This window comes from Pseudomonas plecoglossicida NBRC 103162 = DSM 15088, from assembly GCF_000730665.1.
Classification (GTDB): Bacteria; Pseudomonadota; Gammaproteobacteria; order Pseudomonadales; family Pseudomonadaceae; genus Aquipseudomonas; species Aquipseudomonas plecoglossicida.
In genome coordinates this window covers 56,444-112,365 of record NZ_BBIV01000002.1, presented here as the reverse complement: position 1 = coordinate 112,365, position 55,922 = coordinate 56,444, and the positions used below count along the sequence as shown (strand labels likewise).

Sequence of the window (55,922 nt, the reverse complement as noted above, 5' to 3'; positions counted from 1 at the left end):
TTCGAGCAGCTCGGCTACCAGACCGAAAACCCGACTTGGCGCAACGAGTACCTGATGGGAGCCTACGAGCTGCGAAACGGAGTACCTAACCTGCCTGGGATCAACACCGCCAGCCCAGACATGGTGGCTGCCATGAACCCAGACCTTCTGCTCGATTACATGGGCGTGCGAATCAACGGGCCTAAAGCCGCAGGCAAGCACTTGCGAATCAACTGGAAACAGCCTGAAGGTCAGAACTATGCCATCGAGTTGCGCAACGGCGTACTGATCTACACCGCTGACAAGAGCTTCGATAACGCAGATGCCACCCTCACTGTCGATAAATTGGGCTTCGCTGGACTGCTGATGGGAGGCGCCACATTGGATAAAGAAATCGCAGCCGGCAAAGCCAAGCTCGATGGCGGCGCGGACAAAGTGAACGAACTGCTTGGTCTGCTCGACACCTTCCCAGCCATGTTCAATATCGTCACGCCTTAAGGTACCACTGGGCCGCGCCCCGCTAAGGGGCGCGGCCTTTTTATATTACTGAGCAGTATTAGCCGTTCCGCCAAGAAGTAATCGCGAATAGTGCCCGCTGTGAATGGATAGCTGTCATTCGAGAGCGGCTGCTATCGACCCTAAGGAGACGCTCGCCAACCACCGCTTTCGGCTAAAAAAGCAGTTATCCATATTGCACAGTTTTGACGGCATCTCGCTGAATTTAAAAGCGCCAATTTGGTGGCGTTGAAAAATATAGGGCGGGGTTACCCACCGCCCTATAATTGATTAGCTCCTCACGAATGCGAGCAGATCGGCGTTAATCGTATCGGCATTGGTTGTAGGCATTCCGTGCGGGAAGCCCGGGTAGATTTTCAGCGTACTGTTTTGCAGAAGTTTGGCTGACAGAACACCGGCATTCTCATAAGGAACGATCTGGTCATCATCACCATGCATCACCAGGACAGGAATCTTGATGCTCTTCAAATCTTCGGTGAAGTCGGTCTGAGAAAACGCCACGATCCCGTCATAGTGTGCCTTTGCACAGCCCATCATGCCTTGTCGCCACCAGTTCCAGACGATGCCCTCGGACGGTTTTGAACCCGGGCGGTTATAGCCGTAAAAAGGCCCTGCAGGAACGTCGTGATAGAACTGTGCGCGATTCGCCTGTAGTTGTGCCTGCAAGTCGTCGAAAACTGATTTAGGCAGGCCGCCAGGATTGCTCGGAGTCTGAACCATCAGCGGCGGCACAGCGCTGATGATGGCTGCTTTCGACACGCGGTCTTCGCCGTGGCGCGCGATGTAATGGATGACTTCACCTCCGCCGGTGGAATGACCGACATGGACAGCGCCTTGCACGCCGAGATGATTAACCACTGCCGCGACGTCATCGGCATAGTGATCCATGTCGTGTCCATCCCAGACCTGGCTGGATCGCCCATGACCACGCCGGTCGTGTGCTACAACCCGGAAACCGTTAGCCAGGAAAAAGAGCATTTGCGCGTCCCAATCGTCCGCGCTAAGCGGCCATCCGTGGTGGAAAAAGACTACCTGGGCATCGCGTGGCCCCCAGTCTTTGTAAAATATTTCAACACCGTCTTGCGTAGTGACATACCCCATGTTCGTATCTCCAGAATGAAGTGAGGGCCTATACCGAATCGCGTTCGGAGCATGGTCTTGAGAGAGCAAAGTGCAGCCCATCCGATAGGCGGTTCAGAGGGCGCGATTGTGGATTGTTGCGCCTGCCCCATGACTTCCATAGCGGCTGTGCAACACGTTGCATTTGTGCTGCTTGGCCGCCAGATGACTTTAGGTTTAAAGTCAACTTTAAGGTCAATAGATTTTTCGGGGTGGGTTATGAGAATAGGCGAACTGGCGAAAATCAGCGGATTGGCTCCGTCACGCATCCGGTTTTACGAGGCAAGCGGCTTGATCAAATCCGTTGAGCGCAAGTCCAATGGCTACAGGGACTATGCGCCTGATACCGAGTGGGTTCTGGAGATCATCACCGGAGCGCAGGCGGCGGGTTTTTCATTGGAAGAAATTCGGCAATTGATGCCGATGAATGCCAGCGGCTGGCAGCACGATGAGTTACTCAGCGGGCTCAAGCAAAAGGTTGAGGAAATCGGTGTTCTACAGGAACGTCTAGCCCAGAACAAAGCGCAACTTCTGCTCGTCATCAAGGGCATCGAGGGTAAGCCCGAAGGCATGGCGTGTGCGGACAATGCGCAAATGCTGATAAATCGTTTGCGTGAAGAAGGGGGTGGCCAAGCTTCCGGCAAGCGTGCGGTAACGTCTTCCACGAGAAAAAACGCCCGCTAGGCTTTCCGGGCCTGACAGGCGTAACAGGTTTCAGCGCTCGCCAACCAGAGTGGCAAGCGGTTTAGGCGCGTAGAGCGCACTCTGGAACTCAGGCACGTATTCGTACTTCATCATTTTCCCGAGTTTCAGGGCACGGAGGTAATTCGACAGGCTGCCGTCACCCAGGGTGAGGGTGGCCGAATCCGCATCGCGGCTGGAGCCGTGGCTGAGCTGGCGGGAAACAGCGTATCCATAGGTCAGTCGGCCCTGATGATCGAGGTTGGTAAAGCTGCTGGTGACGATATCGACATCATGCGAGAGGCCACTGAGCTTCTTCGCTTTGAAGGACACATCGACCTTGCCGGTCTGGCTGTCGGTGATGTCATAGACTACCGATTGCTCACCTTCTTTGCGGTCAATCCCGGTCAGCCATTTCGGCAGGTTATAGCCGACGACACCACGAACCCGCGCAAGCTCTGTATTGACCGGCAGCTTGAGCACATAGCCCCAGAAATCGCCAGACATCGACTGGCCAATCAGCGTGAACGGCCCCAGATTCGATTTGCCGGGCTTGTTGGTGATAATCGACACGGCCACTTCGTTATAGGCGTCGTTATCGCAATGTTCATAGGTGTACGCGGTGAATGCGATCAAACCCCGGCCCGGCCAGACTTGTAAGGGTTGCACGGTGGCCATTACTTCCGGAGGCATCAGGGCCCGCAGTGCGTCCAGATCGGCTGTATAGACCGCCGTAACGCGACTGTTCTGGTAGTAAAAGTTCGGGGAGTATGACTCGAAGCCAATGTCGACCTTGTGCTTTTCCAGTCCTTTGAACCAGCTCAAATCAACATCCGGCAGTTCTGCTGCAATCACTGACAAGGGCGGGTTCGAGCGATAACGGTCGTACAGGCCGCCCTTGACGACCGGCACTGTGTGGCCTGCGATATCGATTGTGTTGGTTTCAGTCGGGCTGAGCATTTCAGGCGTCCCCGCCAACACAGAGTTGGCAATTGAGCTGAACAGCAATCCTGTTAATACGGCGCTTGCGAGTTTCAATCGGTCTTTCTCCGCGAGGTGGGAACTACTTCAGGGTTCAGCGAGTTACGTTTTCGCCAGAGAGCAACGCCATCACGGCTTCAGCTACGGCTTTGGGCGATTGAGGGTTTTGGCCGGTGACAAGCCTTCCATCCGTGATGGCAAATGACGTGAATGGCAGCCAGCCCTTGCGGTATCGCGCACCCTGGCTCACCAACTTATCCTCAAGGAAGAAGGGAACCTGGCTTTTCATGCCGGAGAACAGCTCTTCGCGATCAGAGAAGCCGGTGATGTTCTTGCCCTTGATGATCAACTGGCCTTGTTCATCCTTCAGATCCAACAGACCCGCTACGCCATGGCAGACGGCCGAGACGATGCCACCTTTGTTGTAGATGGTTTCGGCGACACGCCGCAGGTCGGGATTATTGGGGAAGTCCCACATCACTCCATGGCCCCCGGTGAAGTAGATGACGCCGAACTGGGACGGATCGATATCGGCGATCGGCAGCGTGCTTTGCAGGCGAGCGCGAAAGGCCGGGGACTGCAAATGCTCTCGGGCGGCCTTGTCCATGTACAGCCAACCTAGGCTGCGCTCGTCCAGTGGCACCGCTCCGCCTTTGGGACTGGCAAAAACTGTGCTGTAGCCAGCCGCCTCCACTACATCGGTGAAATGCGTTAGCTCAGTCAGCCACAACCCCGTGGTATCGGTTCGCGATGGATAGCTGGCGTGATTGGTCAGAATCACCAGAATTTGGCGATTCTTGGCAGTCATTGTGGAAGGGGCGGTGTCAGCATTTGCAAATGTCATGAAAGCGCTACCTATCAATACCAAAGCATAAGAAACAAAGGTCTTGAGCATCATCCGGGTTCCATCAATCAAGCAGGTCAGCGCATGCTCACCTTAAACCTAGCTTTAAGGTCAATCCCCACTACTGCAAATAATTTCCGCCGGTAGTTGCTCACTTCCGCTTGACCCTCAACCTGACTTTAACGCTAGCGTCTGACACTGATTGGGCAAGGCAATAACGTACGTCATCAATACAGTCAGGAGCCATGCATGGGTCAGCAAGACAACCTGGATACGCAGTTCAAATGGATGATCTATGGCGCCAATGGCTACACCGGCGAGTTGATCGCTCGTGATGCTGTAAAGCGTGGACTTAAACCTGTGCTGGCGGGACGCAACCGTGACAAGGTCGAAGCCCTGGGTCGGGAGCTGGGCGTTGAAACCCGAGTGTTCGGACTGGACGATGAAGTGCGGTTGCTGGCTCAGATCAAAGGCCATGGCTTGGTTCTGAATTGCGCAGGGCCGTTTTCAGCTACCGCCACCCCTATGATGGAAGCCTGCTTGCGCGCCAATGCGCACTACCTGGACATCACCGGCGAAATTGCCGTATTTGAGCACGCCCAGTCCTTGAGTGAACGGGCGCGCGCGGCGGGTGTGGTCATTTGCCCCGGCGTCGGCTTTGATGTGGTGCCGACTGACTGTGTCGCCGCTGCATTGAAAAACGCACTGCCGGATGCAACGCATCTGGCGCTGGGTTTTGATTCGCGCTCGAGCTTTTCACCCGGTACTGCCAAAACTTCGATTGAAGGCATGGCGCAGGGCGGCAAGGTTCGTCGTGACGGCAAAATCGTCTCAGTACCGCTGGCGTATCGGGTACGGCGTATCGACTTTGGCGCCGGAGAGAAATTGGCCATGACCATTCCTTGGGGCGACGTTTCCACAGCTTGGCATACCACTGGTATTGCCAATATCGAAGTGTTTATTCCAGGCTCTGCGGGGATGATTCGCGGCGCCAGATTCGCCAATTTCATTCGTCCACTGTTGGGTTTGTCCTTCGTGCAGAGCCTGCTGAAGGCGCGCATCGGCAAGACAGTAGTCGGCCCGGATCAGGAAAAGCGTGCCGATCAAGGCACCTATGTATGGGGTGAGGCTAGAAACGCTCGCGGCGAATGCAAAGTCGCACGCGTGCACACCGCAAACGTCTACAGTCTGACGGTCGACGCAGCCTTGTCTGTGGTCGACTACCTGCTACAGATGCGCCCAGCTGGCGGCGCCTACACACCCGCTCGGTTGTTGGGCGCCCATATGGTGACGCGCTTGCCAGGGTCTGGCGCGTTGAACATCGACTGACCTTGAAAGAGGTATTGACCTTAAAGTTTACTTCAAGCTTAAGGTGGCCTCATCTCCAGTTGAGGACTGCTCGATGAATGTGTTCGACACCCTGATGCTTCCCAACGGTTCGACCATCAAGAACCGAATCGCCAAAGCCGCCATGGAAGAGAACATGGCGGATGCTGACCAGGCACCCTCCGAAGAACTCATGCGTCTCTATCAAGCATGGGCCGACGGTGGTGCAGGCCTGATTATCACCGGCAACGTGATGGTCGACGGCCGCGCCATGACCGGGCCGGGTGGCGTGGTGTTGCAGGACGATCAGCAACTGGACAAGTTCAAGCGCTGGGCGCGTATTGGGCGATCTAGCGGTGCGCAGTTCTGGTTGCAGATCAATCACCCAGGTCGGCAGATGCAGTCCAATCTTGGGCAAAAAACCTGGGCACCGTCAGCCGTGCCGCTGGAACTGGGTAAAATGTCCAAGCGTTTTGCCACGCCTCACGCGATGACCGCTGGCGTGATCGAAGAAGTCATTCAGCGCTTTGCGAACACCGCACGTCTGGGCGAACAAGCCGGATTCACCGGCGTGGAAATCCACGCTGCCCATGGCTATTTGTTGAGCCAGTTCCTTTCGCCGTTGACCAACCAAAGGACGGACGAGTGGGGTGGCTCTCTAGAAAACCGGGCACGCCTGTTGCTCGAAATCGTCAAGGCCGTCAGGGCTGTGGTTTCTGCGGATTTTGCAGTGGCGGTCAAACTCAACTCCGCCGATTTCCAGCGCGGAGGATTCACCGCCGATGACGCGAAAAAGGTAGTTGAGTTGCTCAACGACCTGGGCGTGGACATGGTGGAGTTGTCGGGAGGCAGCTACGAAGTACCCGCCATGCAGGGTGACGCGCGCGATGGTCGCACCCTCGCTCGCGAAGCTTATTTCCTTGAGTTCGCCCGTGATCTCCAAACCGTCGCCCAAATGCCGGTGATGGTCACCGGCGGTATACGTCGCCGCCCGGTGGCCGAAAGCGTCGTGCAGAGTGGTGTGGATATGGTGGGCATCGGAACGGCGTTAGCCATCGATCCGCACTTGCCTCGTGATTGGTTGCAGGGCAAAGAGAATGCCCCTCAATTGCCGCCGATCACCTGGAAAAACAAAGCCATCGCATCCTTGGCGAACATGGCAGTAGTGAAGTTTCAATTGCGCAAACTCAGCCGGGCTCAAAAGCCCGATCCGAGCGTTTCACCGTTGCGCGCGCTGATCCTGCAACAGCTCATCATGGCCTTTCGCACTCGCCAGTATCGGAAATGGATTGAAGCGTCTGCGCATTACAACGGCCTGGGAGACGCAAGATGACCGTCGCTGTAGAAGACTCCCCAGTTATCGACATCGCCAATACGCTCGACCAACAAAGAAGGGCATTTCTTAACGACGGGCCACCCGGCCTCAAACGACGCAGGGCCAACCTGGTCAAATTGCGCGCGGTGGTTCTCGCTCGCAGGCGTGAAGTAGAGGATGCGATCAATACTGATTTCGGCAATCGCTCCAAGCATGAGACCGACATCATGGAACTGCTTGGCGTGGTTCAGTCCATTGACTACTTGTTACGACACCTGCGCCGTTTCATGAAGCCCGAACGTCGTCATGTCGCGGCGTTTCATCGCGCCGGCCGCGCCTATGTGGAGTACCAGCCTAAAGGTGTGATTGGAGTCATGGCGCCTTGGAACTACCCGTTCTCCCTAACCTTCATCCCATTGGCAACTGCGCTCGCGGCTGGCAACCGGGTGATGATCAAACCCTCCGAGCTTACGCCACGCACCAGCGAATTGATTCAGCGCATGCTGGCGAGCTGCTTTTCTACCGATGAGGTAGCAGTGGTACTCGGCGGCCCTGAGACAGGCGCCTATTTCAGCAGCCTTCCGTTCGATCACCTGCTGTTCACCGGCAGCACTCAGGTAGGTCGAATGGTAATGCGCGCCGCCAGTGACAATCTGGTACCGCTGACCCTTGAACTGGGCGGCAAGAGCCCCGTGGTCTTGGCGCCAGGCCATACAGGGCGTAGCGCATTGGAAAGCATCGTCTTCGGCAAATTATCCAATGCTGGTCAGACCTGCGTTGCACCGGACTACGCCCTGGTTCATGAAGACGACCTGGGCGAGTTCATCACCCAATACCGCGACGCTGTTGCCCGTACTTATCCGCAAGGCCCAGCCAGTCGCGATTACACCTCGATCATCAGCGACAGGCATTACATGCGGTTGCATATGCTCATCAAAGACGCGCGCGCAAAGGGAGCAGACGTGATCGAGGTAGGAGTGACCCCAGAGCGTGCGACAGAGCGACCGCGGACATTGGCTCCGGTGTTGATCGTGGGAGCCGAAGACGATGCATTGGTCATGCAGGAAGAAATCTTCGGCCCACTGCTACCGGTTCGCACCTACCGCTCTCTCGACGAAGTAATTGACTACATCAACGCCAGGCCGCGTCCACTAGCGCTTTACTATTTCGGCAATATGGATGCCGACAGCGAGGCTGTGCTCAAGCGCACCACATCCGGGAATGTCGGCATCAACAACACTCTGCTGCACGTTGCTGTGGATGATCTACCATTCGGCGGCGTAGGGCCGAGCGGTATGGGGGCCTACCACGGTATCGAGGGGTTTCGCTCCATGAGCCATGCCAAGGGAGTATTCGTCCAGGGTCGCTGGAGCCTACCTAGCCTGCTCAGAGCACCTTTCGGCAAACTGGCTAAATTCGCCATAGCAATCACGCTTCGGGCGCGGCCATAACTCCGAGTCGAGCGGTAGAGGAAGTACACCAGCGCCAAGCTGTTTCAGTCCGTTGGCAGACAAGCTCCGCGACGAGGCATCTGGGGCATCGTGGGCAACAACACGCCAGTGTGCTTCATTCGTGATCAGATAAAGCGCACTTTTGGCTGATTTTTGCCTGTCACGAAGGGCCGCTTCTGGCCGATTGCTGCCCTGCACGAAGGGCCGCTATGGGTCGTTAGCAGTCAATCGCGAACGGCGGCTAGCCATCAGAAGTGAGTTCTGCAAGGACATCGTTGAGCAGTTGTTTGTGCTCATGATTCTTGGGGATGATCGCGCTATCAAGGCCACCTATGTGGCCGGAGAGAAGGTTTATAGCCGAGAAGGGATAGCCGGGACGTTCACCTACCCAGGATAGGAAGCTCGTTATTGATACACTCAGACTGAGCACGGGCATGTGGTCGTGTCCGTCCTCGGTCTTTTTTCTTCGGAGCGGTGCTGAGGTGACACGGGCATCGATGTTGCTTTTACAAGTGTCCGCCTAGCCAATCGCTACAAAATTCAACTACTGGAATCTTCTGCCAAGCTATTTCGTGTATTCGATACAGGGAACGCCTGACGGCTCAGCGCTGCATATCCAGGCCGCGAGCTTCCCCCCCCCCCCGCAACACGAGATCCATCCCGTGGAAATCCTAATGGGGGGTGCTATAGCTTACGCCGGAGAAGGAGGCGTTCGAGGACAGCGAGCGAGCCCGGTACTTGGTCTCAAGCGTTTGAAGCGGTGGTACCTGTGGACTCGCTCCCTCTACAGGTTAGATCGATACAGGAGCAGGAATATGAGGATGCGGGTCGTACCCTACGATCTCAAAGTCCTCAAATTTGTAATCGTAGATGCTGTCCGGCTTACGCTTGAGCACCAACTTAGGCAAAGGGCGTGGCTCGCGAGTCAACTGCAGTTTTACTTGCTCAATATGGTTCAAGTAAATATGCGCATCACCCATAGTAACTACAACTTCGCCAACTCCCAAATCGCATTGCTGAGCAAGCATATGTATTAGGAAACTAACCCCAGCCAAGTTGTAGGGATTCCCGAGCAGCAGGTCACTAGACCGAATATATAGGTGCGCTGACAACTTATTGTTTGCCACATAGAACTGATAAAGCAAATGACAAGGTGGCAATGCCATCTTTCCATTTCGGGCATTCTCTTGCGGGCTCACCGACTCATCGGGAAGGTACTCGACGTTCCACCCATGGAAGAGAATGCGACGACTGTTAGGGTTCGTCTTGAGCGTATGAACGACGTAGTCGATCTGATTGATGGTTTTGCCGTCCTGGGTAGGCCAGGCTGTCCACTGCTTGCCGTAGATCGGGCCGAGGTCACCGTCTTCAGTCGCCCACTCATCCCAGATGCTGACACCGTGCTCCTTGAGCCATTTGGTGTTGGTGTCACCGTTCAGGAACCAAATCATCTCATTGATGATGCTCTTGAAATGCAGCTTCTTGGTGGTGAGGAGCGGGAAGCCATCTTCCAGGTTGTGGCGGAATTGGCGACCAAATACACTCAGCGTGCCTGTGCCGGTGCGATCACCTTTCTCGACGCCATTCTCTAGCACGTCGGCCAGCAAATCGTGGTACATCTTCATTTCGGTTCCTCAAGGTTCGCGCTGACCAAGTCCAGCGCGTCACGCAATTTCAAAATTTCAGCATCTTGCTCTTTGATCTTCTGACGCAGCTCACCTGCGAGCTGAATGTAGTAGTCCCGAGACTCGCGGACGTTGGCTAGCCGCTTGTCGGACGTGGCGCATGAGCTCTCAGATTCCTGATACTTATTGAACCAATAAAGCACTTCCAGCCGGCTCTTTTCAAGGCGTTGCATCAGAATCGTCTTAGGATCCTGTTTCTTCTCCGCCTTCACCCTTTGAGCAAGCACTGCGACGCGGCGGTTCTCCTTAATCGCCTCAAGGCGCTCCGCCGGGAAATCGCGTTGACGAATGGTGTTGCGATGAATGCCGGTGATTCGGCTGAGCTCAGCGATCGTTGGCTTCAACTTCGAGTCAGCGGCGATCTTCAGAATGCCTTGTGCGAGCAGCTCAGTGTTTTTGTCGTAGTCGAGCTGGTTTTTGGCATCAAACGCCTGGCCTGTCATACCTCAACCTCTTCTCCCAGATGCTCCAAAACGCCCTTCGCTTCCTCCATCGCCGCTCTCAACTCCCCCTCAACGCCTGCAGAGTTTGGAGAGCTCAATGCCAAGCTGTTCTGCACATAAATCTCCCGCCATTTAGGAGCATGAACCTTTGTGACCACGGCGTTCTGACAGCGATTCGGGTTGCAACGCAGCGATCCGATGCAGGGAAGCGACTCATCAAATGACTCGCGCTGACTGCCGTAGCAGAAGCCTTGCCCCACGTTGATGATCGCCATGCGCTTCTTGGCCATCTGGGCGATGATTTGCTCCTTGGTGTAGCCCGCAGCCATGTACCCGCTGAACACCTTCTTCATTCGCGCCTTGTGGCTCTCCGCATTGGGGCCGGCGTAGTTTCCGTCAGGATCGCAATAGCTCTGGATGTATTCCTCCTCTGCCATTTGCGTCGGCGTTTTACCTGGGGAGCGCCCACCCTTGGACAAGATCTCAGCGATCGCTCCGTACCCAAGCGTCACCGCACTGAACGCCTTGTTCTGGCCAGCCCCACCGACGAGGTCACCAAAATGCTTCAGCTGATGAGAGATGAATGGAAGCCCAAGCTCAGCCCTGGCCATCTGATAAGCCAGGGTGTGCCGCAACGTGTACGGCGAGAACTCCAGGGTCTCGAACTCCTCGTCAGTCAGAATCTCCTCGAAGAAAGCTCTGAATTGGTGAGTGATACCAAGCGAGGGCATAGAGTTCGGTTCGGCTCCCTGAGCGACGGTATCCACATTAGAGAACAGGTACGGGTTCTGTTTCACCTTAGCGATGAGGCAAGCCGCGCGGATAGCGTCACGCACGATCGGAATCGCGATCCATTTGTCGTCGAACAGCTTGGCCAAGCCTTGGCGGTGTTTGATCACGTTGCTGATCAGCAACCAGTAATCACTTTCCTGCTCCATGCACGACTCAACCAGGATCTCGGAGAGCTCTGAGGGCCGCATGCCGGTGTATTGCGCCACGAGATAGCAAGAGCTGTACGAGACGAAATTGATATACCGACGAAACTCATTGTCCAATTTCGCACTGGTGAGCTTGATCAAAGTTTCCTTTGCCTTGAAATCATGCTGACCGATCTGAGACAGATACTCAGGTCGAACCTCACCTAACGCCTCAGCCATCGCGTCGGACTCGTAGCCCTTCTTGCGAAGCCGCAGAGCCACGTAGAGATCGAAGTTGTACCGCGACAGCTCTTGGGCCCTTGCCAACGAATAACCGCTGGCGTTTTGGCGAGTCAGGGCTACGAGATCATCAACCGGCTCCCCTGCGGCGCTCAGGAAATCGACGACTGCAAACGATGCTTCGCGAGACCCCTTCTCAAACACGTCATTCGGCAGAATCCGGTACGTACGCTCGGAATCAGGGACGTGCTTGCGTACCTTGGCCCAGGCCAGTGACTCCAGCTCAACGTAGGGCAGTGGTTCCTCGAAAATCTGCTCTTCGAAAAATGGCGACCTCACCAAGGTAAAGAACTTCTTGAGATCATGGCCAAAAGCGTAGGGATGAATGAGAGCTGCCTCGCGATACATGCCCGCGTCGAAGTACGTCAGACCATGGTGTCCAACCTCGAAGAACTCATCCGTAATGAGCTTACGCGCCTGCCCTGACATCGTATCCAGGAAGCTCAAGCCGGCCTTCATACATGAAATGGCGGTGTTGGCCTTGATGTTCCTTGGAGAGGCAAACGAGCGCGTTGCCGCCGGCATCTTCAGCCAGCAAAACAGGACTACCTTGACCTCCAAGACCGCCGACTGGTTGAGCAATGGATACGATTCAAAATTGAGCCGTAGCTTAGCGCCTTGGACATTCCTAGCGGCATTCGGATGATCGTCATTGAAGTCCCATACGGGGTCACCAAGGACAGATGTCTTACTGACCGGCAACGCCATCAGCGCCTGGTACCAAGAGAGCGCTTCCAGCGAAACAGGAGTCGGATCGGCGATGTTCTTATGCAACTCAAGCAGCAGGATGTGAGCAGCTGTACGCCACTTTTTGTATGCAACGAGTTCAGGGATCAGAGCGCCGTTCATAGCGTTACCCCCTCGGTCAAAATACTGACCTGCAGGTTTCCAGAGAGGCGCTCAGCCTTGGTCAGCTCTTCCACGGAAAAGTCCGATATTTCCGGGTCGAGGATGTTGTTCAGCACATCTAGGTTATCCAGGATGACGGCTCCGTAGGGCGTTTCGAGCACCCGGTTGACCTCAATCATCCGCTGGTAGTCGCGCCGCATAGCAAAAAGCTCCGGCAGGTGCGATACAGTGATGATGCTGTTGCTGCAAGAAAGACACTTGTTGAACAGCGTGCAGGGCTTGCTAGGGTCGTAGCTTGCCAACGCTTTAATGAAAGCCGGTGGGTCAAAGACGTTCATGCAGGTCGCCAAGCCAGACCGCAGCGGCATCGCTTCTGGTGCGGACTCGATAGTCTTGGTAGGGATGAGTTTCGGAGCCTCCTCCAACGTGTCTTGCTGCATTTCATGGAGAACCTTATGCAGCATCCGGCGCGCCATGGGATTGAAGTCCATCTGATCCAGATAGGCCATAGTGGTGCTGAGGCTCTTATGGCCTAAAAGCACCTGAATCTCGCGTGGAGAGACGCCGCGCTCAATCAGCTCGCTCACGAAGCTGGGACGGAAACGTGACGGTGAGAGCTTGAGAGGATTGCCGTCTTCGTCAAGCAGTCCATGATCCTGAGAGAACTTCTGCAGAGTATCGTGCAGCATGGTGTCGCCAGAACTCTCAAAAGAGTTCACCACGCCATACATTCTGCAAGCACTTGATCGATAGATGAATAGCTTGCTCTGAGCTTCGACAGGTGCATTTCGGCGAATATCACGGGTCAGAAGCTTCACATCGTCAAAGATCTGCTTGACCGCACGGCCTTGAGAGGTGGTCAGCCAAGAGATCTCCGCATGGAAAATATCGAGATGAAGCATCTTAGCGCCCTCAGAACGCTCCTTCCAATACAGCAAGCAAGGGCGATCAGTTAAATCATGACGCTCGACGAAATCATCCAGCTCCAGTCCCAGCAAAGAGTCAGCGTTCATCCCAGTGACTTGCGCAAGTCGAGCGATGTACGGCGCAACGACACGACCATCAACCTGATATTGCACGCCCCAGCTTTTATAGATTGCGAAAATGGAACTTGACGAATTCGAAATAATCGACATAAACGCCCGTTGGTATGGGTCATTTCGATCTACGGACTTGAAACTCAATGGCTTGCAGTTGAGTTTGTTCTCAAAAATCCAACGAGCGTTATCGAGCGTATTAAAGCCTCGGCGTACTTTTCCATCAGCGCTCAGCGGGTCTTCGCCTACGTGGCTTAGAACGTAAGGCTGAGCCAAGCGATTGGTTTCCTCAATCTCTTGCTCAATGACCTGCGAAATACGGTTTCGCACAGCCTGGGGATAAGGCTTGTACTGATCAGTTTCACGTTTAACATCGAACCCTGCAGCTGCGGCGAAGCTAGTGAGCCGCAGGCCCTCAATCTGGACTGCACGGGCCATCATCTTCCGAGCCGAGCTCATCATCGTACTGCAGTGGCTGGTCGACAGCGAACGCTCAACGATCCTGTTCTGGAGATATCCCCTGAACTTGGGAAGGGAATACGGGGTTACGAGCTCCCGAATGTCCTCTAAGCCTGTGTAGTTGGCATCCTTGAGATAGGCTCGGTAGTTTTTGAAAGCCTCGATAAAATTCGACTGACCTGACGCACTGCTGCTCTTCATTGATGAAGCACTGAAGAGGTGCAGCACGTGCTGGAAAGGGCGCTCCGGCTCCGGGCTTACGAGGTCGGACAGGTGATGGACGTGTACTGAGCGCAAAGCCGTGAAGGCGTCTCGCACAGATTCGGAGGGTTTGCTCTCTTTCTTCGAGGCAAGTCGTTTTTCAACGGTTTGGTAGCTGGAATCGAGAACGCCGAGCTTCCGAAGGTCATCAAGGATCTCCCCAAATGTGATCCTTACGAGTTCATGTCTCGTCCTCGCCCCTCTGAGGTCTGCTAATTCAGGAATCTCGCTCAAGAAGCCACGATCCTTGATGCTATTGCCAAACACCGGTATGGCCAACCTCTCCTCCATAGGCATGCCTTCATACCAAGCAAGCAGCCTACGGCGCCAATCGCAAGCGCTCGACGAGTGGCCAGGGACAATGATGCCTTCGTCGCGCATCGCATTGAAGATCGGCTCAAAGAATGAAGTGCGCTTAGAGATCGCCATTGGGCTGAGATTGGTCTGCTCAATGACGTAGCGAGGGGCGACCGCCAAGTCCTCCCCCCCGCTGAGACAGACCCTGAGCAGCGATTCCCGATCATCAGTGACGCGGGCCACAAACGATTCAATGACAGCATCTACCTGAGCGCTAGTCAGCCGACTCATTTCATATCTCCCGCATCAATTTTCAGGCGCGTCTGCTGGGAAAGCTCAGCCATTTCGCCTGCTTTCGTCTTGGTCTCAGTTCCGGAGCGTACGAGCTTCTGGTAGAGGTCGTAGGGGATCTGGGTATAGGCTTCCGACGTGTTGAGATGCGAGTGACCCAAGGTCTTCTGCACAGTCACCAGTCGATCAAGGTAATCGGTACCGATGTCCGGCGTTCTCAACAGGGCATAGGCGTTTCCGTGCCTCAACTTATGCGGGGAGATCTTCCTTCCAATTTTCAGAAGATTCAGAGCACGCGCGGACGTCCGCTCCAAGAGTTTGGAAATCGAGCGTCGGGTGTATTCACGACCCTCTGCATTCAAGAAGGCAGGGGTGTTCTCAGCTCCTTTGAATTGACGCTTGTACATCTTGTACAGCGGGGATGCGTGATACTTCTTCACACGCTGCAAAGTGGCGCGACTAACCAGCGTCTGACGGGGCTTGGTGGAGTCCGCAGAACCTTTGCTGCCGTCAACATGCAAAGGGCAGTAGTCGGCATTGACCGGCTCAGACACGCCTGGAGAGATGAACAATGTGTCCTGGAATCGAAGGGCATCATCGATAGCCTTGAGGGTCACTCGCGGGACTTCTGAGCGGCGCAGGCCTGCGTCGTACATGAACTGCAGCAAGCAGCGCTCTCGTTCACTCTGCGTGGCAAGGATGAGCTCTCTGAGATCATTCAGGGAACAGGCCACCACCAAGCTCTTGTTGGGACGAGGGGACAGGTAGCCGGCAGTGTACGGGTTAGGCGCGGTACGAGGCGCGGGTGCGTCGTCCACTCCCCGGCACAGGGAATCATTGAAAAACGCCATCAAGGACGAATCCCGGTTGCGCACCGTCTTCTTGGAAAGCTCCTCTGCCTCGCGCAGGTGGGCGAAGTACTCCTCGATGACGTGGGTACGGATTTCCAAAAACGCTGAGTCACGCTCGCAATCACGAAACTCACGCCGGCTCATCAGATACTCGCAGGTATAGCCAAGGTTGCGACCATAGGTGATGGCCGTCAGTTGGGAAATCTGGGCGGTCTGGAGCGCGTGGGATAGGTAGCCCGACATCAAAGGCATTAAGCGCTCATCGTCATCAAAGACGGCTGCCCCTGTGACGTTCACGGCTTCCTGGAATTGGGGTTCTTCCGATGGGTCGTCCCGCCTGGTTGGGGACTCTCTGAGATCTAGGGGGGTGCCCCTAACTGCGATAACCTTCACTGCTTCCTCTCTCCTCAAAGCGGCCCGTACTATACACAATGTGCAATTCGTATCGGGGCACAATAAACGAGCTTGGAAGGTAAAGCCTTACTAGGCTGCCATTGCGTAATGTGCGGATTCTTCGCGGGGGTATAAAAGGCCCAGGTCGTTGGAGCGGATGTAGAGGGTCAGGGAAATTTCCCGGGTCTCGACATTGGGATGGAACTGGTACAGCAGGTGGCATGGCGGCAAGGCCATTTCGTCCAGCTGCGCGCAGTTCCAGCCATGGAACAGGATACGCCGGCTGCCCGGGTCGTTGGCGATGGTGTCCAGGCACTGGCGCACCTGGTCGATGGCCTTGTACAGGATGACGAACGCCTGGCCGTCTTCCTGGTCCTGGGCGATCTTGCGAAAGCCCGCCTTTTCAGCCATCTCGATGGCCGCCGGGTTGCTCAGCGGGATGCGCTTGTAGCCCGGCCATTGGCGCCACTGCACGCCGTAGATCTCACCCAGGTCGTCATGCCCTTGGCGGAACGGGTTGGCCAGCCACTGGGCGTTCTCGTTGGCGTTCTGGTCCCAGACCTTGCAGCCCAGTTCGCGGAATTCACCGGCGTTCTTCACGCCCCGCAGGAAACCGACCATCTCGCCGATGGCCGACTTGAACGCCAGCTTGCGCGTGGTGATGGCCGGGAAGCCTTTCTGCAGGTCGAAACGCAGCATGGCGCCGGGCAGGCTGATGGTGCGGATGCCGGTGCGATTGCCTTGCAGCGTGCCGTTTTCGATGACGTCGCGGACCAGATCTAGATACTGTTTCATGGCTTACCTGTAACGAGAACGGCAGGAGGATCGCCCCTGCCGTGAAAATCATACGGCGGGTTTTGCCGTGGGTTTACGGTTGTAGGCCAACCAGATCAGGAAGATGCCGCCGACGATCATCGGCACGCAGAGCAACTGACCCATGGTCAGCCAACCGAAGGCGATGTAGCCGAGTTGGGCATCGGGCACCCGCACGAACTCCACGATGAAGCGGAAAATACCGTAGAACAGCGCGAACATGCCGGAAACGGCCATGGTCGGGCGCGGCTTGCGCGAGTACAACCAGAGAATCACGAATAATGCCACACCTTCCAGGGCGAACTGGTACAGCTGCGACGGATGACGCGGCAACTGGGCCGGGTCGCTGAACGGCGGGAAGACCATCGCCCACGGCACATCGGTGGCCTTGCCCCACAGTTCGGCATTGATGAAGTTGCCGATGCGCCCGGCACCCAGGCCGATCGGCACCAGCGGCGCGACGAAGTCCATCAGCTCGAAGAACGACTTGTTGTTGCGCTTGCCGAACCACAACGCTGCCAGCATCACGCCGATGAAGCCACCGTGGAACGACATGCCGCCTTTCCACACTTCGAAGATCAGCGCCGGGTTGGCCAGGTAGGCGTGCAGGTCGTAGAACAGCACGTAGCCCAGGCGGCCACCGACGATCACCCCCATCGACAACCAGAACACCAGGTCGGAGAGCTTCTCGCGCGACCAGGTGGGGTCAAAACGGTTCAACCGGCGCGAGGCGAGCAGCCAGGCGCCGCCAATGCCGATCAGGTACATCAGGCCGTACCAGTGGATTTTCAGCGGTCCGATGGCCACGGCCACGGGGTCTATCTGCGGGTAAGGCAGCATGGATATTCCTCTTGGTTCAAATCAGGAAGCTCAGCCCGACGCAGAACAGCAGCGCGGCGAACAGGCGCTTGAGCAGGCGCGGCGACAACGTGTGCGCCAGGCGTGCGCCGAAGCGAGCGAAAAACATGCTGGTCACGGCAATGCCGACCAGCGCCGGCAGGTAGACATAGCCCAGGCTGTGCGCGGGCAGGTGCGTTTCGTCCCAACCCAGCCACATGAAGCTCAGGGCACTGGCCACGGCGATCGGCAGCCCGCAGGCCGACGAGGTCGCCACGGCCTGCTGCATCGGCAGGCTGCGCCAGGTCAGGAAGGGCACGGTCAGCGAACCGCCACCGATACCAAAGATCGCCGAGGCCCAGCCGATCACCCCGCCTGCGCCGACCAGCGCGGGCTTGCCGGGAATGCCGCGGCCGGCCTTGGGCTTGAGGTCCAGGGCCATTTGCGCGGCGACGATCAGGGCGAACACCCCGATGATCTTCTGCAGTTGCGGGCCCTGGATCAGCGAAGCGGTCTTGGCGCCGATACCGGCGCCGAGCAGGATGCCGACGGTCATCCAGGCGAAGATCGGCCACTGCACCGCGCGCTTGCGATGGTGCTCGAGCACGGCGTTGATCGAGGTGAAGACGATGGTCGCCAGCGAGGTGCCGACTGCCAGGTGGGTCAGGATCGACGTATCGAAGCCCTGCAAGGTGAAGCTGAACACCAGCACCGGCACGATGATGATGCCGCCGCCCACGCCGAACAGCCCGGCCAGCACCCCGGCACAGGCGCCCAATAGCAGATAGAGTGCGAACTCCATTCGTCGTCCCCGAGAAATCAATCCGGCATGGTAACGGAAGGCGGGTACGCGGCTCTAGTGAACTTCGTGACAGGATGGATCCCCACCGCCGCAGTGAGTAGAGTGACGAAAAACACAGAGGCCCAACCTGATGTGTCTGATCGTATTCGCCTGGCGGCCGGGGCATGCCCTGCCGCTGATCGTCGCGGCCAACCGCGACGAGTTCTATGCCCGCCCTACGCAGGCCCTGGCCGCGTGGCAGGATGCGCCTGGCGTGCATGCCGGGCGTGACCTTGAAGCAGGGGGCACCTGGCTTGGCGTGGGGCCGCAGGGGCGCTTCGCGGCGCTGACCAATATCCGCGAACCTGGCCAGCCGCTCGGGCCGCGCAGCCGCGGCGAGCTCGTGGCTGGGTATCTGCAGGGTGAACTGGGGCTGGAGGCGTATCTGGACCAGGTCGCGAGCCGCAGTGGCCAGTATTCCGGGTTCAACTTGCTGGTGGGTGACAGAGAGCAGCTGGGCTACCTGCATGCACGGGACGCCGCGCCACGGCTGCTGGAGGCCGGGGTCTACGGGCTTTCCAACGCCGGGCTGGATACGCCGTGGCCGAAGCTGATCAAGGCCCGCAATGGGCTCGAGGGGTTGCTGGATGCGGCTGATCCACAGCGGTTGCTGGCGTTGCTTGCCGACGCCGAACCGGCAGCGGACAGCGAACTGCCGGAGACGGGGGTTGGAGTGGTGACGGAGAAACTGCTGTCGAGCGTGTTCATTGCCAGCCAGAACTATGGGACGCGGGCGAGTACGGTGCTGATTGTGGATGATCAGGGCAGAAGGCGGCTCATTGAACGCAGCTTCGGGCCGTTTGGGGGGCATTTGGGGGAAGTTGAGATAATTGTGTAACTGTTGGGGCCGCTTTGCGGCCCCAGAGTCTTCAGAGCGTCTTGTTGGCCCCTGGCGCGATCATCCGCGCCAGTCCGAGGTTCTTCAGCGCCAGCTGCAACGAGCTGTGGATAACCTGCGGGTTGTCATGGCTCATGGCCTCGGCCAGCAGCTCCTTGGCCTTGCTCATGTTCATCTGGCGCAGCATCCACTTCACCTTCGGCAGGTTGGTGGCGTTCATCGACAGGCTGTCGAAGCCCATGGCCATCAACAGGATCGCCGCCGCCGGATCACCGGCCATCTCGCCGCAGATACTCACCGGCTTGCCTTCGCCATGGGCGTCGCGCACCACGGTATTCAAGGCCTGCAGCACTGCCGGATGCAGGTAGTCGTAGAGGTCGGCGACCCGCGGGTTGTTGCGGTCGACCGCCAGCAGGTACTGGGTCAGGTCGTTGGAACCCACCGACAGGAAGTCCACTTGCCGCGCCAGCTCCTTGGTCTGGTACACCGCCGCCGGAATCTCCACCATCACCCCCACCGGTGGCATCGGCACGTCGGTGCCCTCGTCGCGCACCTCGCCCCAGGCGCGGTGGATCAGGTGCAGGGCTTCTTCCAGTTCGTGGATGCCCGAGATCATCGGCAGCAGGATGCGCAGGTTGTTCAGGCCCTCGCTGGCCTTGAGCATGGCGCGGGTCTGGACCAGGAAGATTTCCGGGTGATCGAGGGTCACGCGGATGCCGCGCCAGCCCAGGAACGGGTTTTCTTCCTTGATCGGGAAGTACGACAGCGCCTTGTCACCACCGATGTCGAGGGTGCGCATGGTCACCGGCAGCGGATGGAACGACTGCAACTGCTCGCGGTAGATCGCCAGCTGCTCCTTCTCGCTGGGGAAGCGCTGCTGGATCATGAAAGGCACTTCGGTGCGGTACAGGCCCACACCTTCGGCGCCGCGCTGCTGAGCCCGGGCCACATCGGCGAGCAGGCCGGTGTTGACCCACAGCGGCATGCGATGGCCGTCCGGGGTGACGCACGGCAATTCGCGCAGGGCGTCGAGGCCCTGGGCCAGCTGGCGCTCTTCCTCGACCACCTCGCTGTACTGCTTGCGCAGCACGTCGCTGGGGTTGGTGAATACCTCACCCTTGTAGCCGTCGACGATCATCTCGATGCCGTCGACCTTGGAATACGGCAGGTCGACCAGGCCCATCACCGTGGGAATGCCCATGGCCCGGGCCAGGATGGCCACGTGCGAGTTACCCGAACCCAGCACCGAGACCAGGCCCACCAGCTTGCCTTCCGGCACCTCGCCGAGCATCGCCGGGGTCAGCTCTTCACTGACGAGGATGGTGTTGTCGGCATACACCAGCGATTGCGAACGGGCTTCCTGCAGGTAGGCCAGCAGGCGTCGGCCCAGGTCCTTGACGTCCGAGGCGCGCTCGCGCAGGTAGTCGTCGTCCATCAGTTCGAAGCGGTTGACGTGCTCGCCCACCACCTGGCGCAGGGCGCCCTGCGCCCATTGCCCGGTCTTGATGACTTGCGTCACTTCGCCACCGAGGGCGGCGTCTTCGAGCATCATCAGGTACACATCGAACAACGCGCGCTCTTCAGGGCGCAGCTGGGTAGCCAGCTTTGCCGACAGCTTGCGCATGTCTTCGCGCACGCCTTCGAGGGCGTTGTTGAACAACTTGAGTTCGGCGTCGATGTCATCGACGGTCTTGTCCGGTACCACTTCCAGGTCGGCCGGCGGCAGCATGACCACCGCCCGCCCGACGGCGGCGCCTGGCGAGCCTGGCACGCCAACGAAGCGCGCCTCCTGGATGCCCTTGCCCTGACGGCCCAGGCCGCGAATGGAGCCGGTGGCCTCGGCGTGGGCGATAACCCCGGCGAGCTGGGCGCTCATGGTGACCAGGAACGCCTCTTCGCCCTCGTCGAACTGGCGGCGCTCCTTCTGCTGGATGACCAGTACGCCCACCACCCGACGGTGGTGGATGATCGGCGCGCCGAGGAACGAGGCGAATTTCTCTTCACCGGTTTCGGCGAAGTAGCGGTAACGCGGGTGATCGGCGGCGTTTTCCAGGTTCAGCGGCTCTTCCCGGGTACCGACCAGGCCGACCAGGCCCTCGTTGGGGGCCATGCTGACCTTGCCGATGGAACGCTTGTTCAGGCCTTCGGTGGCCATCAGCACGAACCGGTTGGTTTCCGGATCGAGCAGGTAGACCGAGCAGACCTGACTGCCCATGGCCTCCTTGACGCGCAAGACAATGATCCCCAACGCCGTCTTGAGATCTTTGGCGGAGTTCACTTCCTGGACGATCTTGCGCAGCGTATTGAGCATGGCTCGGGGTCGAACTCCGTCGTCAGTCGCGCGTCAGCAGACGCGGTGCTAGCTCTTTCAGGGCGCGGCGGTAGACCTCGCGCTTGAATGTCACTACCTGGCCCAGCGGATACCAATAGCTGACCCAACGCCAGCCGTCGAATTCCGGTTTGCCGGTCAGGTCCATCCGCACCCGTTGCTCATTGCTTACCAGGCGCAGCAGGAACCACTTCTGCTTCTGGCCGATGCACAGCGGTTGGCTGTGGGTACGGACCAGACGCTGGGGTAAACGATAACGCAACCAGCCGCGGGTGCAGGCAAGAATTTCCACATCGTCGCGTTCAAGGCCAACTTCTTCGTTCAGCTCGCGGTACAGGGCATCTTCCGGCGTCTCGTCAGGGTTGATACCACCCTGCGGGAATTGCCAGGCATCCTGGTTGATCCGCCGAGCCCATAGCACCTGCCCGGCATCATTCGTGAGAATGATCCCGACATTGGGGCGAAAACCATCCGGGTCGATCACGGCAGCAACCTCGCAAACGCATGTCACCGCATTGTTCCACAAAGCCTGCGAGCGCAGCAACGCGCCCGCCAAGCTTATGTGCAGCGAGGTGAAAACTCCGTATTCTGCGGGCCTACCCTGGACTGACGAGTGACCACGATGCGCCTGGCTTTATTCGACCTGGACAATACCCTCCTCGGTGGCGACAGCGACCATGCCTGGGGTGACTACCTGTGCGAACGGGGCATCCTCGACCCGGTCACCTACAAGCAACGCAACGATGCCTTCTACCAGGACTACCTGAACGGCACCTTGGACCTGCAGGCCTACCTGGCCTTTTCCATGGAAATCCTCGCGGCCACCGAGCCTGCGCAACTCGACCAGTGGCGCAGCGAGTTCATGCGTGACTGCATCGAGCCGATCATCCTGCCCAAGGCACTGGCCTTGCTGCAGCAGCACCGCGAGGCGGGCGACCAGCTGGTGATCATCACGGCGACCAATCGCTTCGTGACCGCGCCCATCGCACGCCGGCTGGGTGTGCGGGTGCTGCTGGCCACCGAATGCGAGACGCGCGACGGCCGCTACACCGGACGTAGTACCGATATACCGTGCTTCCGTGAAGGCAAGGTGACGAGGCTTGAGCGATGGATGCTGGAGAACGGGTTCGACCTGGAAGACAGCTATTTCTATAGCGATTCGATGAATGACCTGCCGCTGCTGGAGCGGGTGAGCCATGCGGTGGCGGTGGATCCGGACCCGAACCTGCGGGCGGAGGCTGAGCGGCGGGGGTGGCCAGTGATTTCGTTGCGGGATTGAATTGCTGGGGCCGCTTTGCGGCCCATCGCCGGCAAGCCGGCTCCCACAGGGTTCGGTGAGATCTTTGTGGGAGCCGGCTTGCCGGCGATTGGGCTGCAACGCAGACCCTAGACCGGCTTGGCGCCCATCAACCCGGCAATGGACAGGAAGCACACCCCGCTGAACACCGCCAAGGCCAGGGTAAACCGCAACCCCACCACCTCGGCCTTGCGCAGCCGATTCAAGCGCACCAGCAACCACCACGCGGCAAACGCGCCAAGCGTATAGATGACGCTGGAAGCCAGCACCCAGGTCTGCCCCAGCGGCCAGCCGACCAGGTGCACCAGCCACCAGCCGGTGAACGGCATGCTCACCAGGCACACGCCCATCAGCAGCCAGACGAACACCAGCGGCCGGCGCAGCAGCTTGCCATAGGCCTCGGCGTCACCCTGGCGACGAGCGCGCACCGTCCAGATCGCCAGACCCAGTGCGCCCAGCAGCAGCAAGGCAGTGGCAATGATGTGCAGCGCCTTGAGGGTTGTCAGGTGTTCCATGTGCTTCGCATCCTTGAGAGGTAAGGCAAGCTTAGCCGCTCAACCCAGGAACAGCCGGTAAGCCGCGTTGTCGGTTTCATCCCAGTAGGGGTAACCGATCTTCGCCAGCGCCGCCGGTACCAGGTGGCGCTCGTCTTCGGGCACTTGCAGCCCGGCGACCACTCGCCCGTCCGCTGCGCCATGGTTGCGGTAGTGGAACATCGAAATGTTCCAGCGCCCACCCAGCTTGGTGAGGAAATTGAACAACGCGCCCGGCCGCTCGGGAAACTCGAAGCGCAGCACGATTTCGTCACTGGCGCCGGCCGAGTGCCCACCGACCATGTGGCGAATATGCAGCTTGGCCAACTCGTTGTCGGTCAGGTCGGTCACCGGGAAGCCCTGCTCGATCAACTGCTGCACCAGCGCGACCCGCGGGTCGTTCTCCGGGTGGGTCTGCACGCCGACGAAGATATGCGCCTCGTCGGAGGTGTGCTTGCGGTAGTTGAATTCGGTGATCTGGCGCTTGCCGATGGCCTCGCAGAAGGCCTTGAAGCTGCCCGGACGTTCCGGAATGGTCACGGCGATGATGGCTTCGCGCTTCTCGCCCAGCTCGGCCCGCTCGGCGACATGGCGCAGGCGGTCGAAGTTGACGTTGGCGCCCGAGTCGATGGCCACCAGGGTCTGCCCGGTCACGCCCTTGAGCTCGACATACTTCTTGATCCCGGCAACGCCCAAGGCGCCAGCAGGTTCGGTGATCGAGCGGGTATCGTCGTAGATATCCTTGATTGCCGCACAGATTTCATCGGTACTCACCGTGAGCACCTCATCCACATGCAGGCGGCAGATATCGAAGGTGTGCTGGCCGATCTGCGCCACCGCCACGCCATCGGCGAACAGCCCGACCTGCGGCAGCACCACGCGCTCGCCCGCGGCCATGGCCGCCTGCAGGCAATTGGAATCGTCCGGCTCGACGCCGATCACCTTGATTTCCGGGCGCAGGTACTTCACGTAGGCGGCGATACCGGCGATCAGGCCACCGCCACCGACCGGCACGAAGATCGCGTCCAGCTGGCCGGGGTGTTGACGCAGGATCTCCATGGCCACGGTGCCCTGGCCGGCGATGGTGTGCGGGTCGTCATAGGGGTGGATGTAGACGAAGCCCTTCTCATCCACCAGCTTCAGCGAATAGGCCAGCGCTTCAGGGAACGAGTCGCCATGCAGCACGACCTTGCCGCCACGCGAACGCACGCCTTCGACCTTGATCTCCGGGGTGGTCTTGGGCATCACGATGGTGGCCTTGATACCCAGCTCCCGGGCCGCCAGCGCCACACCCTGGGCGTGGTTGCCCGCCGATGCGGTGACCACACCGCGGGCGAGTTCTTCAGGGCTCAGTTGCGCCAGCTTGTTGTACGCCCCGCGAATCTTGAACGAGAACACCGGCTGCAAGTCCTCGCGCTTGAGCAGGACCTGGTTGCCGAGGCGCTTGCTCAGTTGCCCGGCACTGTGCAACGGGGTTTCGACGGCGACGTCGTAGACGCGCGAGGTGAGGATCTTCTTGACGTACTGTTCGAGCATCGGGAAAGCATCACTGGCCGCGGGACAAGGCCTGCGAGTCTACCCCAGCGCTACGTCGGGCGACCACAGCTGAGCCGCCCAAGCCGCTATACTAGGCAACTTTGAAACCGCCTTGCCCCTTTCGGAGCCCGCATGACCCAGGACCAACTCAAACAGGCCGTCGCCCAGGCCGCTGTCGACTTCATTCTGCCGAAGCTGGATGAAAAGAGCGTCGTCGGCGTCGGTACCGGTTCGACTGCCAACTTCTTCATCGACGCCCTGGCTCAGCACAAGAACGCCTTCGACGGCGCAGTCGCCAGCTCCGAAGCTACCGCACAGCGTCTGAAGGGCCATGGCATCCCGGTCTACGAGCTGAACAGCGTCAGCGAGCTTGAGTTCTACGTCGACGGTGCCGATGAAAGCGACGCGCACCTGAACCTGATCAAGGGCGGTGGCGCAGCGCTGACCCGCGAGAAAATCGTCGCGGCGGTGGCCAAGACCTTCATCTGCATCGCCGATGCCAGCAAGCTGGTGCCCGTACTGGGCGCCTTCCCGCTGCCGGTCGAAGTGATCCCGATGGCCCGCAGCCACGTGGCGCGCCAGCTGGTCAAGCTGGGCGGCGATCCGGTCTACCGAGAGGGTGTGGTGACCGACAACGGCAACGTGATCCTCGACGTGTACAACCTGCAGATCACCAACCCGGTAGAGCTGGAAGCACAGATCAATGCCATCGTCGGCGTGGTGACCAACGGCCTGTTCGCGGCGCGTCCGGCCGACCTGCTGCTGCTGGGTACCTCGGAAGGTGTGAAGAGCCTCAAGGCCGAGTGATGCCATCGCCGGCAAGCCGGCTCCCACAGGTACACCACAGGCCTTGAGCCATGTGAAGAACCTTGTGGGAGCCGGCTTGCCGGCGATGAGGCCAGAAAGAACACTCAGTCAGCCGGCTGCCGGAACACATAGAACAGGTTCGGCTCACTGACCAGGTAAATGGTCCCCGCCTCGTCCATCGCAATTCCCTCCGCCTGCGGCACCGTCTCCTTGAGCCCCCCGAACCCCTTGCGCAACGACAAGGTACTCAGCGGCCTGCCCTCCACATCCAGCTCCAGCACCAACCGCGATTCATCCGACAACGCCAGCAGATGCCCACTGCGCTCGTCGAACTGCAGGCTGGAAAGATCGCGCACGAACAACCGCGAGTCGCGCTTGCGGTCCTGCACCACATGCACCGCGTAAGGCTGGTCCGGGCTTTCATGGGGGAAGCCATGCACCTCGTAGATCAGCATCGGGTCGCGCTCCTTGGCCACGAACAGGCGCTTGCCCGCAGAGTCGTAGGCCAACCCCTCGAATCCCTTGTTGCCGTTCAGGCCGATGCGCAGGAACAACTGCTCCGCATCCCCGGCATCGAGGAACGCCGTGTCGTCGTCGACGCGCACGCGAATCAGCCGTTGCTGACGCTCATCGGTGATCACGTAACTGTTGGGGCCGACATACTCCACGGCTTCGGGGTCGCCGAAGCCGGTCAACGAAATGCGGCGCAGGATACGGCCGTCGAGCGACAGCTCGATCAGTTCGGAACGGGCATTGGTGACCGTGAAAAGGGTCTTGCGGTCAGGGTCGTAGGTCAACGCTGACAGGTCGTCATCCAGCCCCTCGACCGGCTGAGCTTCGATAACAACCTGGTAGCGGTCCAGCCCCATGCTCTGCTCGGCGGGTTGCCACCAGGCCTTGAGGTTGAACCAGGCGCGTTCATACAGGCGAAATTCCTGCCCGGCCAGGCCCAGTACCAGCAGCCCGGCAAGCAAGAACAGCAAAGGCAAACGCACAAAACGACGCATAACGGCAGACTCGACTCAGGGGATGGCGAATCTAACCATGGATGTCTGAAGTAAAGCTTAATCCTCGACGTCAGAAAATCCTGAAACTACTGCGCGTTCTTCTTGAAGCGGTAGAAAAGCGCCGGCTCGCTGACCATGTACAGGTTGCCCTGGTCATCCATGGTCACGCCTTCGGCCCGCGGAATGGTGTCTTCAAGCCCGTTGAAGTTACCCAGCAGGGTCATGAAGCTGACCTGCTGGCCCTGCTCGTCGAGTTCCAGCAACATGTTGGAGTCAGCCGACAATACCAGCAGATGACCGGTACGCGGGTCGATGCCAAGGGCAGACAGGTTGCGTATGTCGAGCTCGTCATTGGCCAACACCTGCTTGTCACCCTTGAGCGGGCTGCGCCCATCGGTACTCCAGGTGTAAAGCTTGGGCGGGCGCTCCTCGCCTATCACCAGGCGCTGGCGCATCGGGTCCCAGGCCACGGCCTCGAAGCCCTTGTTGCTCTTGGCCGACTGGCCCAGGTCATGGCTCGGGAAGTCGGCGTGGTTCAGCGAACGGGTCTGCGCATCCACCTTGACCACGGTCAGGTCGTGGTGGCGCTCATCGGTGATGGCAAGCTGACCGTCCTCGAGCACCGCGATACCTTCCGGGTTGCTCCAGCCCTCCAGCGGGATCTGTCGCAGCACATCGCCATCAAGGTTGAGCTCGACCAGGAACGGGTTCTTGCCCATAACCACGAACAATGTGCGGGTCTTCGGGTTGAACGCCACGTCCGAGGCTTCGTCATCATCCATGCCAGGCAACGGCTTGGCATCGATGTCGACCTGGTAATCCGGCAACCACACGCTTTCGCTGCGCTCGGCGTTGCTCTCGAAGCCTTCCTTGACCCACAGCAGGCCGCGATCATCCCAGTGCATGGCCACCGCTACGCCGTAACCGATCACTGCCGCCACGGCCAGGCCGAAGGGCCAGCGCAGATAAAAGCGGCGTTTTGGCCTTGAGGAAGCAGGGGCGCTGGAAGGAGATGCCATGCGAGGTGGTCCTGGGGAAAAGGGCGAGGGTTGGCGCATTATCCGGATGGATTGTGAAAAAAACGGTAAACCGCCTGCTTTGCGCGATCCCCCCGTGGGAGCCGGCTTGCCGGCGACAGGGCCCTGACAGGTAGTCCGACTGTGCCTGGCCCGGCCTCATCGCCGGCAAGCCGGCTCCCACATGGGTTTCGCATTCGTCTTCAAGACATGGGCAAGGATCAGAGCACCCGGCTCTCGAAGCGGCTCACGCCCGGCAGCTCCAGCACCAGCTCATCGCCCACATTGAACGGGCCAACGCCAGCCGGCGTACCCGTCAGGATCACATCACCCGCCTGCAACGAGAAATGCAGGGCCATATACTGGATCATCGGCACGATCGGGTTGAGCATCATCGCGCTGTTGCCGTCCTGGCGCACTTCGCCGTTGACGGTCAGGCGCACCGGGATATCGGTGACATCCTCAAAGGCGGCAGCCGAAACGAACGGCGGCAGCACACAGGCACCATCGAAGCTCTTGGCCAGCTCCCACGGCAAACCTTTCTCCTTGAGCTTGGCTTGCACGTCACGCAGGGTCAGGTCCAGCGCCGGCGCATAGCCGGAAATGGCGTCGAGCACCTCTTCCTCCGACGCATGGCTGGACAGCGACTTGCCCAGCAGCACCGCAATTTCCGCCTCGTAATGCACCGAGCCACGGTCGGTCGGGATCTTGAAACCGCCTTCCAGCGGCACCACGCAGCTGCCCGGCTTGATGAACAGCAGCGGCTCGCTGGGGATGGGGTTGTCCAGTTCCTTGGCATGTTCGGCATAGTTGCGGCCGATACACACCACCTTGCCCAGCGGGAAGTGGATGCGCGTGCCGTCTACGTACTGGTGCTGGTAACTCATGGCCGACTCCTAGGCTTGCTGCTTTTTATTCAGGAGCGAAGATCTTACCCGGATTCATGATGCCGTTAGGGTCGAAGACGGCCTTTATTGCCTTCATGCAGGCAATTTCTTCAGGCGAGCGGCTGTAGCCCAGGTAGTCGCGCTTGGTCATGCCCACGCCGTGCTCGGCGGAGATCGAGCCGTTGTAGCGCTGGACGATCTCGAACACCCATTTGTTGACCTTGGCGCACGAGGCGAAGAAGTCGTCCTTGCTCATGTGCTCGGGTTTGAGGATGTTCAGGTGCAGGTTGCCGTCGCCGATATGCCCGTACCAGACCACTTCGTAATCGGGGTAGTGCTCGCTGACGATCGCATCGATGTCGCGCAGGAAGGCCGGCACCTTGGAAACGGTCACGGAGATGTCGTTCTTGTACGGCGTCCAGTGGGAGATGGTTTCCGACAGGTACTCGCGCAGCTTCCACAAATTCTTCAGCTGGGTTTCGCTCTGGCTCATCACCCCGTCCAGCACCCAGCCCTGTTCGACGCAGTGTTCGAAGGTGGCCAGCGCCTCGTTGGCCACCGCCTCGGTGCTGGCCTCGAACTCCAGCAAGGCATAGAACGGGCAATCGGTGGCGAACGGAGGCGGCACATCGCCCCTGGCCATGATCTTGGCCAGGCCTTTGTCGGAGAAGAACTCGAACGCGGTCAGGTCGAGCTTGCCCTGGAAGGCATGCAGCACCGGCATGATCGAGTCGAAGTCCGGCGTGCCCAGCACCATCGCGGTGAGGTTGCGCGGAGCGCGGTCCAGGCGCATGGTCGCCTCGACCACAAAGCCCAGCGTGCCCTCGGCGCCGATGAACAGCTGGCGCAGGTCATAGCCGGTGGCGTTCTTGATCAGGTCCTTGTTCAGTTCGAGCAGCTCGCCCTTGCCCGTGACGACCTTCAGGCCGGCCACCCAATTACGGGTCATGCCGTAGCGAATCACCTTGATCCCACCGGCATTGGTGCCGATGTTGCCGCCAATCTGGCTGGAGCCGCTGGAGGCGAAGTCCACCGGGTAATAAAGGCCGTGTTCTTCGGCGCAGGCCTGCAACTGGCGAGTGATGACCCCGGGCTGGCAGACCACGGTGCGGTCAACGGCATTGAAGTCGAGAATCTGGTTCATGTAGTCGAAGGCGACCACCACCTCGCCATTGGCCGCCACGGCCCCGGCCGACAGCCCGGTGCGCCCGCCGGACGGCACCAGCGCAACGTGATGGCGATTGGCCCAGCCGACGATGGCCTGCACCTGCTCCACGGTCTTGGGGAACACGATGGCCTTGGGCGCGGGCGGATAGTGCTTGGTCCAGTCCTTGCCGAAGGCCTCCAGGGAAGCCGGGTCGGTCAGGACCTTGCCCGGGTCGACAAGGGTCATCAGTTCATCAATTACCGCAGGGTGGGTCATCGCTGGAACTCTCGACTTATTCATAGTCACCCTGAGCACTCTTCACCTGTCGGGATAAGCTCAGATTGTGTCGCGTATGCTAGCATAGCCCTCCCGCTGTTCATGCTAGAGCCGACGCCGCGCCTAGCATCACCCCTCGCCATTTTTTCTCCGGGATACAGGTTTACGCAGATGAGCAAGACTTCTCTCGACAAGAGCAAGATCAGGTTCCTTCTTCTTGAAGGTGTGCACCAGAACGCGGTCGATACCCTCAAGACTGCCGGCTACACCAACATCGAGTACCTCACTGGTTCGTTGCCAGAAGCCGAGCTGAAGGAAAAGATCGCCGATGCCCACTTCATCGGCATCCGCTCGCGCACCCAACTGACCGAAGAAATCTTCGACTGCGCCAAGAAACTGGTCGCCGTTGGCTGCTTCTGCATCGGCACCAACCAGGTCGACCTGGCAGCTGCCCGCGAGCGCGGTATCGCCGTGTTCAACGCGCCGTACTCCAACACCCGTTCGGTCGCCGAACTGGTGCTGGCCGAGGCCATCCTGCTGCTGCGCGGCATCCCCGAGAAGAACGCTTCCTGCCACCGTGGTGGCTGGATCAAGAGCGCGGCCAACTCCTTCGAGATCCGCGGCAAGAAACTGGGCATCGTCGGCTACGGCTCGATCGGTACCCAGCTGTCGGTGCTGGCCGAGAGCCTGGGCATGCAGGTCTACTTCTTCGACCCGCTGACCAAACTGCCGCTGGGCAACGCCGTCCAGGTCACCAGCCTGCACGAACTGCTTGGCCTGTCCGACATCGTCTCGCTGCACGTGCCTGAGCTGCCATCCACCCAGTGGATGATCGGCGAGAAGGAAATCCGTGCGATGAAGAAGGGCTCGATCCTGATCAACGCCGCCCGTGGCACCGTGGTCGAGCTGGACCACCTGGCCGCCGCGATCAAGGACAAGCACCTGATCGGCGCCGCCATCGACGTGTTCCCGGTCGAGCCGCGCTCCAACGACGAAGAGTTCGAAAGCCCGCTGCGTGGCCTGGACAACGTGATCCTGACCCCGCACATCGGTGGTTCCACCGCCGAAGCCCAGGCCAACATCGGCCTGGAAGTGGCCGAGAAACTGGTCAAGTACAGCGACAACGGTACTTCCGTGTCGTCGGTCAACTTCCCGGAAGTGGCCCTGCCAGCGCACCCAGGCAAGCACCGCCTGCTGCACATCCACGAAAACATCCCGGGCGTGCTCAGCGAGATCAACAAAGTCTTCGCCGAAAACGGTATCAACATCTCCGGTCAGTTCCTGCAGACCAACGAGAAAGTCGGTTACGTGGTAATCGACGTCGACGCCGAGTACTCGGACCTGGCGCAAGAGAAGCTGCAACAGGTCAAGGGCACCATCCGCTCGCGCGTTCTGTTCTGAGTGTGATCGCCGGACGAAAAAGGGAGGCCCTGGTGGCCTCCCTTTTTTTGCCTGCCGGCAGGGAGTCATTTCACCTCGACGGTGATCTTCTTCGATTCGACGGCTGGCTTGAACGGCACATGGAACTTGTCGCCCAGTACCAGCTGCAGGGTGTGCTTGCCGGGTGTCAGGGTGAGGGTGGCTTCGGTCTGCGCCTTGCCGAAGTGCAGCACTTGCGGGCCGGCTGGCAGCGCTACACCGCTCGCGGGCATCAGGCTGGTCGGCAGCGGCTGATCGGCGACAGGTTCGTTGTCGACATCAACCAGCAGGTGATGATGGCCGGTGTGCGGGGTCTGGTCACCCGCAGGCTTGAGGGTCATGCCCTCGATGCCGAACTTGACGGTGAAGGTCTTGTCGACCGTGGCGCCATCGGCGGGGGACACGATGAAGACCTTGGCATCCTTGGGTGGCTCCTGGCTCTTCAGTGCAGTGTTTGCATCTGCGGCGCTGGCCACGACTGCAGCTCCCATCAGCAATCCGGCTAAGGCAGCACGCGAAAATAGGCTGTTCATTCACTTCTCCTGTGATTCACTTGAAGACCGCGGTGTGGATAACCCACCACGGCGGTGTTTCAACATAGCCCACAAACAGAAAAATTTCAGTTACGGTTAAACCTCGCCAAGGCTTCAAGGTCATAGGCTGCGCTCGACCGCGACGAGGGAACAAAGTTGCGGCGTTAGTTATTAAACTGCCAAAAAGAAAAGGGGCATTAGATGCGTTCGACCATAGGCGTACTGCTGGCAGTACTGATCACGCCATTGGCTCAAGCCGAGCTGATAGACGAAATCGCCGACCGGGGCGAACTACGAATTGCCGTGCAGGCCGATAGCCCGCCCTACGCGTTCAAGGAAAATGACCACCTGACCGGTTTCGAGATCGAGTTCGGCCAGGCGCTGGCCAGGGAGCTCGACCTGCGCGCCGAATTCATCGAGGCGCAGACGGCAGAATTGCTGCCGGGCGTCGAAGGTGGCAAATACGATGTGGCCTTTAGTGCTGCAGGCGGTTCAGCCGAGGCGCAAGGCCCGTTCGATGTCAGCCAGCCGTTCGGCGAGAAGAAGTTCGTGATTCCGTTCCAGAAGGATAACCCGGCGTTCAAGAGCGCATTGAACAACGCCCTGCAGCGGCTCAAGGACAAGGGGTACACTTCGGAGCTTGAGCAGAAGTGGTTCAAGGGCTTGCAGGAAACGGCTACAGGGCAGTAAGGCTTTGTTGCCAGTGCTGGCCCTATCGCCGGCAAGCCGGCTCCCACAAGGTCCACCACCAACCTTCTGTGGGAGCCGGCTTGCCGGCGATAGGGCCGGTACGGTCAACATCAAACCTCAGCCAACGCCCGCTGCGCCTGTTCCAGCTCCAGCTCACTGAACACCCGCACGCCTTCGCGTCGCAGCAACGCCACGGTCACCCCCTCTCCCGCGACCTTCACCCCGGTGAACGTGCCATCGTAGACCAACCGGTTGCCACACGAAGGGCTGCCCGCCTTGAGCACCGCCACCCGGATGCCATGCCGGCGCACCAGTGCCAGGGCCTGCTGGGCCCCGGCCAGAAAGGCCGCACTGACATCCTCCCCCGCCACCGTCAGCACCTGAGCGTCGCCATCGAGCACGTCAGCGCCCTGACCACCCGGGATCTCGGCGGGTGGACGTGGCGTCGGCAGGCCGCCAGCCACTTCCGGGCACAACGCCACCACGCGCCCCTCGGCCTGCCAACGCTGCAAAAGATCAGGATATCCACTGGCCCGCCCGTCGTAGCGCACTGGCTGCCCCAGCAGACAAGCGCTGACCAGCACCTTGGGCAGTTCAGAACGGGTCATTGCCGCGGCGCCTGAACCAGCCGGTCAATGACAACCGCTCACGCCCCGCCGGCAACACTTCATGGGGTACCTCGCCGGAAAGGAATACCACCAGGCAGCCGGCCTCGGGCTGCACGTCGTGCTGCCCGCCATCCGCCAGGAACATGCGCAGCTGGCCGCCGTCCTGCGCCTGCCAGTCTTCATTGAGGTAGAACACCGCCGAAACCATGCGCCGGTCGTCGTCGCGAAAGCGGTCGAGGTGCCTGCGGTAGAAGGCGCCCGGCGGATACAGGGCGAAGTGGCATTCGAAGTCCTCAAGGCCGAGGAACAAGCCCTGGTTGATCGCCAGGCGCAGCTGGTCCATGGCCTCCAGGTACTGGTCGCAGGCTTCGGCCTGACCGGGGTCGATCCACTGGATCTGATCACCGCGGATGGTCTCGCGCACCTCCTGGCCGACACCGCGCCCAACCCCGGCAGGGTTGAGCTCGCCTTCGGCATCACGGCGCCGACATTCGGCTGCCAGCGCACGCACCAGGTCGGCAGGCAAAAACAGCGCCTGCTGGGACCAGCCACGGGTGGCCAGATCGTCGACGACGGCCGTAAGCATCGGGTTTTCAGGGGAGTTGTGCATGGCGCGCATCATATCCATTCGCCATGCCGGCGCACAGCGCCACTTGGCTGAGAACCACGCGGATAGCTCGACAAAATGGCGCCGAGCCAAGGACAATAGCCGCCTGACGACAGGAGTCCTGAATGCGCCGTCTGTTTTCCCTTTTTTTGCTGCTGATCTGCACCATGCCTGTCTGGGCAGATAGCCTCGATCAACTGTACAAGGCCGCCGGCTGGCCCGACCAGCGCGCCCACTTCAACGATGCCTTGAGCGCCGCCCAGCAGCGCTACCAGAACAGCCTGCCGCCCGCGGTCTACCAGGCACTGGTCAACAACAGCAACCAGCGCTTCCAGGCCCAGGCCATGGACCGGCGGGCCCAGGCACAGCTGCGCGCCGCCCTGCCCGACCCCGCGCCGGCATTGGCCTTCTTCCAGTCGCCGCTGGGGCGCAAGATCGTCGCCGCCGAACTGCTTGCCACGCGCAAGGACCAACTGGCCAAGAACGCCAAGGGCCTGCCAAAGATCCAGGCCAGCGACAACCGCACCCTGATCATCGGCCATCTGGCCCAGGCCTTGCCCGCTCGCGAGGCCGGTGCAGAAGTCAGCCTGGCGATCGCCGGGGTGGCCGCCGACAGCCTGAGTTCGATGATCCCCGGGCTGTTCGGCGCAAGCCAGGCCCAGAGCATGCTCGACGGCCAACGCCAGCGCCTGATGAACCAGATTGGCGAAGACCTCGACAACACCTTGCTGTATGTCTATCGCGACCTGTCCGACGCCGAACTCGAAGAATTCGCCACCTTCGCCGAATCTGCGCAGGGCAAGGCTTACTACCAGGCTGCCGTGGCCGCTGTGCGCGCGGGCCTGGCGGTCGGCAAGACCGGTGCGGACCTGAAGTGATCAGCCCAGGCGCTGGGCGATGAAGTCGAAATAGCGCTGGCGAATACTTGGCAGCTCATTGGCCAGGTGATGGCGGGCTTCGGGCAGCAGCAGGATCTGCGGCTCATCGAACTTGGCCTTCAGCACCCGCAGGTTGTAGGGCCAGTCCACCGTGCCATCGGCCTCCCCTTGCACGATCAACGGTTGCCGCGAGCTGCGCGGCGCCGCCTCGATACGCTTGACCCACGCCATCAACGCGCCGACCCAGGCTGTCGGCAGACGCCGCGGTTGCAGGGGGTCGGCTTCGAGAAATGGCAGGAAGGTCGGGTCGTTGCTGTTCTCGCTGAAGCGCCGCTCGATGCCGTTGACGAAATGGCGCAGCACCCGATAGCTGAACTTCGACCACCGCCAGGCGCGGGGCCGTACCAGCGGCGCCAGCAGGATCACCTGGCCGTCGATGGGGCTCTGTGCGCCCTTGTGCAACACATGGTCGACAGCGATGGCGCCGCCCGTGCTCTGCCCGCACAGATGCCACCGGCGCGGCAGGCCCAGTTGCAGCGCCTGCTCGAACAGGGCATCGAGCACCTGCTGGTAAAGCTCGAAATCGCTGATGCTGGCACGCTCGCCGCTGGACAGGCCGTGGCCCGGCAGGTCGCAGCTGATGACCGCATAGCCAAGTTTCAGCGCCCATTCGATCACATGGCGATAAAGGCCCATGTGGTCGTAGTAGCCGTGCAGCAGAAACAGGGTGGCGACCGGCTGCTGCGGCAACCAGACCTGCCCGACCAGCTCGAAACCCGCCGCCTGGAACCCCCCCAGCCAGCTCTGCCCCGGCATGTTCAGTCCATAAAAGCGCTGATAGTCCTGCGCTTGCGTGGACAAAGGCTGGCGTGCGCCAAGGGGCGCGAGGCTCGGGCGCAGGCGGTCGGGGGAAAAGGCAGCAGGCATCGGGTACATCCACAGCTGAGCGAGTATTGATCTGGGATATTCAGCTCTCGCCAGCATCATGGCAAGCTTGGGGCATGTGTCACCTGCACCGGCCCTATCGCCGGCAAGCCGGCTCCCACAAGGTTCTGCACCGTACCTGTGGGAGCCGGCTTGCCGGCGATAGGGCCCGTGACTCCACCACAAGGCCCAAGCGCAAACCATGCACACCCGCCTCATCAAGCCCATCCTGACCACGCTCGCACTGCTCCTTGGCGCCGCGATCCTCTGGCAGGCGTACTCCAGCTTCCAGTCCCGCTACCTGCGCCCCTTCGACAAGCAGACCACCTTCTTCGACGGCAGCCAGTTGCGCCTGCCCACCGAGTTGGCAGGTCCCGGCCCGATCCGCGTGGTGCATTTCTGGGACCCGGCCTGCCCGTGCAACGTCGGCAACCAGCAACACCTGGGCGACCTGATCAGCCAGTTCGCAGGCCAGGGCGTGACCTTCCACATCGTGCAAAAGCCCGGCAGCCACGGCCAGCTGCCCGCCAACCTCGGCAGCCTGCAACCCATCGCCCAGCTGCACGGCAGCAAGCACCTGCCTGCCTCGCCTGCAGTAGCGATCTGGGACCGCCAGGGCCACCTCGCCTACTTCGGCCCCTACAGCGAGGGCGCTGTGTGCAATGCCAGCAACAGCTTCATCGAGCCGATCCTCAAGGCCTTGCTCGACGGTCGCCAAGTGACCGCGTCCAACACGCTGGCGGTGGGCTGCTACTGCCCCTGGGCCGGCTGACGCACGCGCGCAGGATTGCCCACCACCAGCGCACCGACGGGCACATCCCGGGTCACCACGCTGCCGGCACCGACAACGGCGTTGTCGCCAATGCTCACGCCGGGCAGGACGATCGCGCCGCCGCCGATCCACACGTTGTTGCCGATGCGTACCGGCCGCCCGCTTTCCAGGCCGGTGCGACGCAGTTCGGGGTCCAGCGGATGGTCGGCGGTGTAGATCTGCACGGCCGGGCCGATCTGGCAGTCGTCGCCGATGTACACGGGCAGCACGTCGAGAATCACGCAGTTGAAGTTCATGAAGGTGTTGCGACCGACGCGGATGTTGTAGCCGTAGTCGCAGAAGAACGGCGGGCGGATCACCGTACCTTCGCCGACATGGCCGAAGTGCTCGGCGAGCAGGCCGTTGCGGGCGTCGTTGAGCAACTCGACGCTGTTGTTGTAGCGGTGCATCCAGTGCTTGTTGGCGATCTGCTCGGCCTGCAACTCGGGGCAGCCAGCGTGGTAGAGCTGGCCACTGAGCATTTTCTGCTTTTCGCTGAGGGACATGGAATCTCCTGTCGGGGGGCTATGCTCTGTCCGGAATCCGTCGATAATCGGACCACAGTTTTCGCCCGAACGCACAAGGAGTTTCGATGAAACGCAGCCTCACCCTGTTGACCGTGGTGGTGGCCGTGGCCGCCGGTGCCGGTTACTGGTACGTGCAAGGCAAGCTGCCGCAGCGTCAGGGCGAGCTGGCTGTCGCCGGGCTGCAGGCGCCGGTCAGCGTGCGCTACGACGACAGGGGCGTACCGCATCTGCAGGCGCAGAACGAACAGGACCTGTACCGCGCCCTGGGCTATGTGCATGCCCAGGACCGATTGTTCCAGATGGAGATCATGCGCCGCCTGTCCCGTGGCGAGCTGGCCGAAGTGCTCGGCGACAAGCTGGTGCCTACCGACAAGCTGTTCAGGAGCCTGCGCATCCGCGAGCAGGCTGCGCTGATGGCGCAGCGCCAGGATCACCAGGCGCCCGCCTGGCGGGCGCTGCAAGCCTACCTCGATGGCGTCAATGCCTGGCAGGCCGGCCACCCCAAGCCCATGGAATTCGACCTGCTCGGCATCACGCCCAGGCCCTTTACCGCCGAAGACACCCTGAGCATCGCCGGCTACCTGGCCTACAGCTTTGCCGCCGCGTTTCGCACCGAGCCTGCCCTCACCTACATTCGCGACCAGCTCGGCCCGCAGTACCTGAAAATCTTCGACCTCGGCTGGCAGCCCGATGGCGCACTGGCCACCCCGCTGGCGGCGGCCGACTGGCAGAGCCTGGAAGCGCTGGCCCGCCTCAGCCACGACGGCTTGCACGAGGCCGGCATCCCGCAGTTCGAGGGCAGCAATGCCTGGGCCATTTCCGGCAGCCGTACCCTCAGCGGCAAGCCGTTGCTGGCCGGCGACCCGCACATCAGCTTTGCGGTGCCGGCCGTGTGGTACGAGGCCGAGCTGTCGGCACCGGGTTTCAACCTCTATGGCTACTTCCAGGCGCTGAACCCGTTCGCACTGCTCGGGCACAACCGCGATTTCGGCTGGAGCCTGACCATGTTCCAGAACGATGACGTCGACTTGATCGCGGAAAAAACCAATCCCGCCGACAGCGAACAAGTAATGGTCGATGGCCAATGGCGAATGCTGGAAAAGACCGAGCAGCAGATTGCAGTCAAGGGCGAGCAGCCGGTGATCATCAGCTTGCGCCGCTCACCCCATGGGCCGATCGTCAACGAGGTGCTGGGCGCCACCGCCGGCACCACGCCCATCGCCATGTGGTGGGCATTCCTGGAAACCGAGAACCCGATTCTGGAGGGCTTCTACCAGCTCAACCGCGCCGACTCCCTGGCCAAGATGCGCGAGGCAGCGGCCAAGGTCCAAGCGCCGGGGCTCAACTTCGTCTGGGCGAACGCCCGTGGCGATATCGGCTGGTGGGCGGCTGCGCAGCTGCCGATCCGCCCGGACGGGGTAAACCCGGCATTCATCCTCGACGGTGCCAGCGGCCAGGCCGACAAGCGGGGTTTCTATCCGTTCAGCGTCAATCCGCAGCAGGAAAACCCGGTCAGTGGCTACATCGTCTCGGCCAACTTCCAGCCGCCTGCCGCTGTGGCGATCCCGGGTTACTACAACCTGCCTGACCGGGGCCGTCAGCTCGATCGTCACCTGGCCAACGCCGAGGTGAAATGGGACACCCAGAACAGCCAGGTCCTGCAGCTGGATACGTCCAGCGACTATGGCCCGCGCACCCTGGCGCCGTTGCTGGCGACCCTGCGCAAGGTCGCCCAGGGCGATGAAGAGCACGAACTGGTCGAGCAACTGGCGGCCTGGCGCGGCGACTATCCGGTCGAGTCCACCAGCGCCACGCTGTTCAACCAGTTTCTCTACGACCTGGCTTACGCTGCGCTGCATGACGAACTGGGCGATACCTGGTTCCCGGTGCTGATCAGCACCCGCGCCATCGATGCCGCCCTGCCGCGTCTCGCCGCCGACGCCGAGTCGCCGTGGTGGAATACCCGCGGTGCGACCCAGCGCAGCGACCGCACCAGCATCGTTCGCCAGGCCTGGCAGCAGAGCCTCAAGCACCTGCGCGATACCTTCGGCAACGACCCGGCCAGCTGGCAGTGGGGCAAGGCGCATACCCTGACGCACAACCATCCACTGGGTGTGAAGAAACCGCTGAACCTGCTGTTCAATGTCGGCCCCTTCGCCGCGCCCGGAACCCACGAGGTGCCGAACAACCTCTCGGCGAAGATCGGCCCGGCGCCATGGCCGGTCACTTACGGACCATCGACACGTCGGCTGATCGACTTTGCCGATGCCGGGCAAGCGCTGACCAGCAACCCGGTGGGCCAGAGTGGCGTGCCGTTCGATGCGCATTACGCCGACCAGGCAGAGGACTACATCAACGGAAGATTTTCCAAAGCACAAACGGGCATTATCCCGACGCAGAGCGCGTTACGCTTGGTCCCGGCACCTTAAGACCTCTTCTCAACACTATATAGGCAAGGCGATGCAGAAGAACTTCATTGAAATCGACGGCGCGCGCATGAGCTACGTCGACCAGGGCCAAGGCTTCCCCATCCTGCTCGGCCACAGCTACCTCTGGTCAGCCGCGATGTGGCAACCGCAGATCGACGCGCTGTCACGGCATTTCCGGGTGATCGTGCCCGAGCTCTGGGGGCATGGCGACTCTGATGCACCACCCGCCACCACCACCGACATGAGCGCCCTCGCCCGGCAGCATCTGGCATTGCTGGACGCGCTGGATATCGCCAGGTGCCACCTGGTCGGCCTCTCGGTTGGCGGCATGTGGGGTGTCGAACTGGCCGCCGACCACCCGGAGCGGGTCGATCGACTGGTACTGATGGACACCTACCTGGGCGCAGAACCGGAAGCGACCCGAATGAAATACTTCGCGCTGCTGGATGCCGCCAGCGCGGCGGGATGCTTCAGCGATGCCCTGCTCGATATCATCGTGCCGATCTTCTTCCACGCCGGCGGGCAGACGGTACCTGAGGTTCGCAAGCAGTTTCGGGCCGACCTCAAGGCGAGCAACGCGCAAACCATTCGCCAGAGCCTGGACCCGATGGGTCGGTTGATTTTCAGCAGGCCCGACCTGTTGCCACGCCTGGCTGAATTGGTGCGAGAACGAAGCATCGTCCTCTGTGGCGACCAGGACATCCCACGACCGCCCGAAGAGGCGGCTGAAATGTCGCGGATCATTGGCTGCCTGGCGGCGCACATTCCAGATGCAGGGCATATCTCCAGCCTGGAAAATCCGCAGGTGGTGAATGCGTTCCTGCTGAATTGGCTGCCGCGTAACGCTTGAACCGCTGCAGAAACCGAAAACAAGAACGCCGACGCGAGTGCGCCGGCGTTCTTGTAGGGAGAGCTTGCCAGGCGTATCAGAACGCCGGCAGCACCGCTCCCTGTTAGATCTTGGCCAATCGGCTCATCAACCTTTGATGCCGTACACCGAGTCTCCGACCCAGACCAACAGATCTATGCCATTGCGGGCCAATGCAATTTTCGGGACCACGATAGTCCAAGCAAAGTCTGATTCAAGCTTGAAACGCCCATCTTGCCCAAAGTCAACATCCAGATCACCTGAATCATTGACTCGATACACGTAGCCTGGCCTGGTGCTTCCTCCTGCCTGATCAATGGATGCGTGAATGATTCGATAGCCGCCGTCTGCCAACTGCGAGATCGGAGCGTTCCACCCCCGGTCATTCCCAACCTTTTCAGGAGACTCGAAGGTCAACTCAGGGCCTTCGCCGTCTTGGGTCAAACCGTATACCTTGACGACCTCATCGCTTTTTTCCACGTATTTCAAGGATTGCTGCGGGTCCAGGAATGTGCCGCCCCAACGGCCGTCGGGTTGCTGAATTCGCCATCCATCAGTACCAAATGTCTTATCCAACTCACCTTTCACGCTCAGACGCGTAAAGCCAACATGCTCTTTTCCGGCAACGCTTGCGGTTAACGTCAACAAAAGCCGGTTTTCGCCAGAAACTTCCTGAACCCACGCCTCCGCCAACGTCAGCGTTGCCGCTTGAGGGAAATCGACCTGGGCGGCTCCGCCGGCACCAAAACCCTGATCAAAATGCCCAGACTGATCAATTCGCCAGACCACAAGGCGACTTCCTGTTGTTGAAGATGGCCTCATCATTACATACAACGCACCTGACTGTTCATCATAAGCCAAAGCGCTAACACCTGCTTCTTGTGTCGAAGCCTGAAATTCACCTTGATTGCCAAAGCTGTCATCGAGTCTACCGTCGGCCAAGTAGCACTTGACTAAAACCACGTTAGATTCTTCTTCGTCCGACCATTTGCTATCGACGAGAAAAAACCGATTACCCGCCTCTTTCAACATCACGCGTTCAAAACGCCAATTCTGACTATCAGGTGCTTGCACAACACCATCAGTACCGAAGTTTCTGTCCCACGTCCCATTGCTATCATATTTGCTCACAAAAGCAATGGATTGATCATGTTGCCCCGTCAGCAGTAAGAACCCGTCATCCGAGGTGCTTTCAAGGTCATAAATAACGCCTTGCGGCCACCTACTTCTTAACGTAATCCTATCGAAGCTGGCCCGGTCATTGCGGCCCCGGCTTGCATGAATACCTGATTCAGTAGCCATCATCGATTCCTCTCATGAATGGTAGGACACTGGCGCGAAATCCCCATGCTGACTCTATTAGCCAGAGCGGGTAGCGGTCGACGGGTGTTGTACGTCGTATTGGAACTGTGGATACAGTCAGCGCCCGAGCAACCAGAAAAGCCAACCTTTGACACAGACAGCGATATCACCATCAGCATTGACCGTCCAAGCCAGACCATGCTTTCCGTTCAGGGCTTCGTATTCCAGGCTCACTGTACCCTCGGTACCAAAACTGTCATCGGGATTGCCATCACGAAGTGTTCGGCAAACCTTCACATGACCTTTATCAGGGGTATCTTCGCGCATTCCACTTCCGTGAATGAACCTGTAGTCAGCACGCTCATTACCCACGGAGCGTGCCCAGCTCCACACCCCAGGGAGGCCCGGAATCTCCAAGCGCCCAGCGGAACCGAAGGTCTGGTCATCCTTCCCATCCGAAGTGATACCGAAGATGACCATAACTTGTCGGCTAGCGTCATATTTCAGAAACTTATAGGTGCCCCCTGCATCTTTCAAACAGCCATGTCCAGGCTCACCCCATTGCTTGGTCCATACCCCTAAATTGCCGAAGTCCCTATCGACTTCCCCGGCACCATCATAGCGCTCGACATGAAGATAATAAGGATCAGGAATACCGTCTCGACGCGTGCCCATCGCCAGAATCCCCGGCTCATCAACGACGTATTTAGGCGACACTAAATTTCTTGAAAACTTATACCCTAGTTCCGCAAAACCAACATCCAGCTTTCCGGACTCATCAACACGTATCGCAACGCGTACATCAATATCACCCTGCAGGGCCACATAACCCGACAGATAGAGCGCTCTGCTTTCGAGCAACAACTCCAAGACTTGGCCGTAACTGACCCCGTTGACAGGTAGGTCAATTGCAGTTGATCCACCTTCGCCAAAGTCAGCATCCAATATTCCATCGGGCTTGTAGCGCTGGACTATGATGTGTTTTTCATCTTGCCGGCTCGCCAGCAAAATACGCCCTGAAGCATCCACTTCAACGGACGGCAGAATGCGCCCTAGTTCTATCGGTCTCCCTGAGTTGAACGCCTGATCAAGCTTACCCGTTCCATCATACTTGATCAGCCGGTAGTCCCCACTTGAATCATCACCCAGCAGCAACACACCGCCCTCGGTGGTAAAGCGGACAAAATGAATACTGATATCGACTTCGAGTGGCTGGCCCTTATTGAATTCAGGATTCAATTGCCCTGCCTGCTTCGATGCGTTCATAGGCACCTCCAATGGCTCGAATTTTATTCAACGCCATCAGGTGGCAAACCGGCTACTGGCAAAAATGATAGGTAACGGGAGATAACTTACTTGAGCCCTGCTTGGGTGGCGCAAAAAAAAACCGACGCGATTGCGCCGGTTTTTCTCTACATCAAGGCCAGGCTCAGAACGCCGGCAACACCGCACCGCTGTACTTCTTGGCGATGAATGCCTTCACCTCCGGGCTGGTCAGCGCCTTGGCCAGCTTCTGGATCGCATCGCTGTCCTTGTTGTCCGGGCGTGCCACCAGGAAGTTCACGTAAGGCGAATCGTTGCCCTCGATCACCAGCGCATCCTTGGCCGGGTTCAGGCCCGCTTCCAGCGCGTAGTTGGTGTTGATCATGTCCAGGTCGACCTGGTCCAGCACACGCGGCAGCATGGCCGATTCCAGCTCGCGGAACTTCAGTTTCTTCGGGTTCTCGGCGATGTCTTTCGGCGTGGCCAGGGCGTTTTTCGGGTCTTTCAGCGTGATCAGGCCGGCCTTCTGCAGCAGCAGCAGGGCACGGCCGCTGTTGCTGCCTTCGTTAGGGATGGCAACGGTGGCGCCATCTTTCAGCTCGCTCAGGCTCTTGACCTTCTTCGAATAGCCGCCGAAGGGTTCGACGTGCACGCCGACCACGGTTTCCAAGTGAGTGCCCTTGCCTTCGTTGAAGTTCTGCAGGTACGGCAGGGTCTGGAAGTAGTTGGCGTCCAGGCGTTTCTGGTCGACCTGGACGTTAGGTTGCACGTAGTCGGTGAAGACCTTGATCTGCAGGTCCACGCCTTGCTTGGCCAAGGTCGGCTTGATCAGCTCGAGGATCTCGGCGTGGGGTACCGGGGTGGCGGCAACGACCAGTTTCTCGGCGGCGGTGGCCAGGCCGGCGAACGACAGGGCAGCGGCCAGGGCGGTGGTCAGCAGGGTCTTCTTCATGGTGGTCCTTGTTCTGGTTCTGGGCCATCGAGGATGGCTGAAGTCGGTTGCCCAACCGGTTCACCGGGGGCGTGGGGCGGACAATACCGAGATTTTTTATTCCGGAACAATATCTTTTAATTCGCTGCTTATACCCAAAACAAATAGCCATTACCGCATTCGCTTATGAGCGCCGTCTAGCCCGCGGTGTCCGGCAGGTCGAGGTCTTCCGGGAGGATTTCCTCTCCTTCACTGACCAGCAACGCGAAGTGGATGACGTTCTCCAGTTCGCGGGTGTTGCCCGGCCAGGCATGGGCCTCCAGCAGGCGTTGCGCGGCGTCGCTGATCAGCGGCAGCGAGCGCTGCAGGCGCACGCTGTAGATACCGACGAAATACTCGGCCAGCGGCAGGACATCGCCGCGCCTTTCCCGCAAGGGTGGCAGTTCCAGCGCACCTTCGAGCAGGTACTGGTACAGCCGCTCGTTGAAACGGCCCGCACGCACCACCCGCGCAAGATCGATGCTGGTTGCCGCCACAAGTCGCACATCCACCGCTTGCGGCTGCTGTGCACCAACGCGGGTGACCTCACGGTTCTCCAGCGCTGCCAGCAACTTGCCCTGGATCTCCAGTGGCAAATCGGCGATTTCGTCCAGATACAAGGTGCCGCCGTTGGCCGAGCCGAACCAGCCAGCGCGGCTGCTGGCAGTAGCGCCCAGGGTCCCGGCGCTGTAGCCGAACAACTCGGCATCGGCGTAGGTGGGGCTGATGGCCGCGCAATTGACCGACACGAACAAACCGGCTCGGTCGCTGGCACGGTGGATCTGCCGCGCCAGCAACTCCTTGCCGGTGCCGGTCTCGCCGCGGATCAACACCGGCAGCGCTTGCGGCGCCAGGCGTTCCAGGTCCAGACGCAACTGCTGCGAGCGTGGGTCGATGAACACCAGCGCCTTGGCACGGATGCTCAGTGGGCTCTTGTCCAGTTCAGGGAAGGTCAGCAAGGGCTGGCCAAACGGGTTTGGAAAAGTCATGCGCAGCTCCCGCCCCGGGCTTCGGTGGGCCGGGCGTCAGGCAAAGGTGAACGGTAAGGGTGGATCAGGCGCGCCGCAGCGCCCGCTGCTCGACCCGGCTTTGCAGGCGGTACAGGTAGGCGAAACCCTGTTCCCAACGCTCATGCCCGGACTTGACGTTGATGTGCCCGGCATTGCTCAGCAGCCCGGCTTCGGCACCCCAGGCCTGGGCCAGGTGCAGTGCACGCGGCACGCTGACGGCCGGGTCGTTGTCGGAGCTGACCACCTGACTGGGGAACGGCAATGCCTGCATCGGGATCGGCGCGAAGTTGCGCAAGGCCGGCGCGCAGGTAGGCCGCTCGACATCCGCCGGCGCTACCAGCAGTGCACCGCGCACTTGCCGCAGCAGGCCGGGGTTGGCCTGTGCCGCCCAATGGGCGACGGTGACGCAGCCCAGGCTGTGGGCGATGAGAATCACTGGCGAACGTTCTGCAGCAATTGCCTGCTCCAGCGCTTGCACCCAGTCCTGGCGCTGCGGGGTCAGCCAGTCGTGCTGCTCGACCCGGGCGCTGTTGGGCAGGCTGCGCTGCCAGTGACTTTGCCAATGGTTGTCTGGCGATCCTTGCCAGCCCGGCACAATCAGGTAACGAATCGACTCATTGCGCATGGGGACGCCTCCAGTAAGTTTGCGTGCTTGCTGTCCAGTATAGGGATGGAGTTATATCAGCAAAGGAATAAGAAGCTATTTATTAATAACTAAAAGATACGATTGACTGACCGGCGTCAATAAAAAAAGGGCCATCCCCTGCCAAGAGATATGGCCCTAAGCACTTGCCTGAAGAGGGTTTGCCGCTCAGCGCGCGGTAATCACCGCCAGCTTGCTGATCCCCGCACGCTCGATGGCCGCCATGGCCCGCGCAACTTCGCCATAGTTCACGCCATCATCGGCCTGTAGCTGCACACGGACTTGCGCGTCCTTGTCCTTGGCCGCCTTGAGGCTGGTTTCCAGCTGGTCCGGCTGAATCTGGTCCTTGTTGATGAACAGCTTGCCGTCACCGTCGATGCTCACCACCAGCGGATCCTTCTGCTCCACCGGGGCCACCGCCTCGGTCTTGGGCAGGTTGATGGGAATGGCGTTGGTCAGCAGCGGTGCGGTGACGATGAACACCACCAGCAGTACCAGCATGACGTCCACCAGCGGCGTGACGTTGATTTCACTGAGGACTTCGTCGCTGTCCTGGGTCGAGAAGGCCATGTCAGGACGCCTCCTTCACCGGCTGGGTGAACCCGGCCTGGGGCTTGTGCACGGCGGGGTGCACCAGCACGCGGAAGGCACTCTTCTGCGCCAGGCTGTAGAAGTCGTGGGCAAAGTCATCGAGGTCGGCGGCGGTCAGCTTGAGGCGGCGGAGGAAGTAGTTGTAGACCAGCACCGCCGGCACGGCGACGGCGATACCTACGCCGGTGGCCACCAGCGCGGCGCCGATCGGGCCGGCCACGGTTTCCAGGCTGGCCGAGCCTGCTGCACTGATGCCCTTGAGCGCTTCCATGATCCCCCATACGGTGCCGAACAGGCCGATGAAGGGCGAGGTGCTACCGATACTGGCCACCACTGCCAGGCCGGTTTCCAGCGAGCGGCGCTCACGCACGATCTGCTGGCGCAGGGCGCGCTCGAGGCGGTCCTGGTGGTTGATGGCATGGCTCAGGTCACTGGCCTGGGTATCGCCAACGGCAATCGCGGCGTAACCGGATTGGGCGACACGGGCAGCCGGGCCGGGCGATTCATGGCTGATCTCGGCAGCCGAATCGAGGCTTGAAGCCGCCCAGAACTGCTGGTGGAAGCGCTTGTCCTGGTGCTTGAGCCGCACGAATTGCACGACCTTGACCAGGGCGAGGCCCCAGGTGACGACAGAAAACCCGACCAGCAGCCAGATGACTGCGCTTTCAACGGATTCGAGGGGAGATGCCAGCAGGCTCATGATGATGTCTTCCTGTGTTCTGCGAAAAAGTTAACGAAGCTTGAAATCGATCGGCACGCTGACCCAGCCGGCCTGGGCCACGTCGCCCTGCTTGGCGGGCACGAAGCTCCAGCGCTTGACCGCGGCCAGGGCGGCGGCGTCGAGGGCGTCGCGACCACTGCTTTTCTGGATCTGGATCTGCCCCGGTTTGCCGCTGGCCAGTACCTCGACCCGCAGCAGCACGGTGCCTTCCCAGCCACGGCGCTGAGCCATCTGCGGGTATTCCGGTGCCGGGTTCTTCAAGTACGCGGCATTGGCCGAGGGGGGCGTTACCGGCGCCGGTGCGGGTGGCGCGGGCGGAGCCGGGGCCGCAACCGGAGCGGGAGGTGGCGCTTCGACCGGTTTGGGCTGTGGCTTGGGCGGCTGCTTGGCCACGGGCTTTGCCAGCGGTTTCGGCTTGGGCTTGGCGGCCAGCTCGTCGACCACCGGCGGCGGTGGCTCTACCACAGGCGGTGCCGGGGCCGGCGGAGGCGGTTCGAGCACAGGCGGCGCAGGGGCTGCGAACTCGATGGTCATGGGTGGAATCTGCGGCGGCACTACCGGCAGTTCGGGCGTGGGTGCCTGGCTGACCCAGTAGCCAGCCGCGCCGTGCAAGGCCAGTACCAGCAGGGCCAACGCCAGCTTGTCGCGGCGCCTTAGGCCACTGACCGGTGTGCGTTGCAGGCGCAGCTGGCCCAATGGAAGGCGTAGCGTCCGTCCAAGCTCGACCAGGTCACCCGGGGCTGGGCGCCATGGCTGGTCGTAGGCCCTGACGGCCGACTGGACATTACCCATTGATCAAACTCCTGGGGTTCTTGATTCAGGTGTGTGGCTGAATCATCGGGGCCAGAGGCTTATCTCTTAAAGTAATGTTTAAAGTTAAAGTTAGATCATTTGCGTATATGAGATTTTGATAGATGCTGCAAGGCCGCGCCGTTCGCGGGTCGTGGGCGCTTGATCAAAACCGCATGCTTTGAAGGCATTTGAAATATTCGTGCAAGGCATGGGATTGCTGCGAGGGCTCCGCCCTCGATCGCCGGCAAGCCAGCTCCTACAAGGTCCAGCACCGAACTTCTGTGGGAGCTGGCTTGCCGGCGATGGGCTGCAAAGCAGCCCCAAAATCCATCAGGCAATAAAAAACCCGGGACCATGCCCGGGTTTTCCACTTTCAAAAGCAACTCAGATATCCGCGACCTTCTGCCAAACCTTCGGCCGGAAGAACAGTGTCTCCCCTCGCGCCAGCCCGGTCAGGCTGTCGTGGTCCTTGACCACCTCGGCCTCGATCAGCTCGCTCTGCCCTTCCACCTTCAAGGTCACCCGCGTAGTGGCACCCAGTGGCCGAATGTCACGCACCTCGGCGGCATGGTGCCCTTCGGTTTCATGGCGCGACAGCGACACCTCGTGCGGGCGGAACAGCACATGGTGCCCTTCGCTCAAGGCCAGACGGTTGGAGTCGCCCAGGAAGTGGTACACGAAGTCGTTGGCCGGCTTCTCGTACACCTCGCCCGGCGAGCCGATCTGCTCGATCACGCCCTTGTTCATCACCACGATGCGATCCGCCACTTCCATCGCCTCTTCCTGGTCGTGGGTGACGAACACCGAGGTCAGGTTGATGTCCTCGTGCAACCGCGCCAGCCAGCGGCGCAGTTCCTTGCGCACCTTGGCATCGAGCGCGCCGAACGGCTCGTCGAGCAGCAACACCTTGGGCTCCACCGCCAGGGCACGGGCCAGGGCGATACGTTGGCGCTGCCCACCGGAAAGCTGTTCGGGGTAGCGGTCGGACAGCCAGTCCAGCTGCACCATGTTCAGCAGCTCATGGACCTTTTCGGCGATCTTGCTCTCGCTCGGACGTTCGCCCTTGGGCTTCATGCGCAGGCCGAAGGCGACGTTGTCGAACACGCTCATGTGGCGGAACAACGCGTAGTGCTGGAACACGAAGCCGACGTTGCGATCGCGCACGTCATGGCCGGACACGTCCTCGCCATGGAACACGATGCTGCCGTCGTCGGGTGTTTCCAGGCCGGCAATGATCCGCAGCAGAGTGGTCTTGCCGCAGCCGGACGGGCCGAGCAGGGCTACCAGCTCACCGCTGTGGATATCCAGGTTGATGTTGTCCAGGGCCTGGAAGCTGTTGAAGCGCTTGCTGACGTTACGAACTTCGATCGACATGAATCATTCCTCCGCGGCGCTATGGCGCAGGCGGTTAATACGGTTCTCGCTCCACTGCTTGAGCAGCAGGATGAAGAGCGCCAGGATCAGCAGCAGGCTGGCCACGCTGAAGGCCGCGACGTGGTTGTACTCGTTGTAGAGGATTTCCACGTGCAGCGGCAAGGTGTTGGTCACGCCGCGGATGTGGCCGGACACCACCGACACCGCGCCAAACTCGCCCATGGCCCGCGCGGTGCACAGCACCACGCCGTAGATCAGGCCCCATTTGATATTGGGCAAGGTCACGTGCCAGAACATCTGCCAACCGTTGGCGCCCAGCAGGCGCGCGGCCTCCTCCTCTTGCGTGCCCTGCTCCTGCATCAGCGGGATCAGCTCACGGGCGACGAAGGGCACGGTGACGAAGATGGTCGCCAGCACGATGCCGGGCAAGGCGAACACGATCTGGATATCGTGGTCCTGCAACCAGGGCCCGAACAGGCCCTGGGCGCCGAACATCAGCACGTAGACCAGGCCGGCGATCACCGGCGACACCGAGAACGGCAGGTCGATGAGGGTCACCAGCACGCTCTTGCCGCGGAAGGTGTACTTGCTCACGCACCACGCGGCGCTCAGCCCGAACAGCAGGTTCAGCGGCACCGAGATCACCACCGCCAGCAGGGTCAGTTGCAGTGCCGACAAGGCATCGGGTTCGAAGATCGCTTCGAAGAAGGTGCCGAAGCCGTTCTTCAACGCCTGCGACACCACGATCACCAGCGGCAGCAGCAGGAACAGCGCGAACACCAGCCAGCCAAGGCCGATCAGGATCCGCCGCGAAGTGGCGCTGCCACGCCGGGCGGCATTGGCGGCGGCGCTGGTGCTCAGGGATGAACTGGACATAGCCGGGCCTCCTTCAAGGGGTTTCGATACGGCGCTGCAGCAGGTTGATCAGCAGCAGCAGGATGAAGGAAACCACCAGCATCAGCACGCCGATGGCGGTCGCGCCGGTGTAGTCGTACTGATCGAGCTTGACCATGATCAGCAGGGGCAGGATCTCGGTCTTCATCGGCATGTTGCCGGCAATGAAGATCACCGAACCATACTCGCCCACACCACGGGCGAAGGCCAGGGCGAAGCCGGTGAGCCAGGCTGGCAGCAGGGCCGGCGCCAGTACGTGGCGGAACACCTGCAAAGGTTTCGCGCCCAGGCATGCTGCGGCTTCCTCGACTTCACGCGGGATGTCGGCAAGCACCGGCTGCACCGTGCGCACCACGAACGGCAAGGTGACGAAGGTCAGCGCCAGGGTGATGCCCAGCGGTGTGTAGGCGATCTTGAAACCCAGGTCGGTGGCGAACTGGCCGACCCAGCCCGAAGGCGCATACAGGGCGGTCAGGGCGATACCGGCGACGGCCGTGGGCAAGGCGAACGGCAGGTCGATCATTGCATCGATGACCTTGCGCCCGGGGAAGTTGTAGCGCACCAGCACCCAGGCCAGCAGGGTGCCGATCACGCCATTGATGATGGCGGCGAACAGGGCGGTGCCGAAACTCAGTCGCAGCGCGGCGATCACCCGCGGCGCACTGATGACGTTCCAGAACTGCTCCCAGGTGAGCTGCGCGGCATGCACGAACATGGCGGCCAGCGGTATCAGCACGATCAGGCTGAGGTACACCAAGGTGTAGCCCAGCGTCAGCCCGAAGCCGGGTATGACGGGGGAAATGCGACGTGACATAAATATCCCTGGTTGAACGCACGAAGCCCGGCGGTTATGCCGGGCCGGTGCAAGCTTCTGAATCCTGGGGCTGCTGCGCAGCCCCTGCATTTTCACTGTGCCTGGTAGATCTGGTCGAACACACCGCCGTCATTGAAAAATTTCGGCTGTGCAGTCTTCCAGCCACCGAAGTCCTTGTCGATGGTTACCAGGTCCAGTTTCGGGAATTGCTTGCCGAATTCGGCAGCGACCTTCTCGTCACGCGGACGGTAGAAGTTCTCGGCAGCGATTTTCTGGCCAGCCGGGCTGTACAGGTGCTTGAGGTATTCCTCGGCGATCTTCTCGTTGCCCTTCTTCTCGGCGTTCTTGTCGACCACGGCCACCGGCGGCTCGGCGAGGATCGACAGCGACGGCACGACGATCTCGAACTTGTCACTGCCACCGTCTTCCTTGAGCGCCAGGAAGGCTTCGTTTTCCCAGGCCAGCAACACATCGCCCTGGCCGTTGTTGACGAAGGTGATGGTCGAGCCACGGGCGCCGGTATCGAGCACCGGCACATGCTTGAACAGCTCCTGCACATAGGCCTTGGCCTTGTCTTCGCTGCCACCCTGCTTCAGGCCGTAGGCCCAGGCGGCGAGGAAGTTCCAGCGTGCGCCACCGGAGGTTTTCGGGTTGGGGGTGATGACCGAGACGTCCTTCTTGATCAGGTCGCCCCAATCCTTGATGCCTTTCGGGTTACCCTTGCGGACCAGGAACACGATGGTCGAGGTGTACGGGGTGCTGGCATCCGGCAGGCGCTTCTGCCAGTCCGCCGGCAGGGTCTTGCCGAGCTTGGCGATTTCATCGATGTCGCCCGCCAGGGCCAGGGTCACCACGTCGGCGCGCAGGCCGTCGATCACTGCCCGGCCTTGCTTGCCGGAGCCACCGTGGGACTGCTGGATCTTCACCTTGTCATCCGGGTGAGCCTGCTGCCAGTGCTTGATGAATTCGGCGTTGTACTGCTGGTACAGCTCGCGGGTCGGGTCGTAGGACACGTTCAGCAGTTCGTAGTCCTTGGCGATGGCGGAACCGGCAAAAACGGCACTGGCCAGGGCGGCGAGCGCATAACGGCGGATGGACATGGTGAAGCTCCCGATTGGCATTTTTTCTAGTTTTGAAGGGGGGGGCGTATCAGCCGGGCTTGTTGCCGGGCTGTTGCAGGCGGAACTTCTCCTTGCGCTCGATCTGCACGACCTGGGCGTTGTGCACGGTGATCTCCACCGCACCGAAACGCAGGTCGCGCAGGGCGCTCTGGATCTCACGCAGAATGGTGGCTTCGTCCTGACCGTCGATGCTTCGCAGCGATGCGCTCATGCTCGTTCTCCTGTGAACAAGGGTGCCGGGCAGAGGTTTTGGAAGGGGTTTGCGCCTGGCTTGAAACCAATAGTAGTGAGGCGCGGATATTCTTAAAAATACTGTTTAAGAATGTTTATATAACTGTTTTTGTTTGGGTGGCCCTATCGCCGGCAAGCCGGCGATAGCGCACTTGCAATCAACAGATCAGCTGGCCTTGTTCGGCTCGCGGATCTTGTACCAGGCCACATACAGCGCCGGCAGGAACAGCAGCGTCAGCAGCGTTGCACTGATGATACCGCCGATCATGGCGTAGGCCATCGGCCCCCAGAACACCTCACGGGCGATCGGGATCATGCCCAGGCTGGCAGCCGCCGCCGTCAGCAGGATCGGCCGGCGGCGGTGGTTGGTGGCTTCCACGACCGCATCCCAAGGCGAATAACCCTGCGCCTCGAACTCATCGATCTGGGTCACCAGGATCACCGAGTTACGGATGATGATGCCCGCCAGTGCCAGAATGCCGAGGATCGCCACGAAGCCCATGGGCGTGCCCGTTGGCACCAGCGCCAGGACCACGCCGATCACCCCCAGCGGCGCCACGCTGACCACCAGGAACAGTTTCTGCGTGCTGTGCAGCTGGATCATCAGGAAGGTCGCCATCAGGAACAGCATCAGCGGGATGACCTTGCGGATCGGGCCCTGGGCCTTGGCACTCTCCTCCACGGTACCGCCGGTTTCCACCTGATAGCCGACCGGCAACTTGCTGGCGAACTCGTCGATGCTCGGTTTGAGCTGGGCCACCAGGTCGGTGGGCTGGATATCGCCATTGACCGAAGACTTGATGGTGATGGTCGGTTTCCGGTCGCGGCGCCACACCAGCGGTTGCTCCAACTCGTAGCGCACGGTGGCGAACGACAGCAGCGGTATCGAGGTGCCGCTTGGGGTAACGATCTGCAGGTTCTGCAACGTGTCCGGCGAGCCCCGCTCGCTGTCCACGGCGCGCGCGATGACATTCACCAGGTAGATGTTGTCGTTCACCTGGGTCACCGGCGCACCGCTGACGATGCTGTTCATCACGTTGGCCACGTCCTCGGAAGACAGCCCCAGCTGGCGCGCCTTGTCCTGGGCGATTTCCACCCGCAGTACCTTGCCGGGCTCGTTCCAGTCGAAGATCATCTCGCCGATGTGCTCGTTGCTGTCGAGCAAGGTGGCCAGGTCGATGGCATGCTTGCGCACCAGATCGATGTTCGGGCCACTGACCCGGTACTGCATCGGCCGCCCCACCGGCGGGCCCATTTCCAGCGACTGGACGTTGGTGCCGACGCCGACGAACTCTTCGTGCAGGATCTTCTGCAGGCGCGCCATCATCCCCGCGCGCTCCTTGAAGCCTTTGCTGACGATCACCAACTGGGCGTAGTAGGGGTTCTGCAACTGCTGGTCCAGTGGCAGGTAGAAGCGAATGGCGCCCTCGCCGATATAGGTGCTCCAGTGCACCAGGTCCGGGTCGTCCTTGATGCGCGCCTCGAAGCGGTCGACCACCTTGCGCGTCTCTTCGATCGAGGCGTTTTGCGGCAGGTTGAGGTCGACCAGGATTTCCGGACGGTCCGAGGACGGGAAGAACTGGTTCTGCACGAAGCGCAGGCAGAACAGCGACAGGGCGAACAGCAGCACCGTGCCGATGATGGTCAGCCAGCGGTGGCGCATGCACCATAGCAGCCCGCCTTCGAACGCCCGCCCGACCCGACCGGGTTCGGCCTCGTGGGCCTTGAGCTTCTCGGCCTTGAGGATATGCACGCCCAACACTGGCGCGAAGAACACCGCCACCACCCAGGACACGATCAGCGCCACGGCGATCACCGCGAACAAGGTGTAGGTGTACTCACCGGCCGAACTGCCATTGAGGCCGATCGGCACGAAGCCGGCCACGGTCACCAAGGTGCCGGTCAGCATGGGGAAGGCCGTGGAGGTGTAGGCGAACGTCGCCGCCTGCTCCTTGGTATCCCCCAGTTCCAATCGTGTGACCATCACCTCCACGGTGATCATCGCATCGTCCACCAGCAAACCCAGGGCAATGATCAGTGCGCCCAGCGAGATCCGCTGCATGGTGATGCCGCTGTACTCCATGAACACGAAGACCATGGCCAGCACCAGCGGGATCGAACAGGCTACCACCAGGCCGGCACGAATCCCGAGGCTTACGAAACTCACCGCAAGGACGATCACCACCGCTTCGAACAGGGCGCTGGTGAAGCCACCGACCGCCTCTTTCACCACCACGGCCTGGTCCGACACGGTGTACACGCCGACGCCCACGGGCAGGTCGTTGATCACGCTGTCCATCTTCTTCTTCAGCGCAGCACCGAATACCTGCATGTTGCCGCCGGCCTTCATGCCGATCGCAAGGCCGATGGCGGGTTGGCCGTTGTAGCGGAACATCGGCGAAGGCGGGTCGACGTAGCCGCGCTCGATTTCGGCGATATCACTGAGGCGGAAGAAGCGGTCGTTGATGCGCAGGTTGACCGTCTGCAGGTCTTTCTCCGAGGCGAACTGCCCGGTGGTCCGTACCGAAATGCGCTCAGGCCCGGCCTCGATCACACCCGCCGGGGTCACGGCGTTCTGCTGTTGCAGGGCCTGCATGACCTGGCGCTGGTCGATGCCCAGGGCCGCCAATTTGCGCGTGGAGAAATTCAGGTAGAGCACTTCGTTCTGGGTGCCGACCAGCTCGATCTTGCCGATGTTGGGCACCTCGCGCACCTCGGCGCGGGTTTGTTCCACGTAGTCGCGCAGCTGACGATGCGTCAGGCCGTCGGAGGTAAAGGCGTAGATCGAGCCATACACGTCACCGAACTCATCGTTGAACGCTGGCCCTTGGATACCTTGCGGAAACTGGCCGCGGATATCCTGGATCTTCTTGCGCACCTGGTACCAGATTTCCGGGATGTCGGGCGCCTTGGTGGTATCGCGCAAGTAGACGTAGACCGTGGACTCGCCGGGGCGGGTGTAGCTCTTGGTGTAATCGAGGGAATCGAGTTCCTCGAGCTTCTTCTCGATACGGTCGGTGATTTGATACAGCGTCTCGTCCTGGGTCGCACCGGGCCAGCGGGTCTGGATCACCATGGTCTTGATGGTGAACGACGGGTCCTCCTCACGGCCCAGGTTGAAGTACGAAAAAATGCCCATCAGCAGGCCGACGAACATCAGATACCAGACGAACGACTGGTGACGCAGTGCCCATTCGGAGAGGTTGAAGCTTCCTTTCATTGTGAATCCTCGTCGAATGTGACCTTCTGGCCTGGCTTGAGACTGTTTACGCCGGCGGTAACGACACGTTCGCCAGGCTGCACGCCGGATGCCAGCACGATGCTGTCGTCCGTGCGCTCGATCAACTTCACGTCACGCATGGCGACGGTTTTCTGCTGCGGGTCGATCACCCACACTTGCGTCTTGCCCTCGTGTTCCAGCAGCGCACTGCGGGGCAGTTCGCTGCGCGGGGAAATCGCCGAGGTCAGGGTGACGCTGATCGCGGTGCCCAGGTGGAAGGCACTGGGCGTGCTGGCCAAGGTCAGGCGGGCGCGCCGCGTGCGGGTGGCTGCGTCGGCCTGGGGCCCCAGTTCGCGCAGGGTGGCGGTGGTATTGATGCTGCTGTCCAGTTGCGAGGCGACGGTGAAGGTGAGGTCCTTGGTCAGCGCCTCGGCAATGCCGATCGGCAGATCGATCACTGCTTCCTTGACGTCCGGGCGAGCCAGGGTGACCACCGGCTGGCCCGCTGTCACCGTCTGCCCGG

Annotated in this window: 52 protein-coding genes and 1 pseudogene (2 of these 53 running past the window's edge); 14 read left to right on the top strand and 39 right to left on the bottom strand. The window is 60.5% G+C overall.

Translation table 11 applies throughout. The features are described from left to right. Positions 1-477: the 3' portion of an alkyl sulfatase C-terminal domain-containing protein gene (locus tag PPL01S_RS00635; protein WP_028625056.1), read on the top strand. 48 nt of this gene lie to the left of the window's left edge; only the last 477 of its 525 coding nucleotides appear in the window; its start codon lies off the left edge, out of view; the stop codon is at positions 475-477. A gap of 288 nt (positions 478-765) precedes the next feature. Here PPL01S_RS00635 and PPL01S_RS00630 read toward each other — a convergent pair whose 3' ends face one another. Next, positions 766-1,596, bottom strand: coding sequence for an alpha/beta fold hydrolase (locus PPL01S_RS00630; protein ID WP_028625055.1), 831 nt, complete (start codon positions 1,594-1,596; stop codon positions 766-768). Between the two features lie 237 nt (positions 1,597-1,833). On the opposite strand from PPL01S_RS00630, the gene PPL01S_RS00625 reads away from it, so the two are divergent. Beyond that, positions 1,834-2,298 (top strand): MerR family transcriptional regulator, encoded by a 465-nt coding sequence (locus PPL01S_RS00625; RefSeq protein ID WP_028625054.1) that lies wholly within the window; start codon positions 1,834-1,836, stop codon positions 2,296-2,298. Positions 2,299-2,328: 30 nt separating this feature from the next. On the opposite strand, the gene PPL01S_RS00620 is transcribed toward PPL01S_RS00625, so the two are convergent. Continuing rightward, positions 2,329-3,255, bottom strand: a complete 927-nt coding sequence (locus PPL01S_RS00620) for a hypothetical protein (protein WP_028625053.1) — start codon at positions 3,253-3,255, stop codon at positions 2,329-2,331. A gap of 115 nt (positions 3,256-3,370) precedes the next feature. Then, a complete protein-coding gene (locus PPL01S_RS00615; RefSeq protein ID WP_028625052.1) occupies positions 3,371-4,174 on the bottom strand; it encodes a type 1 glutamine amidotransferase domain-containing protein in 804 nt (267 codons plus the stop codon). 195 nt (positions 4,175-4,369) lie between these two features. Here PPL01S_RS00615 and PPL01S_RS00610 point away from each other — a divergent pair, with 195 nt between their 5' ends. The 3 genes from PPL01S_RS00610 to PPL01S_RS00600 all read left to right on the top strand — a co-directional run bounded on the left by PPL01S_RS00610 (position 4,370) and on the right by PPL01S_RS00600 (position 8,212). Further along, complete coding sequence (locus PPL01S_RS00610) at positions 4,370-5,449, top strand: saccharopine dehydrogenase family protein (RefSeq protein WP_033743094.1); 1,080 nt, start codon at positions 4,370-4,372, stop codon at positions 5,447-5,449. 73 nt (positions 5,450-5,522) lie between these two features. Then, the gene (locus tag PPL01S_RS00605) at positions 5,523-6,779 is read left to right on the top strand and encodes an NADH:flavin oxidoreductase/NADH oxidase family protein (protein WP_028625050.1); all 1,257 of its coding nucleotides are present in this window, start codon (positions 5,523-5,525) and stop codon (positions 6,777-6,779) included. Beyond that, entirely contained in the window at positions 6,776-8,212 is a 1,437-nt protein-coding gene (locus PPL01S_RS00600; protein ID WP_028625049.1) for a coniferyl aldehyde dehydrogenase, read from the top strand. The genes PPL01S_RS00605 and PPL01S_RS00600 overlap by 4 nt, the downstream gene beginning before the upstream one ends. 791 nt (positions 8,213-9,003) lie before the next feature. Here PPL01S_RS00600 and PPL01S_RS00595 read toward each other — a convergent pair. From PPL01S_RS00595 to PPL01S_RS00560, 8 genes and pseudogenes are all read right to left on the bottom strand, one after another. Beyond that, positions 9,004-9,837 carry a thymidylate synthase gene (locus tag PPL01S_RS00595; RefSeq protein ID WP_028625048.1) on the bottom strand — a complete coding sequence of 278 codons (834 nt, stop codon included), beginning with the start codon at positions 9,835-9,837 and terminating at the stop codon, positions 9,004-9,006. Continuing rightward, the gene (locus tag PPL01S_RS00590) at positions 9,834-10,340 is read right to left on the bottom strand and encodes a hypothetical protein (RefSeq protein WP_016391081.1); all 507 of its coding nucleotides are present in this window, start codon (positions 10,338-10,340) and stop codon (positions 9,834-9,836) included. Before PPL01S_RS00590 ends, PPL01S_RS00595 begins: the two co-directional genes overlap by 4 nt. Beyond that, the gene (locus PPL01S_RS00585) at positions 10,337-12,406 is read right to left on the bottom strand and encodes a tyrosine-type recombinase/integrase (RefSeq protein ID WP_028625047.1); all 2,070 of its coding nucleotides are present in this window, start codon (positions 12,404-12,406) and stop codon (positions 10,337-10,339) included. The genes PPL01S_RS00590 and PPL01S_RS00585 overlap by 4 nt, the downstream gene beginning before the upstream one ends. Beyond that, positions 12,403-14,751, bottom strand: coding sequence for a site-specific integrase (locus tag PPL01S_RS00580; protein WP_028625046.1), 2,349 nt, complete (start codon positions 14,749-14,751; stop codon positions 12,403-12,405). The genes PPL01S_RS00585 and PPL01S_RS00580 overlap by 4 nt, the downstream gene beginning before the upstream one ends. Then, positions 14,748-15,899, bottom strand: a complete 1,152-nt coding sequence (locus tag PPL01S_RS00575) for a tyrosine-type recombinase/integrase (protein WP_248694059.1) — start codon at positions 15,897-15,899, stop codon at positions 14,748-14,750. Before PPL01S_RS00575 ends, PPL01S_RS00580 begins: the two co-directional genes overlap by 4 nt. Before the next feature lie 222 nt (positions 15,900-16,121). Next, a pseudogene (locus tag PPL01S_RS00570) lies at positions 16,122-16,790 on the bottom strand (thymidylate synthase); the annotation flags it as partial. A 48-nt stretch (positions 16,791-16,838) separates the two neighbouring features. Then, positions 16,839-17,648, bottom strand: a complete 810-nt coding sequence (gene lgt / locus PPL01S_RS00565; protein WP_016392478.1) for a prolipoprotein diacylglyceryl transferase — start codon at positions 17,646-17,648, stop codon at positions 16,839-16,841. Positions 17,649-17,664: 16 nt separating this feature from the next. Beyond that, a complete protein-coding gene (locus tag PPL01S_RS00560; protein ID WP_028625044.1) occupies positions 17,665-18,447 on the bottom strand; it encodes a sulfite exporter TauE/SafE family protein in 783 nt (260 codons plus the stop codon). 130 nt (positions 18,448-18,577) lie between these two features. Here PPL01S_RS00560 and PPL01S_RS00555 point away from each other — a divergent pair, with 130 nt between their 5' ends. Then, positions 18,578-19,324 carry an NRDE family protein gene (locus PPL01S_RS00555; protein ID WP_016392476.1) on the top strand — a complete coding sequence of 249 codons (747 nt, stop codon included), beginning with the start codon at positions 18,578-18,580 and terminating at the stop codon, positions 19,322-19,324. A 31-nt stretch (positions 19,325-19,355) separates the two neighbouring features. Here PPL01S_RS00555 and ptsP read toward each other — a convergent pair whose 3' ends face one another. After that, entirely contained in the window at positions 19,356-21,635 is a 2,280-nt protein-coding gene (ptsP, locus tag PPL01S_RS00550) for a phosphoenolpyruvate--protein phosphotransferase (protein WP_016392475.1), read from the bottom strand. Positions 21,636-21,657: 22 nt separating this feature from the next. Continuing rightward, positions 21,658-22,137: an RNA pyrophosphohydrolase gene (locus tag PPL01S_RS00545; protein ID WP_003249017.1), complete on the bottom strand. Its 480-nt coding sequence runs from the start codon at positions 22,135-22,137 to the stop codon at positions 21,658-21,660. 138 nt (positions 22,138-22,275) lie between these two features. Between PPL01S_RS00545 and PPL01S_RS00540 the strand changes: the two genes are divergently transcribed. Then, positions 22,276-22,932, top strand: a complete 657-nt coding sequence (locus PPL01S_RS00540) for a histidinol-phosphatase (protein WP_016392474.1) — start codon at positions 22,276-22,278, stop codon at positions 22,930-22,932. A 107-nt stretch (positions 22,933-23,039) separates the two neighbouring features. On the opposite strand, the gene PPL01S_RS00535 is transcribed toward PPL01S_RS00540, so the two are convergent. Further along, a complete protein-coding gene (locus PPL01S_RS00535) occupies positions 23,040-23,465 on the bottom strand; it encodes a DUF2269 domain-containing protein (RefSeq protein ID WP_028625043.1) in 426 nt (141 codons plus the stop codon). A gap of 39 nt (positions 23,466-23,504) precedes the next feature. Then, the gene (gene ilvA, locus PPL01S_RS00530; RefSeq protein ID WP_016392472.1) at positions 23,505-25,019 is read right to left on the bottom strand and encodes a threonine ammonia-lyase, biosynthetic; all 1,515 of its coding nucleotides are present in this window, start codon (positions 25,017-25,019) and stop codon (positions 23,505-23,507) included. A 132-nt stretch (positions 25,020-25,151) separates the two neighbouring features. Between ilvA and rpiA the strand changes: the two genes are divergently transcribed. Further along, on the top strand, positions 25,152-25,826 hold the full coding sequence (rpiA, locus tag PPL01S_RS00525) for a ribose-5-phosphate isomerase RpiA (protein WP_016392471.1): 675 nt from the start codon (positions 25,152-25,154) through the stop codon (positions 25,824-25,826). 104 nt (positions 25,827-25,930) lie between these two features. On the opposite strand, the gene PPL01S_RS00520 is transcribed toward rpiA, so the two are convergent. From PPL01S_RS00520 to PPL01S_RS00505, 4 genes are all read right to left on the bottom strand, one after another. Further along, positions 25,931-26,833 carry an SdiA-regulated domain-containing protein gene (locus tag PPL01S_RS00520; RefSeq protein ID WP_028625042.1) on the bottom strand — a complete coding sequence of 301 codons (903 nt, stop codon included), beginning with the start codon at positions 26,831-26,833 and terminating at the stop codon, positions 25,931-25,933. Between the two features lie 86 nt (positions 26,834-26,919). Then, positions 26,920-27,852 carry an SdiA-regulated domain-containing protein gene (locus PPL01S_RS00515; protein WP_016392469.1) on the bottom strand — a complete coding sequence of 311 codons (933 nt, stop codon included), beginning with the start codon at positions 27,850-27,852 and terminating at the stop codon, positions 26,920-26,922. Positions 27,853-28,070: 218 nt separating this feature from the next. Continuing rightward, the gene (locus PPL01S_RS00510; protein ID WP_016392468.1) at positions 28,071-28,736 is read right to left on the bottom strand and encodes a fumarylacetoacetate hydrolase family protein; all 666 of its coding nucleotides are present in this window, start codon (positions 28,734-28,736) and stop codon (positions 28,071-28,073) included. Between the two features lie 25 nt (positions 28,737-28,761). Beyond that, a complete protein-coding gene (locus tag PPL01S_RS00505; RefSeq protein ID WP_016392467.1) occupies positions 28,762-30,159 on the bottom strand; it encodes a D-2-hydroxyglutarate dehydrogenase in 1,398 nt (465 codons plus the stop codon). Between the two features lie 171 nt (positions 30,160-30,330). On the opposite strand from PPL01S_RS00505, the gene serA reads away from it, so the two are divergent. Further along, positions 30,331-31,560: a phosphoglycerate dehydrogenase gene (serA, locus tag PPL01S_RS00500; protein ID WP_016392466.1), complete on the top strand. Its 1,230-nt coding sequence runs from the start codon at positions 30,331-30,333 to the stop codon at positions 31,558-31,560. A gap of 65 nt (positions 31,561-31,625) precedes the next feature. Here serA and PPL01S_RS00495 read toward each other — a convergent pair whose 3' ends face one another. Then, positions 31,626-32,111 (bottom strand): DUF4399 domain-containing protein, encoded by a 486-nt coding sequence (locus PPL01S_RS00495; protein WP_016392465.1) that lies wholly within the window; start codon positions 32,109-32,111, stop codon positions 31,626-31,628. Positions 32,112-32,312: 201 nt separating this feature from the next. Between PPL01S_RS00495 and PPL01S_RS00490 the strand changes: the two genes are divergently transcribed. After that, positions 32,313-32,801: a substrate-binding periplasmic protein gene (locus tag PPL01S_RS00490; protein ID WP_016392464.1), complete on the top strand. Its 489-nt coding sequence runs from the start codon at positions 32,313-32,315 to the stop codon at positions 32,799-32,801. Between the two features lie 110 nt (positions 32,802-32,911). On the opposite strand, the gene PPL01S_RS00485 is transcribed toward PPL01S_RS00490, so the two are convergent. Both PPL01S_RS00485 and PPL01S_RS00480 read right to left on the bottom strand, forming a co-directional pair. After that, the gene (locus PPL01S_RS00485; protein ID WP_016392463.1) at positions 32,912-33,409 is read right to left on the bottom strand and encodes a 2-thiouracil desulfurase family protein; all 498 of its coding nucleotides are present in this window, start codon (positions 33,407-33,409) and stop codon (positions 32,912-32,914) included. Beyond that, positions 33,396-34,028, bottom strand: a complete 633-nt coding sequence (locus PPL01S_RS00480; protein WP_028625041.1) for a 2OG-Fe(II) oxygenase — start codon at positions 34,026-34,028, stop codon at positions 33,396-33,398. Before PPL01S_RS00480 ends, PPL01S_RS00485 begins: the two co-directional genes overlap by 14 nt. Positions 34,029-34,141: 113 nt before the next feature. On the opposite strand from PPL01S_RS00480, the gene PPL01S_RS00475 reads away from it, so the two are divergent. Further along, positions 34,142-34,894: a DUF2059 domain-containing protein gene (locus PPL01S_RS00475; RefSeq protein WP_016392461.1), complete on the top strand. Its 753-nt coding sequence runs from the start codon at positions 34,142-34,144 to the stop codon at positions 34,892-34,894. Here PPL01S_RS00475 and bipL read toward each other — a convergent pair whose 3' ends face one another. Beyond that, entirely contained in the window at positions 34,895-35,821 is a 927-nt protein-coding gene (bipL, locus tag PPL01S_RS00470) for a phospholipase BipL (protein WP_028625040.1), read from the bottom strand. It lies immediately after the preceding gene. 199 nt (positions 35,822-36,020) lie between these two features. On the opposite strand from bipL, the gene PPL01S_RS00465 reads away from it, so the two are divergent. Beyond that, positions 36,021-36,590, top strand: a complete 570-nt coding sequence (locus PPL01S_RS00465; RefSeq protein WP_028625039.1) for a DUF6436 domain-containing protein — start codon at positions 36,021-36,023, stop codon at positions 36,588-36,590. Here PPL01S_RS00465 and PPL01S_RS00460 read toward each other — a convergent pair. Then, positions 36,569-37,135 carry a sugar O-acetyltransferase gene (locus tag PPL01S_RS00460; RefSeq protein ID WP_016392458.1) on the bottom strand — a complete coding sequence of 189 codons (567 nt, stop codon included), beginning with the start codon at positions 37,133-37,135 and terminating at the stop codon, positions 36,569-36,571. The two genes, PPL01S_RS00465 and PPL01S_RS00460, sit on opposite strands and share 22 nt — an antisense overlap. Before the next feature lie 86 nt (positions 37,136-37,221). Here PPL01S_RS00460 and PPL01S_RS00455 point away from each other — a divergent pair, with 86 nt between their 5' ends. Together PPL01S_RS00455 and PPL01S_RS00450 are read left to right on the top strand one after the other, a co-directional pair. Then, on the top strand, positions 37,222-39,585 hold the full coding sequence (locus tag PPL01S_RS00455; protein WP_016392457.1) for a penicillin acylase family protein: 2,364 nt from the start codon (positions 37,222-37,224) through the stop codon (positions 39,583-39,585). 31 nt (positions 39,586-39,616) lie between these two features. After that, a complete protein-coding gene (locus PPL01S_RS00450) occupies positions 39,617-40,435 on the top strand; it encodes an alpha/beta fold hydrolase (RefSeq protein WP_016392456.1) in 819 nt (272 codons plus the stop codon). Positions 40,436-40,561: 126 nt separating this feature from the next. On the opposite strand, the gene PPL01S_RS24985 is transcribed toward PPL01S_RS00450, so the two are convergent. The 15 genes from PPL01S_RS24985 to PPL01S_RS00375 form a co-directional block, all read right to left on the bottom strand. Next, on the bottom strand, positions 40,562-41,755 hold the full coding sequence (locus PPL01S_RS24985; RefSeq protein WP_144062860.1) for a hypothetical protein: 1,194 nt from the start codon (positions 41,753-41,755) through the stop codon (positions 40,562-40,564). Positions 41,756-41,872: 117 nt separating this feature from the next. Further along, a complete protein-coding gene (locus PPL01S_RS00440) occupies positions 41,873-43,021 on the bottom strand; it encodes an NHL repeat-containing protein (RefSeq protein WP_016392454.1) in 1,149 nt (382 codons plus the stop codon). A gap of 163 nt (positions 43,022-43,184) precedes the next feature. Beyond that, positions 43,185-43,970 (bottom strand): MetQ/NlpA family ABC transporter substrate-binding protein, encoded by a 786-nt coding sequence (locus tag PPL01S_RS00435; protein ID WP_016392453.1) that lies wholly within the window; start codon positions 43,968-43,970, stop codon positions 43,185-43,187. A gap of 176 nt (positions 43,971-44,146) precedes the next feature. Next, positions 44,147-44,977, bottom strand: coding sequence for a sigma 54-interacting transcriptional regulator (locus PPL01S_RS00430; RefSeq protein WP_028625038.1), 831 nt, complete (start codon positions 44,975-44,977; stop codon positions 44,147-44,149). Between the two features lie 64 nt (positions 44,978-45,041). Next, positions 45,042-45,623 carry an alpha/beta hydrolase gene (locus tag PPL01S_RS00425; protein ID WP_016392451.1) on the bottom strand — a complete coding sequence of 194 codons (582 nt, stop codon included), beginning with the start codon at positions 45,621-45,623 and terminating at the stop codon, positions 45,042-45,044. A 186-nt stretch (positions 45,624-45,809) separates the two neighbouring features. Continuing rightward, a complete protein-coding gene (locus PPL01S_RS00420) occupies positions 45,810-46,211 on the bottom strand; it encodes an ExbD/TolR family protein (RefSeq protein WP_016392450.1) in 402 nt (133 codons plus the stop codon). Between the two features lies 1 nt (position 46,212). Continuing rightward, positions 46,213-46,932 (bottom strand): MotA/TolQ/ExbB proton channel family protein, encoded by a 720-nt coding sequence (locus PPL01S_RS00415; protein ID WP_016392449.1) that lies wholly within the window; start codon positions 46,930-46,932, stop codon positions 46,213-46,215. A gap of 30 nt (positions 46,933-46,962) precedes the next feature. Beyond that, positions 46,963-47,745 (bottom strand): energy transducer TonB, encoded by a 783-nt coding sequence (locus PPL01S_RS00410; RefSeq protein ID WP_016392448.1) that lies wholly within the window; start codon positions 47,743-47,745, stop codon positions 46,963-46,965. 384 nt (positions 47,746-48,129) lie between these two features. Beyond that, positions 48,130-49,119: a sulfate/molybdate ABC transporter ATP-binding protein gene (locus PPL01S_RS00405; RefSeq protein WP_008093195.1), complete on the bottom strand. Its 990-nt coding sequence runs from the start codon at positions 49,117-49,119 to the stop codon at positions 48,130-48,132. 3 nt (positions 49,120-49,122) lie between these two features. Continuing rightward, the gene (cysW, locus tag PPL01S_RS00400) at positions 49,123-49,995 is read right to left on the bottom strand and encodes a sulfate ABC transporter permease subunit CysW (protein WP_016392447.1); all 873 of its coding nucleotides are present in this window, start codon (positions 49,993-49,995) and stop codon (positions 49,123-49,125) included. Between the two features lie 13 nt (positions 49,996-50,008). Continuing rightward, a complete protein-coding gene (gene cysT, locus PPL01S_RS00395) occupies positions 50,009-50,827 on the bottom strand; it encodes a sulfate ABC transporter permease subunit CysT (protein WP_016392446.1) in 819 nt (272 codons plus the stop codon). Between the two features lie 92 nt (positions 50,828-50,919). Continuing rightward, entirely contained in the window at positions 50,920-51,927 is a 1,008-nt protein-coding gene (locus PPL01S_RS00390) for a sulfate ABC transporter substrate-binding protein (RefSeq protein WP_008090479.1), read from the bottom strand. A gap of 49 nt (positions 51,928-51,976) precedes the next feature. Next, positions 51,977-52,159, bottom strand: a complete 183-nt coding sequence (gene oscA / locus PPL01S_RS00385) for a sulfur starvation response protein OscA (protein ID WP_003248957.1) — start codon at positions 52,157-52,159, stop codon at positions 51,977-51,979. 186 nt (positions 52,160-52,345) lie between these two features. After that, entirely contained in the window at positions 52,346-55,399 is a 3,054-nt protein-coding gene (locus PPL01S_RS00380; protein ID WP_028625037.1) for an efflux RND transporter permease subunit, read from the bottom strand. Beyond that, on the bottom strand, positions 55,396-55,922 hold the end of the coding sequence (locus PPL01S_RS00375; protein ID WP_016392443.1) for an efflux RND transporter periplasmic adaptor subunit. It continues 541 nt past the right edge of the window; 527 of the gene's 1,068 nt are visible here — the last part of the coding sequence; its start codon lies beyond the right edge, outside the window; its stop codon occupies positions 55,396-55,398. Before PPL01S_RS00375 ends, PPL01S_RS00380 begins: the two co-directional genes overlap by 4 nt.

What these genes read in the sequence shown, in the direction of transcription:
- PPL01S_RS00440 (WP_016392454.1), bottom strand. Translation starts at nt 43,021, where the DNA reads ATGAACGCATCGAAGCAGGCAGGGCAATTGAATCCTGAATTCAATAAG.
- PPL01S_RS00390 (WP_008090479.1), bottom strand. Translation starts at nt 51,927, where the DNA reads ATGTCCATCCGCCGTTATGCGCTCGCCGCCCTGGCCAGTGCCGTTTTT.
- PPL01S_RS00420 (WP_016392450.1), bottom strand. Translation starts at nt 46,211, where the DNA reads ATGGCCTTCTCGACCCAGGACAGCGACGAAGTCCTCAGTGAAATCAAC.
- PPL01S_RS00510 (WP_016392468.1), bottom strand. Translation starts at nt 28,736, where the DNA reads ATGAGTTACCAGCACCAGTACGTAGACGGCACGCGCATCCACTTCCCG.
- ptsP (WP_016392475.1), bottom strand. Translation starts at nt 21,635, where the DNA reads ATGCTCAATACGCTGCGCAAGATCGTCCAGGAAGTGAACTCCGCCAAA.
- PPL01S_RS00625 (WP_028625054.1), top strand. Translation starts at nt 1,834, where the DNA reads ATGAGAATAGGCGAACTGGCGAAAATCAGCGGATTGGCTCCGTCACGC.
- PPL01S_RS00580 (WP_028625046.1), bottom strand. Translation starts at nt 14,751, where the DNA reads ATGAGTCGGCTGACTAGCGCTCAGGTAGATGCTGTCATTGAATCGTTT.
- PPL01S_RS00630 (WP_028625055.1), bottom strand. Translation starts at nt 1,596, where the DNA reads ATGGGGTATGTCACTACGCAAGACGGTGTTGAAATATTTTACAAAGAC.
- cysW (WP_016392447.1), bottom strand. Translation starts at nt 49,995, where the DNA reads ATGTCCAGTTCATCCCTGAGCACCAGCGCCGCCGCCAATGCCGCCCGG.
- PPL01S_RS00405 (WP_008093195.1), bottom strand. Translation starts at nt 49,119, where the DNA reads ATGTCGATCGAAGTTCGTAACGTCAGCAAGCGCTTCAACAGCTTCCAG.
- PPL01S_RS00490 (WP_016392464.1), top strand. Translation starts at nt 32,313, where the DNA reads ATGCGTTCGACCATAGGCGTACTGCTGGCAGTACTGATCACGCCATTG.
- PPL01S_RS00535 (WP_028625043.1), bottom strand. Translation starts at nt 23,465, where the DNA reads ATGGAACACCTGACAACCCTCAAGGCGCTGCACATCATTGCCACTGCC.
- PPL01S_RS00505 (WP_016392467.1), bottom strand. Translation starts at nt 30,159, where the DNA reads ATGACCCACCCTGCGGTAATTGATGAACTGATGACCCTTGTCGACCCG.
- lgt (WP_016392478.1), bottom strand. Translation starts at nt 17,648, where the DNA reads ATGCTGCCTTACCCGCAGATAGACCCCGTGGCCGTGGCCATCGGACCG.
- rpiA (WP_016392471.1), top strand. Translation starts at nt 25,152, where the DNA reads ATGACCCAGGACCAACTCAAACAGGCCGTCGCCCAGGCCGCTGTCGAC.
- PPL01S_RS00450 (WP_016392456.1), top strand. Translation starts at nt 39,617, where the DNA reads ATGCAGAAGAACTTCATTGAAATCGACGGCGCGCGCATGAGCTACGTC.
- PPL01S_RS00410 (WP_016392448.1), bottom strand. Translation starts at nt 47,745, where the DNA reads ATGGGTAATGTCCAGTCGGCCGTCAGGGCCTACGACCAGCCATGGCGC.
- PPL01S_RS00480 (WP_028625041.1), bottom strand. Translation starts at nt 34,028, where the DNA reads ATGCGCGCCATGCACAACTCCCCTGAAAACCCGATGCTTACGGCCGTC.
- PPL01S_RS00515 (WP_016392469.1), bottom strand. Translation starts at nt 27,852, where the DNA reads ATGGCATCTCCTTCCAGCGCCCCTGCTTCCTCAAGGCCAAAACGCCGC.
- PPL01S_RS00495 (WP_016392465.1), bottom strand. Translation starts at nt 32,111, where the DNA reads ATGAACAGCCTATTTTCGCGTGCTGCCTTAGCCGGATTGCTGATGGGA.
- cysT (WP_016392446.1), bottom strand. Translation starts at nt 50,827, where the DNA reads ATGTCACGTCGCATTTCCCCCGTCATACCCGGCTTCGGGCTGACGCTG.
- PPL01S_RS00520 (WP_028625042.1), bottom strand. Translation starts at nt 26,833, where the DNA reads ATGCGTCGTTTTGTGCGTTTGCCTTTGCTGTTCTTGCTTGCCGGGCTG.
- PPL01S_RS00540 (WP_016392474.1), top strand. Translation starts at nt 22,276, where the DNA reads ATGCGCCTGGCTTTATTCGACCTGGACAATACCCTCCTCGGTGGCGAC.
- PPL01S_RS00615 (WP_028625052.1), bottom strand. Translation starts at nt 4,174, where the DNA reads ATGATGCTCAAGACCTTTGTTTCTTATGCTTTGGTATTGATAGGTAGC.
- PPL01S_RS00555 (WP_016392476.1), top strand. Translation starts at nt 18,578, where the DNA reads ATGTGTCTGATCGTATTCGCCTGGCGGCCGGGGCATGCCCTGCCGCTG.
- PPL01S_RS00465 (WP_028625039.1), top strand. Translation starts at nt 36,021, where the DNA reads ATGCACACCCGCCTCATCAAGCCCATCCTGACCACGCTCGCACTGCTC.
- serA (WP_016392466.1), top strand. Translation starts at nt 30,331, where the DNA reads ATGAGCAAGACTTCTCTCGACAAGAGCAAGATCAGGTTCCTTCTTCTT.
- PPL01S_RS24985 (WP_144062860.1), bottom strand. Translation starts at nt 41,755, where the DNA reads ATGGCTACTGAATCAGGTATTCATGCAAGCCGGGGCCGCAATGACCGG.
- PPL01S_RS00425 (WP_016392451.1), bottom strand. Translation starts at nt 45,623, where the DNA reads ATGCGCAATGAGTCGATTCGTTACCTGATTGTGCCGGGCTGGCAAGGA.
- PPL01S_RS00380 (WP_028625037.1), bottom strand. Translation starts at nt 55,399, where the DNA reads ATGAAAGGAAGCTTCAACCTCTCCGAATGGGCACTGCGTCACCAGTCG.
- PPL01S_RS00560 (WP_028625044.1), bottom strand. Translation starts at nt 18,447, where the DNA reads ATGGAGTTCGCACTCTATCTGCTATTGGGCGCCTGTGCCGGGGTGCTG.
- PPL01S_RS00430 (WP_028625038.1), bottom strand. Translation starts at nt 44,977, where the DNA reads ATGACTTTTCCAAACCCGTTTGGCCAGCCCTTGCTGACCTTCCCTGAA.
- PPL01S_RS00610 (WP_033743094.1), top strand. Translation starts at nt 4,370, where the DNA reads ATGGGTCAGCAAGACAACCTGGATACGCAGTTCAAATGGATGATCTAT.
- PPL01S_RS00475 (WP_016392461.1), top strand. Translation starts at nt 34,142, where the DNA reads ATGCGCCGTCTGTTTTCCCTTTTTTTGCTGCTGATCTGCACCATGCCT.
- PPL01S_RS00485 (WP_016392463.1), bottom strand. Translation starts at nt 33,409, where the DNA reads ATGACCCGTTCTGAACTGCCCAAGGTGCTGGTCAGCGCTTGTCTGCTG.
- PPL01S_RS00600 (WP_028625049.1), top strand. Translation starts at nt 6,776, where the DNA reads ATGACCGTCGCTGTAGAAGACTCCCCAGTTATCGACATCGCCAATACG.
- PPL01S_RS00590 (WP_016391081.1), bottom strand. Translation starts at nt 10,340, where the DNA reads ATGACAGGCCAGGCGTTTGATGCCAAAAACCAGCTCGACTACGACAAA.
- ilvA (WP_016392472.1), bottom strand. Translation starts at nt 25,019, where the DNA reads ATGCTCGAACAGTACGTCAAGAAGATCCTCACCTCGCGCGTCTACGAC.
- PPL01S_RS00595 (WP_028625048.1), bottom strand. Translation starts at nt 9,837, where the DNA reads ATGAAGATGTACCACGATTTGCTGGCCGACGTGCTAGAGAATGGCGTC.
- oscA (WP_003248957.1), bottom strand. Translation starts at nt 52,159, where the DNA reads ATGAGCGCATCGCTGCGAAGCATCGACGGTCAGGACGAAGCCACCATT.
- PPL01S_RS00605 (WP_028625050.1), top strand. Translation starts at nt 5,523, where the DNA reads ATGAATGTGTTCGACACCCTGATGCTTCCCAACGGTTCGACCATCAAG.
- PPL01S_RS00435 (WP_016392453.1), bottom strand. Translation starts at nt 43,970, where the DNA reads ATGAAGAAGACCCTGCTGACCACCGCCCTGGCCGCTGCCCTGTCGTTC.
- PPL01S_RS00620 (WP_028625053.1), bottom strand. Translation starts at nt 3,255, where the DNA reads ATGCTCAGCCCGACTGAAACCAACACAATCGATATCGCAGGCCACACA.
- bipL (WP_028625040.1), bottom strand. Translation starts at nt 35,821, where the DNA reads ATGCCTGCTGCCTTTTCCCCCGACCGCCTGCGCCCGAGCCTCGCGCCC.
- PPL01S_RS00455 (WP_016392457.1), top strand. Translation starts at nt 37,222, where the DNA reads ATGAAACGCAGCCTCACCCTGTTGACCGTGGTGGTGGCCGTGGCCGCC.
- PPL01S_RS00415 (WP_016392449.1), bottom strand. Translation starts at nt 46,932, where the DNA reads ATGAGCCTGCTGGCATCTCCCCTCGAATCCGTTGAAAGCGCAGTCATC.
- PPL01S_RS00585 (WP_028625047.1), bottom strand. Translation starts at nt 12,406, where the DNA reads ATGAACGGCGCTCTGATCCCTGAACTCGTTGCATACAAAAAGTGGCGT.
- PPL01S_RS00460 (WP_016392458.1), bottom strand. Translation starts at nt 37,135, where the DNA reads ATGTCCCTCAGCGAAAAGCAGAAAATGCTCAGTGGCCAGCTCTACCAC.